We start from the raw sequence: 56365 nt of genomic DNA, 5'->3' as shown, positions 1-56365 counted from the left end.
ACATTGAGGGTTTTTACAATCGAGTCCGCAGGCACAGTCATCTAGACCAACTGAGCCCGCTGGCATTCGAGCAGCTTCGAACTGGAAGCTGAAATTTGTCTACGAAAGCGGGTGAAGTCCACCTGAATGCAGCGACAAGCCCTTTAGCGTAATCCTGCTCATGCAGCGGACCAACGAACGGCTCATGCTCCACGCCCATGAAGTGCAACATTTCGAGGTGCTCCGCTTCCCGCTTGGACCTCTCAGCAGTAACTTCAAAGTTCACATCCAGTAGCCAACGGCGCTCAATAGCAAGATTCAAAAGTTCATTGAGGGCTTTCCCTTTTGTGCTGATGCCATCGCACTTTGCGCGCTCTTTCATAGCAACCTCTCCAGCCACATGCAGTTGCATGAGCGCGACATGAAGCAGTCGGTAACTAAAAAATGCATAAAGCCACGTGTTCTTGGCATTCTCGAAATGCTGAACCACCGTATATGGAACGTTGTCATGCAATGAATATCCGGCAACCAAGCCATGGTGCTGCTCTAAGGATCTGTTGCCAAAAGCACGCCAGCGTTCGTCGCGTTCTACGGCTTCTACGAGCGACTTCAATCGATCAATTTCATCTGGCATCAGGCTAAGCGGCGTAATTGGTAAGACTGGGTGGGGAATGCATGAAATTGCATTCTAGGAGTCACTTGTGAGTATGCTGATCTCCCATTTTGGGGGTGTTGTCAAACTGGCAGTTGATCGTAAAGCTGTGAAGCACCCTTTTTTAGTAAAAAGGCCTGTGGAATACAGTAAAAGGTGCATACCGTGTGAGCGTTGAAAACGCTGGATTAGGGTGGCGTGCATCCCGAATTCTGGGTAAAAAAACATTCAGATTCGCAACGTTGGACATACCGCCCCTTTCTTCGGTCAAGACCGTATGTCCATATTAGTCGACTCAAAGGAGTCGCTGTAGTAAAAGAATTTCTTGATTTTGGCTGCAAGTGGCAGATTTGACTTTGCCCAGTTTGACGCGAAATTGGACTTTGAAATTGCTACGCTTGGGTGCACACTTTCAATGTGAACAGCATAGACGATCTTTTCGGGAAAATAACTTTTTTAGCGTGGCTCCCAGGCGAGACACTATTCAGTCTGGTCAGTCGTCACCATTGCTTTTGGGGGCATACGCTTGCGGCCCGCACTTGCGAGCAGTTCTTTGGTCATTCGCGCGCAGGCTCACAGCACGACCTGCCGAGCCGCCTCTCCCATTTTGTAGCTCGTACCGACGGATGCTTTGGCGATGTTCAAAAGGTGGCCAAACACCACACGCTGCTGGCCTATTACGCCGCATTTATATCCGCCGACGAGTTGGCAAACGCCATCGCCTGCATGGCTGGCGACAGCGTTGCCCACCTCAAGCTGCGGCTTGGCATTCTGACCAGTCGTTTCAGAGCCAACCACCCGCTCAAAGCGTGCGCGGCTTGCATGGACGAAGACCGTGCCGATTGTGGTTGGGCCTATTGGCATGTTGAACATCAATACCCCGGTGTGTGGATATGCCCAAAGCATGATCAACTGCTTAAAGAGTCGAATCTCAAGGCCAATGGGGTGGAACGGTTTCAATGGCACCTCCCCGCCAGAGAGAACTTTCGCGAATTGCAAATTGAGAAACAGGGGGTAATTGCACATGCGCATGCCGCCATTCAAGGCCTATCCCAACAAGTAATCGATTTGGTGACACATTTTTCTCATCGGTCCTTCGAAACCGGTCGCTTGCATGAGGTCTACCGTGCAGAACTTGTGCGCCGTGGTTGGGTGACCAGTGGTGGCAGTTTTAGGATGCCGGAAATCGCATCGAGTTTTCTGGCTCACGTTGAGCCTTTGCGCGTTCTCCCTGAGCTGGACGCTTTGCCCGCGACGGTTGCCGAGGCCGTCACTCAATTGGGGCGCCTGTTGCGTCCACCCCGCAGCGGGACACACCCCTTACGGCACCTGGTGATGATCAACTGGCTATTTGGATCCACCGAGGCGTTCTGGCTGGCCTATTCGTCGGCGCTGAATCCTCCGATTACCTTGTCAAGAGTTGCTTTCCCGTCAGTTGGGCATCTCGATATGGACGGGAAAGACGCACGGCATGATCAGTTGATCAGTTTGCTGTCGGTGCATAAGTTGTCTTTTCGTCTGGCAGCAAAGGCTGTCGGGATTGATGTGGGCACGGCCATGGCTTGGGCCGCCCAAGCCGGACTGTCCATCGCCCGGCGCCCTAAAAAGCTGACGGGAGCAATCCGTCAGCAGGCCATTCTTGAACTGCAAAACGGCGCCGATAAGACCGTGGTCGCCACAAACGCGAACGTCAGTGTGGTCACCATCACGAAGCTGCTGCTGAGTGAGGTCGGCCTGCACGCCGCCTGGTGCAAATCCCGAGCGAAGCGAGCACAAACCTCAGCCCGGGAAGTCTGGCTGCAACTGCTGAAAACGCATGCTGGGCTGGGCATCAAGTTCATGCGGGCCGTCGACCCCGCCGCCTATGCCTGGCTGTACCGGAATGATCGTGCATGGCTGGACGATCACAAGCCAAAGCGTCTGGCGATCACGATGGATCCATGTGCGAACCGGGTCTTGTGGGATGTGAGAGACGACTCGCTAAGCGTTGAGGTGGAGCATGCTGTGTTGGATCTTGGTCAGCGCGCCGGCACTCGCCCAATCAAGCTTTGGCAGATTTATCAGTTGGTGCCTGCACTCAAGGCAAAGCTTGCTGCGCTTGACCGACTGCCCTTAACTCGCCGTGTTATCGAACAAGCCTTGCAGCGCCGCAGTGGCGGGATGCCGGGGCCGGACTTGCTCGCGTAAATGCCTGCATGAAATCGCCATCGGTTGCGAATAATATATGCATTAATGTACTGTGATATGCTTTACGCATGATTAAATCGGACCTCAAAGCTCGTTTGGAGCGGGCCAGGCACATTTGCAAGTTGCACGGCATCACACAGACGCAGATTGCTGCGGATTTGGTGGCCAGCCAGTCCCAAGTCAGTCGTATTCTGAAAGGGCAGGGGCAAAAAACTTCGCGGTTGGTGGAAGAGGTTTGCCTGTATGTCGAGAAATACGAGGGCGGTGTGACGGCTGACTCGGTACGAAGCAATGATGACTTGGTGAATGCGCTCACCGTGACCTGGGATGGTTCTGCCACGCATGCACGCGCTTTGTCTGCGGTGATTCGATCCTTGTCAGCTTTGGGGCCTCTCCAAGGCAAGACGCATGCGAAAGAGGAAGGCGCATGAATATGCTGGTACGCCCATCACCTCTACCGGAAGAGCTTGATCGCGGCTATTTGGGGCGGGTTATGCGCATCAACGGTTTGCATACAGAAAAAGATGCCCAAGAATGCATGGTCAGGATGTTCAGTCTTGAACATATTTCTCGTTGGGAACGCTCTTGCCTGGAGTCACTGAGCATGATGGCAGGGCAGTCGATGGAGCACTTTGCACAGAGGCACTCAACCATTCCGTACCGGCGTGCCATCACATCATTTTTGCCGGATCTGCCACATGGAAGCCCGTCCCGGCGGTCACTGCTATACAACTACGGCATGGTGGCGGCTCGTTCTGGGGCCTATTTTTGTGCGAAGTGCGTGTCAGCCGATGTTAAATTTCATGGCACGAGTTATTGGCGGCGTGACCTTCAATTGCCTGGTCAACTTTGGTGCCAAAAGCATGGGATACCTCTTCATTTCGTTGAAAACGAGTCGGCCTTTCTTCAGCCACCGACAAGATATCTGAAAGAGGCGGAGCTTGTTCCTTTGGGTCTGGTCAATGAAGCCCAGAGCAATCAATATGTTCAGATATTTCATGACGTCGTGTCCGGATTGATGGTGCGCACGAAGCCCCTGGACGTCAAATACGTGGCATTGGCACTGCGAAAGAAGGCGGCAGAACAGGGGTTGCAGACCCATGGTGGAAAAGTTAAGCAGCCACTATTAAGTGATCTCATCAGGGCTTCTTGCCCCAGCAAATGGTTGAGCACAGTTTTTTCCGGGCTTGTTGATAAGCCCGAAGGGCAGATACTGAATCACGTGGATGGTGTGTTGTACATGCGAACCTCCGCGTCATCGGTATCGTCGTACGTCCTGGCGTGTGCTGTACTTTATGACTCGGCAGATGACGCTTTGAATGACCTATTTGGTGCGGCGAAGGTTTTTGTTGATACGCCAATGCGCAAGACACTGACGCCAACGGAGCAAGAAAATCAGGGTTTGATTGATGCGTACATTCATAGCCACGGTCATCATGCTGTCGTGGCGAAACGGATTGGCATCGCCATTCACCAAGCCGTGTCGCGGCTGAACGGTCTGGGTCTTCCGAACCTGAGTTGTTCTCGAACTCAAGGCAAGAGTCCACGAGGGGCGGTGGAGGCTTTTCGCATCCATGGCAAATCAAGCGTGGACAGCGCCGCCATTGGCGGGCTGTCCACAATAGAAATGGACAATCTCAACAGGAAATCAGGCCCCAATCTGACCATGGCATTGATGGCCATGGCGGCACAAGATCCTCAACGCCGGACTGGCGTGAAGAGAAAAAAGGCACTGTTGCCCAGGGCCTTCAACGTGTCCGAAAACGCCCCGTCCGTTGAGTTTCAAATCCGCGAAATTGAGCCCCAAAGATGAGACCAAAACGCATCATCACGCGGCAAGAGATCTTCATACCTGGACATTTTTGCTGGATCTTTGCTCCGAAAAGCAACTACGGCTGGAGCGACTGGTGCCAAATAGGTTGCCGCAGCTGTTTTGAAGTCGGTCAGCAGCAGGTCCCCCTTGTTCCTCTCCAATGCAATGCGCTGTGCCGCGATCCACAGCGCAATGATGAGACGCTGAATACCGCCAGTGAGTTCAATGATCAGATTAGCCAGTTCATCGTCAATAAGTAATTTTTTTTGCACATACTGGTATTTGCCCAGTAGTTCCAAAAAATTTGTCCTGAAGTTGCTGTCTTTCGCATTCTCAAAATGCTGAATTTGATGGAACCCAGAAGTCACGATGCGTTCCGTAGTGCTGAGGCGGCGTGTCAAAGCGCCGATCCCATCCGGGGTTCCAGACAGAAGGAGGGGGACTTGCCAGGTGTTCATCAATATCAGAATCCATTTCAGAAATTGATCTTCGACAATGCTCAGTTCTGGCGGGTCGTCTTCAGGGGTGCGTTTGCTGCGTCGCTTTTTCAGGGTCGCAAGCTTGAAGAGGTTTTGAACTTCATCCAAGTGAAGTACACCCAGGAAATGCGCTGTGGCCACCTGCCGCCATGAATCAAGCATTTTCATACCATCGCGTCGGTCTTTGGCGAGATCGGATGCAAAGCGGTTTCCGCCAGTGACCCTGTCCCATTCACGCATGAGATCTGTTGCGAGATCCACAGTTCTACCACTGGGTGGTACATTGATGGAGAGCCAGACGACCTGTTGGTGACCCCCAACCAGCCTTGGAAAGCTGTTATGGTGGATCACCTGCTGTGGGTAACTTCGCAGACAACGCAGAATAGCTTCTGTTTTTCCGGTGCCGGAATGCCCCACGACCGCAGCACCATAAGCTGGTGCCCGTTTGAGACTGGGCGCAGCATTATCTCCACTGAGTGTCGACCAGGTAGTGGCAGCAGTAGGGTCAAGGTAGCGGTAGTTTTGTCTGATCATCAGTTCAATGGTTTCATGAAGACGGCACTCTTCGACGCTGGGTAGATGAAAATCACGTAGCGACATCAAGTGATGCATGGCGATATGGGGAGAAATGCCATCCATCGTTTTAGGTCGTTTTGGAAGCTCCGTTAGCGTCTTAATGACCTCAATCCTTGACCTGATCGGCCCCAGGCCCTGCGTCAAGAGATTGCCTGCGTAGGGGTCTTGTGCGTTGGCATCAGACATGGTCGTCTTCCTCGTCATCTCCCGCACTCAGCATGGCGCGCATCATCTCTTCGTGTGCCTCCATGGCTTCGTCACGGAGCTTTTCTGTAGTCTGCGCTTCAGAGCCGCGAGGGTTGGAAGTGCATGCCACCTCCACAGCGCGTGCCTCGGTCATGGTGGGTGTGGCACCCTGTCCTTTGGAGATCGCTTCTTGGGTTAGCTGGATGGCGTTATTTCGCAAGGCTTGAACTTTGCGAAGTGTTTGCAGTGCGTACAAAGTTTTTTGATGAGCAACTTCAGCATGCTGCATTTGCACGTTGGCAATCGAGTCACTCAATTCATCAAAGGTAACTTCTGCAGACGTTTTTGCTTGGTCTGAAATCTTTAAGTCGAGCAGGCCTTCACCGTTTGTATTGGGAGTCCAGATCCGTCCAACTGGGCCTGGGTAGTAATGAATCGAAATTTTCCAACTGCCAAAATTGCGGGCTGTTGTGGTCCAGTCCTCGGCTTGGATGGTTGGGCAATAGTAGTCATTTCCAGCGTACACAATGGAACTTCGACCAACCCGCGCAGTGTCAGGTGTGAGCAGTGTCGTGATGAGGTCAGCCTGTGGGATGGCGCGTTGCACCCCGATTCCCATCTCATACCCCCAGCGCCACAGCCCAGCGGGGCTTGGGAAAACGCCTGCCGCTGCCATGTGTGCATCAACCCGATGAGAGCGGTCTGCCGTCAGGTTGTATTCGCCAAAGATCAGATGCAGATACTGGACATAATCGCGCACCGTCATCGCTGACTCGTCGGGATGGGACTTTCGCAGATCAAATTCAGCACGACGGGCATCCATCGCACCAGGTTCAAACATGAACTGCGCATCCTTCTCAATGCGATGGAGTACCTCGACCAGTCCTTTCAAATCCGGACGGTAGGGAGGTGCATACGACATGCAGGGAATCAGTTTGATGGCTGTAAGACTGGCAGCCTTTGACAAATACTCGCCCCGATCACACATCAATTGATAGCACATGGTCGGCAAAGGGTTGAGGCTGAGGATGGGTTGGTAGCCCCACATTTCACCCAGGAGATCAGGATCGGCAACACTATTGAAAAGACTGATCTTGGCAGTGTTCCAGCTGGGGCCGGTCAGGCACACGTAGAAGCCCACAATGGCCGTCGACCAGACATCAACAATGATGTAGACAATGGGGCGCCCCACAATCCAGGCCCGATTGAGTGATGATCGCAAATAGATATCACCCACGGTCGAGTCAATGGCCCAGGTGTGGCCTGGGCCAGAGACGCCCTTCCAGTTGCGGGCGATCAAACCGCGCAATGAACGCTTGAAATGGCCCAGCGTTGTCTTTTGCAGCAGGCGCTTTAGGCGCGGTATCTCCACTTCAAGAACACGTCGGATTTGTTGGTCGTTTGGATACTCACCCAACTTGGGATCAACAGGCACAAGGACCCCATTTTCTGGCCGGAACTTTTTGACAAACGAACTTTCCAGGATCAAAGTGCAGCGTGTTGACATCACAGGCTTGACAGGAGTTTTGATCTGGTTGTCCGCCGCCAAAATGGCCGCGCGCCATTCGGTGCTCATGCCAGGTTGTTTTGGCGGCAAATCGATGCCACTTGCTTTCTTGGCGACGCGTTGTGTACGCGTCTTGCGGCCTGCTTTCTTTCTGCCACCTGGGTCACACGGACGAGAAACATTTTTTGCACCGCACCGGTCTCGTCGGGGTAGCAGGCTGATTTCGCTGATTCCCAATCTGCAAAGTGTTGACCATTGTTTGTAGACATAGGCCCGACAGACCTCACCGGTAGCCATGGCGTCCCGAACGAGCCCGCCCAGGCCTTCGTGAATCAAAATACTTTCCTTCATTTTCCCAAAGTCAAGGAAGCCAGTCATGGCCCTGCATCGCTGCGAAAAAATCTCCTGAACTTCGGGTGACTCTATTGGCGTGAAGTAAATTGGCTCGCGTTCGATCTCTACAGTTATTAGAAGCTTATGGGCTTGCAGCCGCTCTAGGTAGTCGCGCTCCATCCATATCAGCTTACCTAGTAGTGCTGGAGGTGCTTTTTTTCGTGGGTGCTTGGTTTTTGCTTGTTTGCGTCGACCTCCACGAGGAATTTTTTCGGTATCGGCCAACTGAATGCAAACACAAACAGTCTTGTTGATGGCGGCCTCGTCGAAAATCACGCGGTAGATACCCGCTGGGTACGCTCCTGAGGTTTTGTCATGGAGCAGCCGAAAAACCTGGTTTGACATCAGTTCCATGATGTCCTCCTCGATACCACCGGGTTGAGGACTGTGAAATCAGCTGGGCTCAGCAGTTTTATCGGCAGATGGGGCCGCCAACCAGTTCGCAGATCCATAGGGATGGCACCGGTCCAAACGGCTTGCCATAAAGCCCGCTGGGCGAGGTCTTTGTTCCCGAGTACCCTGGTAATTGAATCCAGTGTGTAGGTAAATGTGTGCCCCAGTGTCTGATGGACTGCATGGACGGCAACTGCTATATCGAAGGTGGAAACTGCGGTGCCAAGACCCCAGGCAACGGCGCGTCGAAGAGTTAGTCCAACAGACTCATCAAACAACTCTGGAGTGATTAAGATCCATGTCACCCCTCGCGAAGCCCAATACGCCTTCTCGATGGCCAGTAGCTGACGGCTGCGTTTTGTCAGTTTTTTGTCATCGGGCTTGTAAGCCACTGCCAAAAGCTCCACCTGACCAGATGGACGCCGCAAGACCAATACCTGATCAGTGGTCATTTTCCAATCATCTGAGGTGCCATCGCCGTTGACGCGAGGGTGTTTGATGCCCAATTGTTTGGCGATAGCAAGCGTGCCTGGATAATCTTTTCCTCCGTAGCGGACGTCGTACAGTGCGAGCTCAAATGGTCCGTTCTCTGGGGCGAGTTTGTGTTGCTCCCGGACATCCAGCAGGTTGGTGATCATGGTTGAAAACAACAGTCCAACCCATTCACCATCGGACAAAAGTTCCCGTTGGCGCTCGCGCCACATCATCAAGTGAGAGCGACCCATGCTTGATGGGTCGCTGCGGCCGACGCGGTGCCACGGTATGTAGTCTTGATAAGTTCCCGTTCCACGACCAATTCGTGTGAATCGTTCGAGCAAAGCCGGTGTAAAACGCTTTTGTGTTCGCATGAATACCCCTTGGCGCCAGGCGAGCAGATCCACCGCTCGCCAAAATGGCGTTCGTCTAAAATTTTTGAAAAAGGGGGATTGACGAGCCGTTTCAAGGCTCGTAGACTAGACTCTGTAACGAGAAAGCCTGGGTAATCCCCCAGCAATCGGCGTGCGGTCCTGCAAGATCACACGCCGTTTTTTTCTTTATAAGTTAATCGTTAGGCAACTCCTTTACATCGGTACATATTTCTTGGTTGAAGAAATTTCGGGCATTTAGTTAAGGTGGCGACCATGCTCAATGCATGATTCACCGGGCATGACTGAAACAACCTCGTGTTTGTCTTTCGGTCAGTCAAGACATTTGCTGTCACCTTGCTTATTTGGTTCGACCAAGCCCAAGCGCACGGCAACCTGGTTGGCGGGGATTGCTTCTTTTAGTCCCAGTGCCAATGCGATTTGGTGACTTTTTCCTCTGGTAGATTGATTTTTCCCAGCCAAAACGGCATACACGAGGCGCGGATCAAATGCATGTGCCTGCGCCCAAGTTGATATTGATACACCTTGCTCTTTGAAGCAGGCTTTGATTTCTGCTGTTGAAAAAGTCATAATATGACCCTATAAATTCCCAATATGGGAATTATTGAGTACTTGATGACAATTGTCGAGGACAGTAGACTTTGCCGTATGAAATTGCTTGATCTTTTTCGAGAACGTTTGAAAACTGAGCGACAGCGTCTGGGTCTGACCCAAGCCCAGTTAGGCGCGGCTGCCAAAATTGATCGGCGCACGCAGTACAAATATGAGATTGGGACCAATGAGCCGAATATCAGCTATCTCAAAGGGGTGGAAAGTGCCGGGGTTGATATTCCCTTCACGTTGTTCGGTCAGCGCTCTGATGAGCTAATTGGAACGGTGGATTGGCCCTTGCTATGGCAAGCCGTAGAAGACGTCGCTCTGTTCACTTCACGGCGCCTGCCTGACTGTTCTGATGCCATCAAAAGAGATTTGGTCGAGCGCCTGTATCTGGCCTACCAGGAGCACAAGCAAGCCAAGCGGACCCTGACACAACGACACGAACGAAATTTGATCGTCGACGAGATATGGAATGAGCAAGTCAACGGCTGATTCAGATGAAATGGACATGCAAGTCCTTATCGACCACCTGGTGGACGTGGGAAGGCGGGGCGGACCGGCTGGCGTGCAAGAATTTATAAATCACGGTGGTTTTGATTTGGCAGCTTTTCTCAGGGATTTTGAATGCGGTTGGCGACTGCTGCTGCGTTACCCATTGGTATGGCTACGGCACAAGCGTTGGGTAGCCTCTTGCCGAGGCGCGCGTGTGAGTTCAATGGCAGATTGGGAGACGTTGAACGCGGCCGAGAAAAATATTGCTATTGCCGAATTCGGTCAGCGACGTCTTGATCGTCAAGAACGGACGCGTCTGCGAAACATACGTCAAGGACACCAACAAAGTTGGTGGGAATTTTGTGGCCTTTTGAATAGCTTGGCAGTTATATCCCCGAATGGCCGAATTGAATTGCGGGCACCGCCTAAGCGGACAACGCAGGTCCTCGGTGGTATTCGGCGTCTTTGGACTGCAACTTGTTTCTATTTGCTTATTGATGCAACGAGTCGGTTTATCAGCCGGGGATGTTTGACGTGTGATGTCGCTGGCATTTACATGCTCATCCCTATCATGTTTATTGCATGGTGGTTTATCCATCTCTGTAGTGATGGGTGGTGGAACTCTTGGAACAGGCTGAACAAGATGGCTGTTGGGCCTATGTCCAATTTCCAAGGATCGCTCACAAAAGGTATGTAATGGCTATACGCGACACAACATGAACGGCATCTGATCAACGATCGCTAATAAGTGCAGCGCCAATCTTGGGCTGAAAGATCACAACACACTCCTATATAAATGGCGAAACGGGCGGGTGCGTATACCCTGCGTGACCTGCACGATCATGCTGGAGGCGGTGACCCCCACTTGGGGCCAATCTCATTGAAAAGATGAACTCATACTAAAAGTGCACTTTGTATTAAATGGAATGGCACTTACAGCACGATGTCGGGCCGACGCTCATGCCCCAGCATTATCGTGACGAGCTGACTTACCATGAGAAGTTACGCATACACATTTTTGATGACTTATTTATTCCAGAGCTTGCCGACGTTAACAAACATTTTGTTACATTATGTTGGGTAGCGTCTACTCTTGCCTTCAATCTAAATTGGACTATTTGTGCCAAGTTTAGATTGGCTCCCGAAGACGACGGAAAGGTGCGTCCCGGAAGGAATTTAACCAGCCGATACCCAGTCAGTCCGTCATTGACAGGCGGGCCCTGCGGGTCAAATTTTTATCGACCGCAACACTCTTCAAATGGAAGAGTAGGGCGAGGGAGCTTTCGACTTTCAGCGCGTCGAGGGGGCCTCACGTACGGAGAAGCCGCGACCAACGTCGGAAATGGTCGTCGCTTGCTCTTCCATACAAAAATGCTTTCTAAAAGGAGACGTTAATTGCAAGATCGATCACAAAGGTTCGGAACCGACCCCTATCGCGGGCAAGAACTTCAGCTTTGGCAGGGAACGATCCTAAAGGGTTCGAAGACCGAAGCACCGAGTCGGTTGATCGTTAGTGCCGACTGCGATATTTTGAGCGATAAGGGGGGCGGTGAGTTTTTTACCCTTGATATTGTCCCTGCAAATATATTCCTTAATAGTATAGTTTTTATATCGTCTCGAGTGGAGCTGCTGAATATTATTGCTTCTGCTGCGCGAGAGATAGCAGTGGCCCGTTCTATTAGCTTTGAATCCGTTGGATCTTCTATATTGATGGAGTGGCTATTGAGAGGCGATGCCACAAGATGGGAGGCCGATTTAAAAGGAATTCATGGCAATGAACTTCAATATTTGAAATCCTTGCAAGATTGCATGAATTACTTGTCAGTATTGCCGATGGAGTCAATGGCGTGTAATCCATCTGGGCTGTGCAAAAGCGATAATTTTCAGATAAAAAATAAGATAGAAATTGTGAATAAAAAAATGCTGAAATTAATAGAATCAAGATTGCAACCATCGCGCGCGGATTTATATATACTTCCAGCCCTGCAGGGTGATATTGGCGTGGCGGGTTATTTTGTGCCATTTAAGTCATTACGTTTAACGAACAGGTCGCAGGTCTCGCTTGATAAGCTGGAAAATGAGAATAATGTTGATGTCTTGCGCCCCATCGCGAGTTGTCGTCCCGTTCTTTTGCATTCATTGTTGCAGAAGCTTAATCTCTACTTTACGCGAATCGGTCTGACGAATTCTTTTAAAGCCGAGCAAGAAGCGGTCGTAAAATTGATTATGGAGAAGAAATCATGAAGCCACTTATTTTTATTTCGCTTGAAGCGATTGGGTTCATGCAGATTTATGGACCACCTCCTGCAGAGTGGTACGTGAGCTTCGATTCGGAACTTCTATCTGTGCCAACTTATATTTCCGAATGCGGTGACGTTTTGATACTTACGTATAAAGAGGCGCTAAATATTCCTCAAATATCAGCAACAGCATTAATATGCGTAAATGGAGGCTTCCTGGGTGAAATTGTTTCAACTAGGAAGCCTGAGGCATTCAATCGAATCCTTAGAATAGCGCAGTCTGTTATCGATCAAGGTATTTCTATTCCATCATTGTGGAAACCATACAATGCAGATAGTCTATTGACGGTGCAGGCGAGTCCGAGATCAACCGGTGAACGCGCTCGTATTCTCTTCGATAGGCGCATCCAAGGAAACGTAGCAGGCATCTGCTACGGCGTGGTTAGTTCTGATGTCGATATACTCGAGTCGAAAAGTAGCTTAATTAATCCTGAAATTATTGAGGCACGCTTTAGTGCTTTGAAGATTTCTGCGGACGAACACGGTATTAAAAATACCGAGGAAGATATCTTTAATCTGGAGGTCAATAATAAAATACTGGGCCTAGGCGACTCCCTGAAAACTTGGTACGACTCAAAACTAACTTTAACTCAGCGTCGTTTTGTTGACTTCCAGCTTACAAAAAGTATCAGAATTCGTGGGCCGGCCGGTACCGGAAAAACAATCGCCCTTGTAGTCAAATTGCTTCGTCAACTTCAGTCTGACAAGGAAAGTAGTCGACCCATGCGCTATGCGTTGTTGACCCACAGCGAAGCAACGGTAGAAGTGATATGGTCAATGATTCGCACGATGCTTCCAGGCTCCGAAATGCGGGCTCTTACAAACAGCGGAAATTTGCTATTGGGCACGCTATATTCGCTTGCATTTGATACATTAGGAACCGAGTTGCGCGGCGTTAATCCTCTATCTCTCGATGGACGCTCCGGCAGGGAAATGCAGCGAGAATTATTAACCAGTATATTCAAAAATTATGCTAACGCCGACTGGCTTGCTAGAAAGGGCGGATGCTCCGAAGGTTTTATCGAGAAGTTTGAAGCGGCTGTCGCTAACGAGGTAGCCAGAGAGCAACTGATCTTAGAAATCTTAAACGAATTTGCATGTGTTCTTGAACCAGAAGGAACTTCCAGGTCTGCTCGAAAAAAAGAGGAATACATCTCAAAAATGGCGCGCGAACCATGGCGCCTGAAACTATCTCAACCTGATGAGCGTCGCGTTATTCTGGATCTTCACTCCAATTTCAGAAAAGAGATGCGTGATATGGAGGTAATTAGTGTAGATCAGCTTATATCAGATTTCGATCGTTTCCTAGATTCAAACGCCTGGGATATAACTCGTGCCACGGTTGGTTTCGATGCGATATTTGTTGATGAACTCCATCTTCTTAACAGAATGGAGCGAATGCTAATTACTTCACTCGTCAAAGATCCGAATTCCCGCCCTCTTGTAGTAATGGCTGAGGATGTAAAGCAGGATCTTAAGCGAATTAGTGCCGGTATGAAGAGTTGGCAGGCACAGTTCGACGGCCTTACCGACTTTGCTTTAGATGAAGTATTCCGATATACACCTGAAATTAATGCATTTTTGCGTGCAATAGATGAGTTCTCACCCACGCTCAATTTAGGCGAGGATTGGCCAATATATCAGCAGCAAAGTAAACTTCCCTCAGGCGCTAAACCCGATTTCGTGCTCCATAAAACTGTGCGAGCTCAATACGATTTAGTTTTTGAACGAGCCGAGATATCTGCTAAGAAGCGTAAGAGCGGGCGTGCCGTTGCAGTTTTGACCTGCGATTACCAGAACTTCAAACAGTATTTGCTGGCCGGGCAGTATCGAGATGCATTTGTTCCAGTAGAGTCTAGGGAGGATATTACCGCCATTCCGAATCGAGGAACGAAATTCATTCTTTCGATGCCGGAGTTTGTTGCAGGGCTTCAATTTGATGAGGTTTATTTAATTGATGTCAGTGAAAACGTATTTAACAGTGGTGAAAGTGTCGGGGTAAGCGATCGGCGCCGTGGCCTGTCCATGGCCTACTTGGGCGGAAGCCGGGCGATGAAGGTATTGCATGTGTCGGGACTAACAGATGCTGGGGGCGCTCCTGCCTTTATTAAGCATGCGGTTCAGGCGAAGGCGATAACTCATCGGACTGATAGCTGATGGGTTCATAGCCGACTAAACAACTACCGGCTGAAGCCGGTAGTTGTTTAGTTGCCCAGAATAATTGCGATCGCAGTGAAGCAATCCATGCGTCTGGACTGTATAGATTGCAACGGCAGATCCAACGGGCACACCTGACCGCCGCCGTGCAGGGCGAGCTGGCCGTCAATCCCCACATCACGCAAACCTACTGGTAAATGGGGCGGCAGATTGTGGAATTTGAACAGGGCGGCAAAGCCAAAGCGGCTTATGGCAAGCAGCTCTAACTCCAAGCCTTCAGTTGTTCAAAACCCAGCGCCTCTTGGGGAATCCACAGCCCCTGAGCCCAGAGTTCAGTCAGCGTTTCCCCTAACTCCGGTCCCAGCCAGGCTGTCGCTGAATCAGCGGCAACTCCTCGGCACGCGGGCTTTTCGCGAGTGCGTCCGTGCGCCAACAACCACCGGTAGAGGTCCTGGGCAGGGTGTACCTGCAAACCCGGCGCATCGTTCTCCCTGTTGAAGTCCAGCGGAATACCAACCCCTTTGGGGTCCAGGTCTCCAAGGTACTCGGCCCCGTCGCCGCCCACCTCCAACAGCACTTGGTTTAGTGCCTGCCCCGTGCTTCGGAAAGCTTCACCGGACCCGTACACGACTGCCGAGTAGCGCAAAGCGGTCTGGTTCCACTCCCCAAAACTCCAGAAGCTGTTGTGGTTCTCGACTACGAGAACAGGTTTTCCGGGGGCGGGTGCTGGCCGGTAGGGAAGGGGTGGCGGCACAACAAAAGCGCCAATGGCCGAAATTGGCAGCCGGCCGGTGAACAGGGTTGTTCCCGTTCTCAGCGCCTCCAGCCGTTTCTCGTCCCCGAAGATTTCCAGGGAGCGCTCTTTGATGGGGACCGGAGTCAGGCTATCCCGCCGGCGCAGCAGGAAGTCGTTGATGGCCTTGGCGTCCGCCAGCTGTATCGGTTTGAGCTTCGGCCAGAAACCCAGCTCCGGGACCCACGTCACATCGGAGTAGTCGGGAGCGTCGGCGCGCGGCTTTTCACGAGCCAGGGAAACCCATTTGGGTAGCGGAGGCGAACCCATGCGCTCCCAGCTGCCAACCGCCGGCAGACTCAGGTGTCCTCGCCCCTCCAGGTCTTGCAATGCCTGCAACAGCCTCGCCTGTCGGTCGGGACTGTTGAGCATCTCAGGATAAATAGCGTAGTAGGCACGCTTGACCTCATCGAGAGACACCCGCTTGACCGGGGACGCCTGCAGTTGACGAAGGAATTCGGACATCAGGCAGCCTCGTCATTGAGGTGGTAGTTGACAAGTTCGATGTGCTTGCGCCCCGTCTTGAGGTTCTGGGAACCGCGGCGAAGCCGGATGAAGTGCTTGAACTCGCCCAGCGCGTTGTAGTCGTGGATGGCGGTAGCGAATATGAACTGCACCCCGATGGCGTTGGCCAGCATGAGCTGCACTTCCCATAGCACAGGTTTCGTTGCCTTGGCGAACGGGTTGTCCAGCAGCAGGGGGCCCCCGCCCAGCCGCTGCTCCTTGGCCTGCATATCTGAGCGGACTTGGGACACCACGCAGTAGAGAAACATAGCAGTGGTGACTGCTTCCCCGCCTGATAGCTTGAGCTCGGCCACTGGCTCGTATTGCCGCGCGTCATCGATGGACATCTTCAGCAACTGGAGCCCCAAGGGCTTGCCACTGAGAGCCATCACTGCCTCGGCCGCTAAGTCCGTACCCTTGGCTGGAATAACCGAGCTTTCGATGAGGCGTTCCAGGTAGTGTTGCAACACCCGACGGCGGTCTTCGGCGCTGACAGCGTTCAGGTGAGATCGCATCTTCAGAATCGGCTTGCCCCCTACAGAGGGTGCCGCGGCAGGAATCGTCTTTCGCGTTGCCGAGTTGAGTGTGGACTGCGCCACTTGGCTAAGAGAGACCAACTCGTCTGCAGCCGCCGAAAAGTCCTGGGCCATGCTGTCCAAGTTGGACTGGGTGACTGCAATGCGCTCGGTCAGCCCCTCCAGCAAGCGAGCGACATCTGCCACCGCCGCGTCGAACTCGTTGGCGCGCATTTGGGCCGCCAGTTCAGGTTCGGCCTGCAGAAACTCCGGGGTCTGGGCAGCCTGCCGTAGGGCATCGAACGACGCCCGTGCACGCTTCTCACTGCGGTCACGGTCTTTGTTACGCGCCGCATGGTCCTTGACCAGGGCCTGAACCTGCAGTTGGGTGTCGGCTTCCACAATAAATGAACGCTTGAGTGCATCAACATCGCAGTCCAGCGCCGTCAGGTGCGCCTCCAGCAGCTCGTTTCCGCTCAGGTCTTCCAGCCCCAGAGAAGACGTAAGAACGGTTTTTCGCTCATCGGCTTGCTTGGCATTGGCCTTGGCCGTCGTTGCGTTTTGGTCTGCGCCGTTGGCCGCAACCTCCGCGCGGCGAGCTGCTTCCAAGGTAAATTGGCGCTCGGCGTCTGCGGCGCGGATGGCTCGGCCCAGGGGCTCTTCGTCCAGACCCTCAATCTCCGGGGTGCGCGTCTGCAGCTTGACCTTGTTGGACACCTTCCACTGCGTATGTGCACCCTTGGCCGTGGCTTCCGCCTTGATGGCCGTCTCAACCTGATTGGACAAGTCTTCTACCTGAGCCTCGGCGGCGGGTAACACCTTGTCGAAGTCGGCTTGGAGGTACTGGGCCAGGTCTTCGCCGGTAACGCCAGGAAAGTCGCGGTTGAACTCTGCCTTCTGGGCGTTGATGGCTTTTTTTGCGGTATCAAGCTGGGTCTGAATGAGGCCTAAGCGTTGCTCCGCATTGATCCGATAGATACCCGCGGCCATTTCGTAGGACTGCCGTAGGCTGTCCAAGGTCCATGCATTGGACTTGAGCCATTCTTGCGCCTCGAATTTAGCGTCGTAGTGCTCCAGCTTGGCGCGCTCGCCATCCAGCACCGAGGCCTGCGCTTCCAGTTGGCTCTTCTGCTCCGTTGCGGTCAAGTCTTGCTGCTGATAGCTGTCCAGCGTGCCCGTAGCCTCTTCCTGCTGGGTCTCTAGCACGGAGAGCTCTTCCACCAGCATTGGATACCGTTGCTCCCGTGCCGTACGCCGGTCCTCATGCTCTTCCTGAAACCGCTGCAGTGTCTGGCTTTGCGATTTGCACTCGTTGATGCGCTTGTTGTGCTCGTTGATACTTGCAGCAAGCGCGTTGGCCGAGTTCCCGGCTTCTACCTCCTTGGCGGCAGAGGCCCGAGCCTCGCGTCGGGCTTCCTCCTGCTCAGCTTCCAGTCGTTGAAAGTTGGCTTGAGCGCTAGTCAACTTGCCTCCCCCGAATCGGTCTAGATATTCTAGTAATTCTTTGCGTGCGGTTACTGCTTGGTCGCGACGCACCGCCAGCTGCTCGCGAGCCTCATGCTCTTTGTTGTAAGTGGCGTCCAGCCTCAGCTTGAGTTCAAAAGCAGCGTCCTTGTTGTGAGCAGCGTCTGTGGCAGCCGGGACGACCACCCCGGGCAGCCCTGCGTCAGGGGCGAGCGATGCTTTGGAAATCACAACGGGCTTGTCTGGGCGGGGTGTGACCCACTGCACTTTGCTGGCCGCGTCCCACTCGACATCGGCAACGCACACGCCCAGGAAGCGGGCGGGGTTGCTCAACACCACCGCGCGAGTGCGTTCGGCGTCTTGCCCGGCATTGGCCAGATATTGGTTGAAGGCTCGGGCGGACTGCACACCCGCGTCCTTCAGATGGCGAACCACCAGTTCCACGTCGGCGCTATGGCCCGCCACGCCTGTGTTCTCAATGGCCTGCTTGTCGGCCATTAATTGCGCCAAACGCACGTCCGCGCTAGAGACTTGCTGGCCGTAGCTGATGATGAGTTGCCCCATCCGTTCACGCAGGGCAGCGGACTCCAAATCATCGACTCGCTCGGCGTCGGCCGCTGCGGTCAGGGCCGACATTTTCGAGAGGCGCTCCTGAATGCGTTGTCCTTCTTGAATGAAGCTCTGTTCCTTGCCGCGGGGCAAGTCACAGTCGGCGGCGCGCGCTGTGGATTCTTCAGCCAGAACACGCCAGCCCTGAGCTTCTTTCTGGAAGGCTACTTGCTGCTCAAGCACCGCGGCCAGCTCCGCGCCGGCCTGCTCCAGCGCGGCATCCCACCGAGCCAGTGCCTCAAGCAGGGGCTCTGCGTCCGACTGCAGAGTACCCACGGAAACCAGTCTCGCGAAGGCGGCATCCATCTGGGCCTGCTGTTCGTCCAGCCGGGCTTTCTCGATGGATAACGCCTTGAGTTTCCCGGTGCGGACGCCAATCTCCGTGCGCAGGTCCATTGCTTTCTGTTTCCGCTTGGCAATCTGCTCCTTTAGGTCCTTGGCTTGCTGGCGAAGCGAGCCAGCCTGGTCAAACAGTGTGCGCCGCAATAGGGAGCCAGCCTCTTGCACTCGGGTCAGGAACGGAGCCAGCTCGGTTGTCTGCAGTTCAGCTTGACGAGCCAACTCGTCAATGTTCTGCTGGGCGGCCTTGATAGTGTGCTGCAGCCGTGCCGCCTTGATGTGGAAAACGTCTTTTCCGGCCTGGCCGTGTGCGTTGCGTAGGGCTTTCAGGGCGCTGGTCGCTTGGGTGGTCTTGCGCAGGAACTGCCAGTCGGTGAGCGTTGCGTGCTCTACGGCCTTGTCCCCTGCTAGTTTGCCCTGCAACTGCTGGACCCCGCGCTGAGCCCCTGCGAATTGAGTCTCCGTCTCCACGGAAGCCAGTGCAGCTTCGGACTGGTCAGCCAGTGCCTGAGCAAGACGAGTGCCCTTCCAGACCAAGGAGAGCTGGTGGATTCGTTCCTGGCGCAGTTCGGTAGCCGCGGTCGAGAAGGTCTGCAGGGAGGTCTGGAACGTCTGCAGCTGGGTTAGGCGCTGCAGGTAGAGCGGCCGGCGGCGCAGCTTGTCGCAGGCCACGGCCACCGCGTCGCGTACGGATGCGGCTCGCCCAGCGTCCATCGTGAGGTAGAGAAACCGGCGAAGGAATTGCTCTTCACTTTGGAACCCCAGAAAGCCCTTGTCGAAGCCGCCCTCCGTGGCCGAAAAGTCCACTTGCATACGCAGCATGGGCAGGTCGATGAGGCAGGCCTCAAGTTGGCGATGCCAGTCGCTCTGTTTGCGGGTGATGAACAGGTTGCCTTGGCTCAGCCGCTGTTTTTCATGCAGCCAATCTGAGAATTTCGACAGGGACAAGATGGGCGTGTCGCACAGTCGAGGCCCAGGGAGGTCATCCAGGCTCAGGTTGGCATCTTCCTCAAAACTAAAGAACATTCGTTCGTCAGGCGGCTCCGCGGCGGGGCGCATCGCCACAGCCTGCCCCGTGATGAGTCGGTAGCTTCCTTCTCCAGCCTTTCGTGGAGGCATGAGCCACTCCACGACGATAAGGCCCATCGTCCCGTCAGAGGCGAAGTAGTCGCCAAAGCGATGGTTCTTGTCGTTGAGGGTCTTGAGGAAGCGGTCCTTGTTGGTCTCAAAGCAAGAGAGCACCAAGCTCAAGAACGATGTTTTTCCGCCCCCGTTTTCGAGGTTGATGATGGTGTCGGTAGGCGCGTGGAAGTCTGGTTCACGCAAGTCCATCATGACGCCGTCGTACCAGGCGGTGTCGTAGCCACAGTTGGCCAAGTAGATTCGGGAGATTTTCTGCATGTCAGGCGTTCCGATTGAGCGCGGCGGTCTGGGCTAGGTCGAAGAGGCGGCGTAGCGCCAGCTCTCGCAGTTGCACACGCATGCGTTGGGTCGGGGTGTAGGTTTCGGTGTCGTCTTCTTCGGAGTCGCGGTCGATGCGGACCAGCCCAGCCTCGCGCATGTTCTTGAGCGCCAGTCGGATGAAGCCCACGACGGAGTTGATGGTCGCTCGCTGGGATGAGGGCACGCTGACCATCAAAGCAGTGATGCAGCGCCAGCCTGGGGCGAGCTCAGAGGGAATGTCGGAGAGCTGCTCGCCATCCAACGCTTCGAGCTGCTTGGCCAGCGCGTGCAGGGAGTCCCGGAAGTTGGCGACCGAGCCCGGTGGCGGGATGTAGTTGTCGTCCTCCAGCCCGTCGGTGGTCGGGAAAAACGTAGCGGCAATAGCCACGTGAGCCAGTACCAGGGAGGCCTTCTGCTGGATATCAAGGCCCGAGCGGATGTCGGTTAGGCGTACCGCAAATTTGCTGTCGCGAGATGTGGGAACCACAATAAGCCCGCGCTCCGACACGTCCAGAATTGCCAGTTCCATCCCTTGCGCAAATTCAGAGACTTGCTGCGCAAACAGGGGGTCGGCCCGGAACTGCGCGAGAAGGTCTCGGTATTCCAGGTCGTTGGCTGGCGCCAGCGTGGTCTGCAGCGCTTTGTACAGCAGTCGGCCAGCGCCGCGGTAGTTGGGCGAGGTCGTATTCATGCCGACTCTCCTTTGGGGATGAATTGAAGGTTGATGCCGGTTACAACGTCGTTGTCGAAGCGGCCAGTGGGCTTGGAGGTCAGGTGCGGGAACTCCGTCTCATCGTCGGAGAACGAGCGGTAGAGCATGAGCACCAGGCATCGCCGCAGGGTGCGACTCAGGCCCTCGTCTTCTGCACGCATCAGCAGCTCGTCAATGCGGTACGTTTTGCCGTCTGCGAATTTGCACGCCAGCCAAGCAGAGGCCCTGCGGGTGAGTTCTTCAGGGAATTCGTCCGGGACGATTTCAAGAGGCACGAGTTCACCGGGGTCCTGAGACAAGGGGCCATCCTCCGGACGGGATTCCAGCAGCAGAGAAAGGACGGTATTGAGGTCATAGACCTTGGGCCAAGTCGCGGGATAAAGGGCGCTGAGCAACTGGTCAGCATCGTCGGCAAGGCGCTGGGCAGTAAGGTCTAACAGGCGAGGAAAGAGCTGCTGCTCCAGGTCAGGCAGACCGGTAGGGCGGCGGGCACGGAACAGCGAGCGCTGAGACGCCAAGAATGTGTCTCCTGCCCCCGTAACCTCGCCCACGAGCCGTCCTCGCAGGGTACTGGCGTCCTGTAGCTCCCGCAGCAGTTTGGCGAGGCTGGCACGGTTGCGGGGTTCCACGGCTTCGCCTAGGGCATCCTTGACGGCTTCCTCCATGCGCTGGTCTTCATGCTGCCGCTTGGATACATGATTGCGGGCTTCCTGCAGATATGGACCCAGGTCCTTGGTCCAGTTGACCGACCCGGGCGCGCGGTGGGCCTGGTGCAGTCGGTCCCGAATGCGCTGGCGGTACTCAATGGACAGGGTGCGGGCCCGCTTGGCAATATCTAGCGCGGTGTCGAACTTCCCTCGCTGCACGAGCAGGTCGAGCATTTTTTCCATGAGCTCTTGGGAGTCCTCAGGCGCAAGGTCAAGCATGCCCAGGTAAGCCAGGTAGCCTTCGGAGGTGGGCCGATATAGGTAGACGTCCTCCATGTCAGGCTCGTAGCGGACCAGTCGAAAGCGCACCGTACGGCTGCTGCCTTTGGCAGCATCGAAGTGGTCGAAGGTGAATTCCTTGTACCCGCCGCTCTTGTTGTCCAGCATGTTGAGCAGCACCTCGGCCACCCGAAAGCTTTGTGCCTTGGATAGAGCGGGCTTCATGCGACAGGCGATGTTGGCCAAGTGCTCCAGGACCTCGCCCTGTGGCGCGCCCATCGAGATGGTGGTGGCCTCCATCATGAAGTCCAGCGCGCTCAGCGCCAGATAGAAGGTGTCCACGCCCTGGAAGAGCCCGTCGTCCGAAGCGCCGTCCTCCCCGATGCGGGTCTTGTTGAGTTCCAGCTGGAAGAGGGGGCGCAGTAACAGCAGATTGCGCAGCTGCCTGGAGAGGTCCAGTAAACCCGAATTTTGGGGCTCAACTCCTTGCGGAGGGTCAGCGTTGGTTTGGTGTGACAGCATTTCGAAATTTCTTATACGTTAAATAATTATACGCACAATAAGTAGATGAATATAGTTTGTAGATTGATGCACAATAGAAGGCATGACGACCAAAAAAGCGGTGCCTGAACCGCAAAAAACTTCCTCTCGTTGGGGACCCGACCGCAGGCTGGAATTCATCGACTTCCGGCTCAGATGGGACGGCCGGTTGAATCGAGCTGACCTCGTTGCATTTTTCGGCATCTCTGTTCCCCAGGCCTCTCTAGACATTGCCAAGTACTTGGAGTTAGCTCCTGACAACCTAGTCTATGACCGCAGTTCGCGGGTGTACGTGGCCACAAAAGAATTCAAGCCCGTGTACGACACGAGTAGCCCTTCCAGACTTCTTAATGAGCTTCTTGCGCACGCCGTTGGGGTCATTGGGGACGAGTCCAGCTTTATTGGCTGGCGGGCTCCGGTGGGTTACGTGCCCACGCCTGGGCGCACGCTCAGCGCAGATACCCTTGCCGTACTCTTGCGAGCGGTGCGGGAGGGCAGGGTTGTCCAGCTGGTGTACCAGTCGATGAGCGCTGAGAAGCCCGAGCCTCGTCTGATAAGCCCGCATGCCTTCGCACACGACGGATTTCGCTGGCATGTTCGCGCCTACTGTCACAAGCACCAGGCATTTCGCGATTTCGTAATTGCCAGGATGGCGGACGTAAAGCTGGGGGACCTAGCTGTTGTGCTGGGGGCTGAGAATGACGTGGAGTGGCATACCGAGGTAACTTTGGAATTGGAGCCCCATCCGGGGCTTTCTTCAGCTCAGAAGCGTGCGGTGGAACTGGATTACGGCATGACCAACGGAGTGGTCAGTTTCAAGTGTCGGCAGGCATTGCTCTTTTATGTGCTCAGGCATCTGCACCTGGACAGAGCTGAGAGCGGGACGCCGGAACAGCAGCAAGTGGTACTCAAGTCAACGCTATAGGCCCATGGTCGCATCAAGTTCGCAGTGTGTTTGTTGTCGATCAGCACGTTGACATCTTGAAGGTATAAAGTTGTTTACGACTTTAATTCGGCATGTTGTCAATTTGCCACGCCGCTAACCCGCATGAATACTAGGTGTCTGTTTACGACTTTAATTGCTCAGAATAGGTATTCCGAGCAATTAAAGTCGTAAACAAGCATCGTGATTGCGGCCGCTGAACGGCTCTAATGCAGGGGCATTGACACCTAGCCGATAGTGGATTTCCGCTGTCGGCTAGCAGCCATTCAATTTTCGTCACAGGCGGGCGGGTATTCACAAAGGGCCGCTATAGGGAAGTCCAATCGTGAGGTTTAAGGCTTTGGCATCGTTTCCTCGAACTGGACTGCAAACCGGGTCAATGCAGCTTTCCAGTCCCGGAACGGCATCGTCTATCTATTGCTGATGTTGGCCAAGGCCAGATAGCTCAGTTTGAGCAAAGTATCGTCACTGGGAAACGAACCCTGGTTCTTGGTATCTTGCGCAAACGCATGCTCACCGGATCACAAGGTAATCTACAAAGTCATAGCTGGCCGCAGAGCCATCGCCGATCGCCAGCGCAATAGATTGGGATGGCGTTCATCGGGCCTGACCTTGACGATGCGTGCAAAGTCGATGGTCACGACCGCTGCGATGTCAGCGATGCTGAACTGCTGGGCCGCGATGAAGTCGCGATCTTGGAGTCGCTCGTCCAGGTCCACCAGAAATTGGTTCAGCCGCGCCAGCCCGCGCTCAGCCAGTTGGGGAATTTGCGCATAGTTCACCGGCCCAGGCAGGGCGCGGTTCAGCATGGCGGCGGAACCGTTGCGAAATGCCTCAGCAATTGGCAAAAAGCCTTCAAACTCAATACGCCAATGCCAATCCGCAATTTCAGCCTTGTCCATCGGTGTGACGCCAAGCATGGGCGGTAGTGGGAAGCGGGCTTCTAGATAAGCGGCAATCGCCGCATTGCTCGTCAACATGGCGCCCTCGTCAGTACGCAACGCCGGCACCGTGCACTGGGGGTTGATCTTTCGGTAATCTTCACCGAGTTGCTCACACGCTTTCAAATCGACTTGCACTGTGTCGTGGGCGATGCCTTTCTCAGCTAGCAGGATACGTGCGCGACGGGGGCTGGGTGCGGTTGCACAGTCGTAAAGCGTGATCATTTTGAATTCTGCAGCTTGTCTTGGGTGCAGGTATCGAAGTCGCTGGCATCGTGCCGTTCATGCAACTGCGACTCCAGCGGCCCGGTGACGCGGTTGACCATGCGTCCGCGTTGGACTGCCGGACGCTTGGCGATGTCGTCCGCCCAGCGGATCACATGGGTGTACTCATGGACCTGAAGGAATTCTCCAGCGTCATACGCCAGGCCTTTGACCAGCGCCCCATACCAAGGCCAGATGGCCATGTCAGCAATTGTGTAATCGCCGCCGCTGACATAGGGGTTTTCAGCTAGTCGCCGGTTGAGCACATCCAACTGGCGTTTGACTTCCATGGCGAAGCGGTCGATGGCGTATTCGATCTTTGTAGGCGCATAGGCGTAGAAATGACCGAAGCCACCGCCAAGATAGGGTGCGCTGCCCATCTGCCAGAACAACCACGATAGACACTCGGCGCGTTGAGCCGGCTTGCTTGGTAAAAAGGCACCAAATTTCTCGGCAAGGTACAAAAGTATTGAACCGGATTCAAATACCCTGATCGGCTCGGGTGCGCTGTAGTCCAATAGCGCCGGTATCTTGGAGTTCGGATTCACCTCGACAAACCCGCTGCCGAACTGCTCGCCCTGGTTGATGCGGATCAGCCACGCATCGTATTGAGCACCGGCATGCCCCAGAGCGAGCAGTTCCTCCAGCATGACGGTGACTTTGACACCGTTGGGCGTGGCCAGCGAATACAACTGCAGGGGATGTTTGCCCCGCGGCAGTGCAGCCTCGTGCGTTGGCCCGGCAATGGGTCGGTTTATGTTGGCGAACTGACCCCCGTTGGCCTTGTCCCAGGTCCAGACCTTGGGTGGGATGTAAGCGGGCAAATCAGACATAGGAGGGGCTCACTTTCGGGTGCAGGCAATCTTGCATGATATTTCAAGCAATGACTGCACGCTGGCGGACAGTTGGGCATCCGATAACCCGGCCTGGTATCGTCAATTGCGCGAGACAATTCCACCACGTGTAAATAGATGACTATTTAGGCTTGGAATTTGGAGCCTGTTAGAGATGAGCTTTACATTCTGGTCGACCGCAACGCATGTTGAAGTCAGTGGCCAGGGAAATCGGCATTTCTTAGCTCGGTGACTCCAAGATGCTGACTTCAGCCCTTCAACTTTTCATACTGCCCACCCTAGACCGGACTCTCCCCCGTTTGATCTTCCGTGGCGTCGCTGACTCAAACGAACATCCCACCCGATACTTCAATGCGCTGTGCGTTGACCCAGCGGTTATCAGGCGAGACCAACGCGGCCACCATCGCACCGATGTCATCGGCCTCACCCACTCGGCCCAGTGCGGTCTGGGACGCGACAAATGCATTGAGTTGCGGGGTGTCACGCACAGCGCCACCACCAAAATCGGTCGCAATGGCACCGGGTGCCACCGTGTTGACGGCAATACCCCGCGCCCCCAGTTCCTTGGCCATGTAGCGGGTCATGACCTCCACCGCGCCTTTCATGGCGGCGTAAGCGGCGTAGCCCGGCAAGGCAAAGCGTGTCAATCCGGACGACAGGTTGACGATGCGTCCGCCGTCTGCCATCGCCGGGAGCAGCTTTTGCGTCAGAAAGAAGACGCCTTTGAAGTGCACATTGACCAGTTCATCGAACTGGGCTTCGGTGGTGTCCATCAGGCTGGCATAGGTGCCAGTGCCGGCGTTGTTGACCAGCACATGGAAGGTCGTGCGGCCCCATTGCGCCAGCAGCACCTCGCGTACCTGGGCGGCAAAACCTGCAAAACTGCTGCTGTCGGACACATTGAGCGTAAGCGCCACCGCCTTGCGGCCCATGGCTTCAATTTGCGCGACGACATCGTTCGCTTCAGCCTGCTGGCTGCGGTAGGTCAGGATGACGTCATGGCCTTGCCTGGCCAGATGGAGTGCGGTGCTTTTGCCCAGACCACGGCTACCGCCGGAGACCAAAGCGATGGAGGGTGATGTTTGCATGGTGTGATTCCTTGGTGGTTGCGATGACGAATGAAGGGAGTCTATTGATTGCCTTTGTTTGGATAAACATGCTGCATTTGATTTGTTTGTTCTTTAAAATTGAACAATGAGTTTTTTAGATCACATGCTTGTCTTCTCGCGGGTGGCCGAGCTGTCGAGCTTCACCCAAGCGGCAGACAGTCTGGGCTTGCCCAAAGCCAGCGTATCGAACGCGGTGCAGCAGTTGGAAAACCGGCTGGGCGTGCGTTTGCTGCACCGGACCACGCGCAAGGTCGTGCTGACACACGACGGCCAATCGTTTTACGAGCGGTGCAAAGATGCCCTGTCCGACATGGATGAGCTGCAAACCATGTTCCAGCTGCAAAGCTCCAACGCCTTGAAGGGACGCATCCGGCTGGACATGTCGACCGTGGTGGCGCGCCAAGCCGTCTTACCGCGTCTGCCCGATTTGCTGCAACAGCATCCGCAGTTGCAAATGGAGATCAGCAGCACCGAGCGGCGGGTGGATCTGGTACGGGAGGGATTCGACTGCGTCGTTCGCGCCGGCAAAGTGACCGACCCCGGATTAATTGCGCGGCCCGTGGGTGATTTGCGCATGGCCAATTGCGTCAGTCCCGGCTACATCGCGCGGTATGGCGTTCCGCATTCCATCGACGATCTGGCGCAGCACACGCTCGTGCATTACGCCGCAACCCTGGGTGCCAAAGTGACCGGGTTTGAATACACCCAGGGCGGTGAAGACATGGCCCTGCCCATGCACGGTCCGATCACAGTGAACAACGCCGAGGCCTATCAGGCCGCGTGCCTGGCGGGCTTGGGGATGATTCAGGTGCCCTTTGTGGGGGTCCGAGCGTTGATCGCGCAAGGTCAACTGGTGGAAGTGCTGACCGGCTGGCCGGCGCCCCCCATGCCCTTGTCGCTGGTGTACGCCCATCGCAGAAACCTGTCGACCCGCGTGCGGGTGGTCATGGATTGGCTGCACGGCGTGCTGGTGGACTACCTTGCTGAATCGGGCGTTGGGAAGTGAGCTTTGCCCATACACGAAGAGGTTCATACCCACCCACGCGGGAGCTGCCGCACGCGGTTTTCTGCCTTGAGTCGGGTCAGGGTCAGCAGTCGACAATACCTGCTGAAAGGCAACGTGCCCTGGACCCTGCATCGCGACAAGCTGGACCACCTCTGTTTGAAGCCGGCGGCCGAATTACGCGGGGATGTAATGGTTGTGTTCACCCGCTCTATTCATCCGTGCAGTGTGCAATCGCTATGGGAAACTATTCGTCCATGGGCACCAAGCAGTCGGAGGCCAATGGCCGGTACCAGGAAGCCAATCGTGCATTCAACCGGAGTGTTTCATGTGTCGCGTGAATGATTTACTGGCTGTGGCTGCCCTCCCTCAAACGGGTGTTGTAACTGTTGGGGACGGCATGTCTGGCTCTTAAAATCAATCTATGAATGATCACAAAACAATTGCCACACACAGTGGCAGCTTCCATGCCGACGACGTCTTTGGCGTCGGCGTCCTCATGGGCGTATTTCCATTGCACACGTTGGTGCGCACACGCAATAACGAGAAGATTGAGAGCGCTGACTTTGCCGTTGACGTCGGCGGTATTTGGGACGCTGAAACAGGACGCTTTGACCATCATCAACGCAGCTTCAAGGGCGCTCGCCCCGCACGTTTGGTTGAAGGCGAGGAAACCGCGGGTGTGGGTTATGCCAGCGCAGGCTTGGTCTGGTCTGAGTACGGCGGTGCCTACGTCAAGGCGTTGGCAAGCAGCAGTGGGTTTGAGCTCGATGCGCAAGCGCTGGCAGAGATCGCTCGATCCATTGACATGTCTTTGGTGCAGTACCTAGACATCGTGGACACCGGTCAGGGAGATGTCGCCCCCGGTATTTTTGGACTATCGGCTTTGATCGCGCAGCTCAATACCAACTGGATGGAAGAAAAAGGGCTCGATGCAGGGACGAAAGCCCAACTTCAGGAAAGCCGCTTCCGCGAGGCGATGGCGATTACCCGGAAATTACTCGATCGCGCCATCATCAAAAAAGTTTCTCAACTTCGCTCCATGGACATCGTCCGCCAAGCGCCGAAATTGCTGGGCGGCAAGGTGCTCCACCTTCAAGAAGGCGGTATGCCGTGGACGCGCGTGGTGGTGGATGAAATGCCCGAGGTCATGTTCGTCATCTATCCTGATTCGGATGGGGATCAGTACCAGATTAAAACCGTTCCCGTGGAACCCGGATCATTCGTTGCCAGAATGGACTTGCCAGAGAGTTGGGCCGGGCTGCGGGATCAGGAGTTGGCGGCGGTGACGGGCGTGCCAGACAGTGTTTTCTGCCACATGAACTTGTTCATCGGTGGTGCTAAAAGCCTGGATGGCGCCATCCGCCTGGCTGAGTTGGCGCTTCAGTAATCAATTGGCACAGTTGTCATGTGCCTGATTGCTCTCAACTGGCAGCCCCAAGCGCCCGTCCCGCTCATCATCGCCGCCAACCGCGACGAGTTTTACGCACGACCGACCCAGGCATTGCACCGCTGGGCGGACCAACCCATCGTGGCAGGCAAAGACCTGCAGGCGAACGGCACCTGGCTGGGTGTGAGCCTCAGTGGGCGTGTCGCGGCCCTCACCAACTACCGTGATCCGTCCCAAAACCGATTGGGAGCTCCGTCGCGCGGCGATATGACCACCGCATTCCTGAGCGGCTGCGCCACTTGCGAGCAATACCTGGATGCACTCGCCTCGCGGGCAGACGCCTACAACCCATTCAACCTGCTGGTGTTTGATGGTCTGTCGTTGATGGGCTTTGAGAGCCGCCAGCGGCGTGCGTTCAAGCTGCCCGAAGGTGTCAGCGTGGTATCCAACGCCGACTTCAACGTGCCATGGCCCAAAGTGGCCCGTTTGCGCAATGGTTTCACGCAAACTCTGAGGCAGAACGATTTTGATGGTGAAAGCGCTGCTTGCCAACCCGGCATCAACGCCCTGTTTGCGCTCTTATCCGATCGCCGTACGGCGCCAGACGAGAAGCTCCCCCAAACCGGTATCCCGATTGAATGGGAAAAGGCGCTCTCGGCTGAATTTATCCACACACGTGACTACGGCACACGGGCCAGTTCCGTGATGGTGGTCGGACGGAACTGTGCAGACATCGTGGAGCGCAGTTTTAATGTCAATGGCTTCGTAGCTGAAGTCCAGCAACGAATTGACTGGGAACGTCACGCTTGACTCTGGTATTCGCCCCTGTCTGTGGCGTGCATGAAGTGGTTTTATGATGAACCATGTTTAAAATTTACTGGACCGGGGCCAATAACGAAGCTTGCTCTCAAAACGAAGAGCTGCTGACGAATGCGCTAGAAATTGTCAAAGAGAAACGCAATGCTGGATATTCGTTTGTGACCATGGTTGCCGAGGATCCAAACCAGGTTGGGAAACCTGGCGTGGATGCCGTCGTGAATGGGAAAACACCGGATGGCCAGGTCTACGAATGGTCAAAGGCCGGTCGCGCCGGAAAGCCTCGCAAACACGACAAGATTGTTGCCATCAAAGATCACTGACGGCTAGTCAGACGGGTACCACCGACCAGAATCCGGACACACACTGGCCCGTGCGCCGTTCAGCCAGACTTGCTCAGCATCCAGTTGCAACGAGGTCGACGGGTCGACGTCGAAGGCGATTCGAAGTGCGTGCCCGACATTGACATTCTCGATGGGCAACTCCCAGGTCAGGAATATTTGGCTGAAGTCCTGGTCGCAGGGGAAGTCGACCACATTAAAGCCGCCGCTGCGGCGCTCAATGACGGCGTGAGGCTGTCCCGTATCGAAGATCACCACCGTCCCTCTGGCCAGGGGAATTCGATGACCTGTAGCCGGGAAATGCAAGTCCAGCCCCCTGTCCTCGCTCAGGAAGAGATTGCAAAAGGCCATGCCGCCATAGTGTGCGGCGTCATGGTGGTACTTCGCGCCGTGGCAGGCCATCAGGGCGACGTCACAGGAGGCCAGCACGTCCTGCAAACCGAGCATGCGCGTCCAATCGGACACCGCCTGCACACAGAGGCGGTAGTCCGGCCACCGTGCACGCGCTCGCGCCAAAGGCAATGCCTCTACGTCGCCGGGTTCCAGGTCCAACCGAAAGGAAATATCCCTTTCCCAATCTGCCTGCAGTCTTGCAGGGGGTGCCGGCACATCGACCGTGCCTGATAGCACAACATCACTCACGCTTCGACTGCGGATAGCATCGCCAGACCAGAAATAGGAGGTGGGGAGGTCTCGCACACAATGTGGTTGAGGGGGCGGTCTCATCTGGACTAGTGTAATAAGGCTATTCGTTGGCACCTGAGCGCCGCATGTACCGGAAGAGGGACTCTTGTTGGGCGAAAATGGACCGAATATGCATGGCTACAACACGACCGGCAAAGCATCCTCGACTTACTTCAGATTAATGGGGTTGGTGCTGGCACTTCTGCTCTTGCTTTCTGTATTTAACGTGGCGGCGGGCACACTGCTAGCGGGCAAGGTCATTGGAGTTCTTGACGGCGACACCATTGATGTACTGGACGTGAGTAAAACAAGCCACCGTATTCGGTTAATTTGGATAAAGTGAAGTCCGGATTTGCATGGCATTACAAACAATACGCATCAAAGCAATCCGTCCGCGACCGTTCTCTGTATGCCATCGCGGAAGAAAAAGCCCATAGTTCACATTTGTAATTTCCCCAACAAACTTACCTGAAGATTAACAACCATGGTCATTGAGGCAATATCAGACAATTCGTTGGTAGACCCCATATTCGCATCCTTGGCCGCCCAAGGATTGAACCTGTCCGCCGTTTTTTCGTTGGAATCGTTGCCCCCCGAGGTGCTGGCCACGCTGGCTTTGACCGACGATGAGCGCGGGCGGTTTCGGCAACTTATCCTGATTGGGCATCGGGGGCGCGACTTTTGGACCGCACTACAGCGTCGTGGCATGCACGGCGCCCATCCCATGGACCAGTTTGTGACCGAGCGCATTGCCGCCTGGATGGAAGGGCCGCTACAAGGACATGGGTGGCGCCAGGTGTTCCCGGGCCCGCAGCCGGTGGGCTTGCAGCGTCTGGGCGCACTGGCTGGCTGGCATCATCCGTCACCGTTCTGGGTGGGGGTGGATGCCGAATGGGGCAGCTGGTTTGCATATCGTGCGGTGGTGCTGGCCGATACCCAGCTAGCGCTGACGCCTCGCCGCGAGACTCCTTCACCCTGCGATACCTGCACCGACAAGCCTTGCATCGGAGCCTGTCCAGCTGGGGCGTTGGCCAGCGAGCGAACGGGGTCATGGCGATTACAGGCTTGTCTGGATTTTCGCAAGCAACCCGATTCACCTTGCCAGGACCGATGCCTGGCGCGCAACGCTTGCCCGGTGGGAGAGGGTCATCGCTATGCGGACACACAGGTCGCTTACCACTACCTGCATTCGATGCGCGCAATTCGGGAACGCTATTGAGGTTTCGGTCATCTCGACGAGGTGATCAGCTACTGCGACTCGATTCAAGAAAGGTGACCATGGAGGCTTTTCTTTGAGTCAAACGTTACCTCGGGAACATCCACTTCGGTACTGAATTGCCTCAAGCAGCGCTGCCGTCGCTTCACTGCAGGCGCTGCAGCAGGTCCAGGGTCGGATAGCCATCTGCTGGCAGGCCCAGGCTGCGCTGGTAGCGACGAAGGCCGCGCTGCGTGGCCGGGCCCATCGTGCCGTCGGGCGTACCGCTGTCGAAGCCATGTACGTTCAAGGCCGTCTGCAGCGCCAGCAACTGGCTGCGCGACAGCAGTTGCAAATCGCGCGGCCAGGGTGCCTGCGTCGAGGGGCCACCGGCCAGCTGTTGCGCCAGCAGGCCGACAGCGAGCGCATAGCTGGTCGAGTTGTTGTAGCGCAGGATCGTGCGGAAGTTGGGTCCGACCAGATAGGCCGGCCCGCGCGCGCCGGCGGGAAGCAGGATTGAGCTGTCGGCCAAGGCCGGCAGCGGTGCGCCGTCCATCGACTGCACACCCTCGTCCGTCCATTGGGTCGTCGACTGTCGCACGTCGGCGTCGGCGCGCGCATAGTCAAATCCCGGCGGCAAGCGCACTTCAAGCCCCCACGGCTGGCCGACCTGCCAGCCGGAGCTGGCCAGGAAGTTGGCGGTCGAAGCCATCACATCGGCAAGGCTGTTCCAGATGTCGCGTCGGCCATCGCCATCGGCATCGACCGCATAGGCCAGAAAGTTCGATGGCAGGAACTGCGTCTGGCCCATCGCGCCGGCCCACGAACCGATCATCTGCGCGCGGTCGATGTCACGGTTCTGCAGGATTCTCAATGCGGCGAGCAACTGGCCACGCGCCCACGCCTCGCGTCGGCCCTCGAAACCGAGCGTCGCCAAGGCGTCGATGGTTGGGATGTCGCCCACAAAATTGCCGTAATTGCTTTCCATGCCCCAGATCGCGACAAGGACCTCGGCCGGGACGCCGTAGCGCGCCGCTATGGGCTCGACAACGGGGCGCAGTTGCAGCAGCTTATCCTGGCCACGGGCGATTCGCTGCGTCGACAGCGCGTTGTCGAGGTAGTCCCATACCGCGCGGGTGAACTCGGGCTGCGCCCGATCCAACTCGATGATGCGGGGGACGAAGCGGACGTTGTCGAAGGCGATTTGGAGCGTGGCCTCGTCGATGCCGGCTGCGCGTGCGCTGGTGCTGAACTCGGCCACCCAGCGGGCAAACTTCTGGCTGTGTTCGACATCAATGGATCCGGCTCGCGTCGCGTTTGCTTCAACCGTTGAGGCAGCCGGTGTCTTGGTTTCGACCGATGGGACGGAAGCGCAACCCGCAACCGCGAAGATCGCCAGCAACGAGGGAACAAGCCAGCCGCGAGCTGGCACTGAAAAACGGGAGGGTGTTTGCATGTGGTCCATTCTCGTCGTTCTATCGAATCAGGGGAGCGGACGCCCTCGGTACCGAGTTTTTCGCGACTCTTGGTTCGTTGTGTTGAGTGGACGGAGTAGGTCGATTGCAACTGAAGGACCAGTCGTTCGCGCTGAAGTAGTCTCGGGCGGCGTGAACGGTGCTGAGGCGTATGGCAAAATCTTCTAAAAATCCCACCCGCTTTTTTTCACGTCATTTAACTTCGGCTTCAGACCATGGCATTACTTGATTTCGAACAGGAAGAGTTGGAATTCAAAGCCTTCCATGCGGCCCATGAGGCTTTGCTGAAGACCATCTGCGGCGGCCTGCAACTGAAAATAGCGGACTTACTTCATGGCCACCAGGGGCTGCAGATCTCGAAGATTGAAGGTCGAGTCAAGGACAGTGATGAGTGCATCCGGAAGTTTTCCGGTAAGTACCGCAACGCGCTGGAAGAGCAGAACCAGCTCTTTGCCATCAAAGACCACATCACCGACCTGCTCGGCATTCGGATCGTTTGCCTGTATGAAGATGAAATCTGGCAAATTGCAGATCTGGTACGACCCAGCTTCGGCGTCATCGAGATCACCGACAAGATTGCCAAGGTAGAGCAGACCGACGACTTCTTCGGATACAAGGGTCTTCACCTGGACTTGGCCTTCAGCACGGCCGATGCGGGTGTTGCTGTCGACACGATCTTGCCGGTGAGGCAGTTCGAGTTGCAGGTGCGCACGATCATCCAGGACTCCTGGAGCGTGCTGGACCACAAGATCAAATACAAGAAGTCCATCCCAGGGCCGCTCAAGCGCCGCATCAACGTGCTGTCTGCGCTCTTCGAACTGGCTGATCGTGAGTTTCGCCAGATCCGCGATGAGACGGAGGCGGGCTTGCAGTCTGCGCCCGATGAAACCGCCTTGCAAGATTCCCCCATTGAGATGCCGGTGCTGGCGCAGGATGGCTATGTCAAAGGTGAGCTGAACGCATTCACCTTCCTCAAGATTGCGAATCATTTTTTCAAAGATTTCGTCTTTGAGCCCTACAAGGTTGACGGCTTTGTGGAAAGCATTAAGGATTGGTCGCCGGACATCACACGCCCTGAGTTCAATTCAATCGTGCGGCAAAAGATCGGGGTGGTGAAACGCTATAAGCAGTTCTTTGAAGAACGCAACGAGAACCTCAATTTCAACCCCTACACGGTGATCCGTCATTGCCTGTACCTGGGTGACAAAATGGTCTTCAACCGCGCTTTGCAACGGAAAGCGCAAGAGACCTTCGATGCCTGGCTGGCCCAGAACATGCCCGTCGAGAAGTGCGCTGAGGCCTGACCAAGCCTCCTCCGCCCCCTTAAGAGGGGCCGGTCCGCGCCGCTTCGAGTTCCCCGCGCAATTCCGCCTCGCGGTCTGCGTAGCGTGGCGAAAAATGAAACGGAATGACAAGTCTGGCGTCGGCCTCACGCGCGATGTGGCCCGCCTGCCGCGCGGTGAGATGATGCTTTCGGGCCGCATGATCGGCATCCTGGTCGAGAAACACGCATTCGATAAAAAGCTGTGCCGAGCCCGCTGCCAGCGCCACGATGCGGCGTACGTTGTCCGAGTGAAAAGCAACGTCGGTCACGTAGCAGATCTTCATGCCCGGCACCAGTCGCAAGACTGCGGCCTTGAGCGGCCCAAGGGGGAAAACACGCTCCTGCTCGCCGTTGTGGTCGCACCACCTGGCTCGCACCGGTGTCGCGTCGGATGCGTTACGCGCCACTGCATCCTTCAGTTCCTTCAGCCACGGCCCGACTCCAAGCCCGAACTCGGTCAGCCGGTTCTTCCACACGTTGACGTGGGTCTTCTCCTCGATCGCGAAGCCGAGGCAGGGCGTGCCGTGGTCGAGATACGCCGCGCGAACGCGGAAAGCCGGTTCATCAAGCAGCACGCCGTCGTGAAGGTGCCGGGCCTCAAACGGCTCACATTGAAAATGCTTGTGGCAGCGCAGGCGTGAGCCGCGGGCCTGCCAGCTGGAGTCGACCTCCCAGACATCGACCGCAAAGTCACCGGGATAGTTTTCGACCAAGTTCCAGGTGTAGCCAGCAAGCTTGTGCGCAACCTGAGCCGCAAAACCGGGCGGGCCGTACAAACGGATACTTTTGGCGCGGCCAAGACAGATGCGAAGCAGCCGGTCGAAACCAAAAAAGTGGTCCATGTGGGTGTGAGAGACGAACACATCCGAAATTCGCAGTATCTTTTTCGGGGGCAGCACCGTGAGATCGCCGAGATCGAACAACAGGGCCCGTTTCTCGAACTTGAAATCGACATAGAGTCCGGGGTCGCCGAACGGATCATTCACGAGTTCGGGTCTGAATATCGGGCGCATGACGGCAAGTTCTATTTGGACGGTATCCAGAATCGTTCAGGCGGGAGGCGCGTGACGGTGCCAGATGAGCTCGCCGTTGCGCCATACATTCCTCATGCGGTGATAGGGTAAACAGATGCGAATTCATGGTGCGCTTCGGGATGGCAGATTCTTTGAGAAAAATCAACTGATTTGTTTTCGGAATTCCTGACGCAGCTCGCTCGACCAGGTAAGTTGTGGGTGCTATTTGCTTGGGCATTGCACTTGTGAAATATCAAACTTCCGATCCCTCCGCGTTATAGAGTCAAATTATTCTGCGGCTGTAGTCGTTCAGGGGGTACAGGACTGCACTGACAAGTCGAGACCGCGGACTGGATCAATAATATTCTCTTGGGAAATGGCCATGATGAACTCCTTGAAGCAGACCGGAATAAACATCGGGCGCGAAATTACCCGTGCTTGGGAAAGCCTGTCGGAAGGCTGGCACGAATTGCTCAGCCGCAGCAGCGATGCGCTCACTCATTTCACGCGCCACAAGGACAGCGAGCAACCGACCGACAACGCACTGGCCACCTTTCCGCGCTGGAGTTTGCTCGCGGGAGAGATGGAAGAAACCGGCAAGGACGTGGTGGTGCGGGTTGAATTGCCCGGTATGGACAAGGATGATTGCATCATCAGCATCGAAGGCAACGTCCTGCATCTGCGTGGTGAAAAGCGTTTTGAGCGCGAAACCAGTGACAGCACCTACCATGTCATGGAACGTGCTTATGGTGCGTTTCAACGCTCGATCCCCTTGCCGCGCAATGTGAACATCGAGCAGGCTGAGGCCAGTTTCAAGAACGGTGTGTTAACCGTGCGCCTGCCCAAGGAGGGCCGTGACAAGTCCACGTCCATTCCGGTTTCATGAGGCTTGCCGGCGGCACAACGAGTAGGGAACCCAGGTCATGGCGCTCACGCTCACATCCACATCATTCCAGCACCAGGGCATGATTCCGTCTCGGCACACCTGCGAGGGTTCTGATCTGTCACCGCCGCTGTCCTGGGTGGGGGTACCCGACAACACGCAAAGTCTGGTCTTGATCGTAGATGACCCGGACGCGCCAGACCCTCAAGCGCCAACCATGACCTGGGTGCATTGGCTGCTTTACAACCTGCCGCCGCAGGCCACCGGGTTGACAGAAGGCCTGGTGGCCCAAAATCTGCCGGCGGGCACGCTGCAGGGGCTCAATGATTGGCATCGCGCGGGCTATGGCGGACCCTGTCCGCCAATGGGTCGGCATCGGTACTTTCACAAACTGTTTGCACTGGACACCCGACTGCCTGACCTGAAAAATCCGGGTAAGGCCGCGCTGGTGCAGGCCATGCAGGGCCATGTTCTGGCGCAGGCCGAATTAATTGGCTTGTATCAGCGGCGGGCGTGACCGTTGGCGTGGCTGGCGATGCGGTCTATCAAGTTTTTTTGACACCTGTTTCTAATCTTGGACATCCTGGAAAGGCGTAGTTACCGTGCCGCCCGGCACCCAACCCAATGCGGTGTTGCGGCTGCAAAAGAACGGCAAGCCGGCCGCGCCCAGAGACTAAGACGACTGGATATTTGGGGTGCTCATCTTGTCAACCTGCGCTTCCGCCTGCAGCCAATCATCGAGTTCATTGCCGTTCTCACCACTGCGCGCTTCATAGAAGTAATAAGCCGTCTGGCGAATCAATTCGTGGCGGCCATTGCTGGAAGCAAGGTCTTTCGGTACGGCTGTGCCATTGCCTTTTACCGAAGAGCGCGCCGTTTTCTTCTTGGGTGCAACGTCATGCGCTGCAGGGATTGCAGTTTGCTGGTGCTTCATCTTGTGCCTCGTAGATGTGTCAATCACGGTCTGGCCATCGTGTCGCAGCTACAGCCGAACACGCAACAAGAGTAGTGGCTTCCTCAATACGGGCCTTGAGTATCCTCAAGTGGTGCGTAGACAGGGTCTGCAGTCGGGATGGCGCACCATCGGTGACTTGACTTTTCGCAATACTGGCACGGCGACCTTGTTTGAGACTGAAGCAAGTGGACGTTACGGATAGCAATAACAAGGATATCGCGCTCATGGCAATGCACATCGATATCTGCAATGGCGACGCCGATGGCCTGTGTTCCGTCGTGCAATGGCGCTTGCATGAGCCGCGGGCTACCCGTTTGATCACCGGTTTAAAGCGTGACATAGAACTGCTTGCGCGCGTGCAGGCTGCGCAAGGTGATGCGTTGCTGGTGTGTGATATTTCCATGCAGCGCAACCGCCAGCCCCTGATGCGCCTGCTTGAGGCGGGTGTGTCGGTGCGCTATTTCGATCATCACAAGGTGGACCAGATTCCGGTTCATCCGCTGCTTGACGCCCACATTGATGTGGCCAGCGACACCTGTACCAGCCTGCTGGTGGACCGTTATCTCAATGGGGAATTTCGGGCATGGGCGGCGGTGGGTGCATTTGGCGACAACCTGACCGCGGTGGCCGAAAGCCTGGCGGTAACGCTGGGCTTGTCTTTTGAGGATCGCCGGCGTCTGCAATCCTTGGGCGAATCGATCAACTACAACGCCTACGGTGACAGCGAACAGGATGTTCACATTTCGCCAGCGCATTTGTATGACATTCTGGTTCGCTACCGCGACCCGTTGAATTTTCTAAAACAGGAGGTCATCGGACAGGAGCTTGAGGCCCTGCGGCAAGATGATATGCAACGGGCGCAAGCCTTGCCCCCCTATCTGCAGGATGCCCGCGTCAGCGTCTACTTGTTGCCGGACGCCCCGTGGGCCCGACGGGTGTCTGGCAGCCTGAGTAACTATTTTGCGAGTGCGCAGCCGCTGCGTGCCCACGCGGTACTCAAAGCCAGGGCAGCAGGCGACTTTGAGGTCAGTGTGCGGGCGCCGCTGCATGCCCCGGGCGGAGCGGCAGAGTTTTGTCGTCGATTTGGCGGTGACGGGCGGGCGGCGGCGGCAGGCATCGATCATCTGCCGGCCGATCAATTGGAGCGATTTATAGCGGCGATTTCAGCGAACCGCTGGGGCGATGTGCCGACAGAGCCTGACGCTCGCTAACGAGGCTTTGTGCATGTTGCTCTATTCGCTGGACTTGGACGACACGTTTGCACAAGGATTGGCTGACCATCTGGGTATCACGCTGGCGGCCCTTGAGAACCGCAGCTTTGAAGATGGGGAGCACAAGCTCAGGCCATTGCTTGATCCCCGCGGCGAGGATGTTTTTGTGATTCACAGCCTGCATGGTGACCCCCAAAACAGCCCGCATGACAAGCTCTGCCAGCTTTTGCTGTTTATCGCCACGCTGCGTGAACACGGCGCGGCGCGGGTCACGGCCGTGGTGCCTTATCTTGCCTACGCCCGCAAGGACCGGCAGACCAAACCCTTTGATCCGGTTTCGCTGCGGTATGTCGCCCAACTGTTCGATGCGGTCGGCACCATGCAATTGATCGTGCTGGAGGCCCACAATGTGGCCGCGTTCCAGAATGCCTTTCGTTGTCCGACGATTCACCTTGAAGCGCACCATGCCTTTGACTCGGTGGCGTGCGAACTGGTCGGTCATGAGGCGCTGGCAGTGGCATCCCCCGATCCCGGTGGTGTCAAACGTGCCCAACTATGGCGTGAGTCGCTGGAAACGAAGCACCTGCAACCGGTTGGTTTTGCCATGGTTGACAAGCGCCGTAGTGCCGGGGTGGTCAGTAGCGAAAACCTGGTGGCGGGTGATGTGGCTGGTATGACGGTGTTGTTGCTGGACGATCTCATCGCCAGCGGTGACACCATGCGGCGCGCGGCTGTGGCATTAAGGCGCGCGGGTGCGCGGGAGGTTGTGGCCTTTGCGGCCCACGGTCTCTTTACCGGACCCGCGGCGCAGGCCCTGGCGGATGACAGTATTGCAAGAATTGTCGTGACGGACAGCGTGCCTCCCTTTCGGCTGCCACTGGCCAGTGCGGTGCGCAGCAAGCTGTCTATTGTTTCTGCTGCGCCGCTGTTTGCCCAGGCGATCAAGGCTTGTCATGGTGCCTGGTCGAGATGAAGGCATCGGTGGCCGTCAACGCGTGCGCGAGGTAGCGCTCGGCCAGGGGTGGCCACTTGTCCGGTGAGCGTGGTTGCGGGTCAAGCAAATGGGCCATGGCAAGCCGGGCACGCAACAGCGCACTGTGCGCCGTATAAAAATACAGCAGGGCCGGGGGGGGATGGTCATTCAGCGCCTGGGCAATACCTGCGACAAGGCGTGGACCAATCCACGGAGCCCCGGCCATGTCGCATTCCAGACTCAGATAAGCAATTTCATCAAACGGATCGACGTGACGCAATTGCGGGTTGAATTCCAGGCAATCAATCACCACCGGCGGCTGCAGCAGGAAAACATGATCGGGGCGCAGATCACCATGCCCATCCAGTACATGGTGGCCGGCCGCACGCGCCCAAAGAAGGTCTACACCCTGGGATAGCAGCACATCAAAACGGTCCATCGCCAGCGCTGCATCGCGAAGCTGGAACTGGGGGCGCAGCAACACCTCGCGGTTGGACGCCTGCTCATACTGAAAGCGTGCCATGTAGTCATTCGCGCTGATGGGGACGCGGAAGGTTGTCCGATAAAACGTGCCCAGCACGTCAACCAAAGCTTCCATGTCTTGGGGTGCGACTTGGTGGGTGGCTATCAGTTGCAAAAGCATGCGCTGCAAGGGCAGTCGCTGCATCACGACCAGCCAGTCGACGGTCTCGCCCGGGGCGGGCAGCTGGGCGTCCGGCACCAGCGCGAAGGCGCCATCTTGCATTTTCAGTGCGACCACGCCGAGATAGATGCCCGGTGCCATGCGTGCATTCAGCCGGACTTCTTCGCGGCAATAAAACTCACGCGCCTTCAGGGTGGTGAAATCGAGAAAGGGAAAGCAAACTGGCTTTTTGAGCTTGAACACGCGTTGCTCCACCAGAAACACCCATGACATATGAGTTTCGATGCACTCCAGATGCACGCCGGATTCGCCGTAGCTTTGCGGCGCTTGCAGGAACTTCAGCTTGGCTTCAAGGTCGGGAAGATGCATGGCAGCCTTACAGACCCGCTTGGTTAGCGGCTGGCGGTGATCGGTGTCAAGATCAATGTTTTTCGTGTCATGGTTCGCTCCTCTTGAAGGCATCGCGCGAAGTCAAAAAACTCCTGTCTGAATGCTAGGTCAAGCAATGGGGGGCCACTTGAGAAGTATCACCTTGGCCTTGTTTGCTGCGAGTACCCTGCGGCTTTCAAACGATTTCGCTTGGGGATGTGAAGTGGATACGAAAAAGCCGTGGGGAGTTCGTCGTATGCGGGCCATGACCCTGGGCGCGCCGGGGCAGCCGCTGATCCTTGCCGATTTGCCAATGCCGGTACCGGGACCGCACGACCTACTCCTCCAAGTACTCGCCTGTGGCGTCTGTCGCACCGATCTGCACATTGTTGATGGGGAGCTGCCGGCGCGGCCTCCTGGCACCGTGCCGGGGCATGAGGTGGTCGGCCGCGTGGCGGCGGTGGGTCAGTTGGCGACCCGTTTTCAACTGGGTGACCGAGTGGGCGTTCCCTGGCTGGGCGGCACCTGTGGCCACTGTGCCTATTGCGCAGGCGGCCGGGAGAACTTATGTGACCAGCCGGTGTTCACCGGATATGACCGCCCGGGTGGTTTTGCCGACTACGTCGTTGCCGATGAACGTTTCTGTTTTTCTCTGCCGGATCGCTATGACGACGTGCATGCGGCGCCGTTGTTGTGCGCTGGCTTGATCGGCTATCGAGCCTACCGCCTGTCGGGCGTTGCAGGGGCCATGCGGCTTGGACTGTATGGGTTCGGGGCGGCGGCCCACATCATCTGCCAGATCGCCGTGGCCCAAGGGCAGCAGGTCTATGCCTTTGTGCGTCCGGGTGATCTGCGCGGCCAGCGTTTTGCCCGGCAGTTGGGGGCCTGCTGGGCGGGCTCTTCCGACACGCAACCGGACGTCAACCTGGATGCGGCGCTGATTTTTGCCCCCGTTGGGTCGCTGGTCCCCACTGCCCTGCGTGCCATCCGAAAGGGCGGGGTGGTGGTGTGTGCCGGTATCCACATGAGTGACATTCCATCGTTTGAATATGCCCTGCTGTGGGGTGAGCGCAGTGTCCGCTCGGTCGCCAATTTGACCCGGGAAGATGGTGAGAACTTCTTCTCGCTGATTGAACGGTATCCGGTGACGACCCATGTGCAGCCGTTTGCGTTGGCACAAGCCAACGAGGCCATTGCGGCCGTGCGATCCGGCATGGTAGAGGGTGCGGCCGTGCTCGTACCGTGAAGGATGCCCGACGGCTCCCATGCCATCCATTGCCATCCATTCCCGTTACGCACGTTTTTTCTCATAGCGAGTGCCACGGCCTTGCGCTCTTTTTCGCTCGTTGCGTGCCATCCACAGGCTGGCCAGCAACACGCCCAGGCCTACCACCCCCACGGTCAGCGTGGCGACGGTATTGACGCTGGGGCTCAGGCCCAAACGGGCGCGACTGAAAATGGTGATCGGCATGGTGGTGGCGCCCGGACCGGAGAGGAAAGACGACAGCACCACATCGTCCAGCGACAAGGTGAACGTCAACAGCCAGGCCGCCCCGATGGCATGCGAGATCAACGGCAAGGTGACCAGAAAGAAGACCTGCCAGGGGTGGCAGCCCAAATTCTGGGCGGCTTCTTCCAGTTGCGGGTTCATCTCTTGAAGCCGCGACTGCACCACCACGGTGGCGTAGGCCATGCCCAGCAAGGTGTGGGCGAACCAGATCGTCATCAGCCCTCGTTCCGGGAAACCAAAGGCCCGCTGCACCGACACCAGCATCAACAGCAGGGACAGGCCGATGATGACCTCCGGCATCACCAACGGTGAATTCACCATGCCGGAAAACAGGGTGCGCCCCGGAAACCGTTTGAACCGCGTCAGTGCCAGCGCCGCCAGCGTGCCAAGCACGACCGAGGCACAGGCCGTTAAAAACGCGATCTTCAGGGACAGCATGAAGCCGGCAATGATTTCGACGTCGCTGGCCAGGGCGTCATACCAGCGCAACGACCAGCCGCCCCAGCGGGTGACCAGTGGGCTGGCGTTGAAGCTCAGTACGATCAGGGTCACGATCGGCAGGTACAGGAACAGGAAAACCGCACCCAGCCAGAGCCGGGACGTGAGCTGTGCGGCATTGAACTTCATGCGTGACGTCCTGCCTGGCTGTTGGCGTGGTAGTAGTTGAACAGGGCCAGCGGAACGATGATCAGCAGCACCATGATCACCGCCACGGCCGCCGCCATCGGCCAGTCGTTGTTGCTGAAAAATTCATCCCACAACACCCGTCCGATCATCAGCGTTTGCGGGCCGCCCAGCAGTTCGGGAATGACAAACTCGCCGACACAGGGAATGAGAACCAGCAGTGAACCCGCCATGATGCCGGCCCGGGAGATCGGCACCGTGATCAACCAAAAAGCCTGCCACGGCGTGGCGCCCAGATTCAACGCGGCCTCAATCAGGCGCAAGTCCATTTTCACCAGGTTGGCATAGAGCGGAAGAATCATGAATGGCAAATAGGTATAGACCATCCCCAGGATCAAGGAAAAAGGGGTGTTCATCATTTTGAGCGGCTCAGCGAGCAGGCCCAGGGCGATCGCCAGATTGTTGAATAGGCCGTGATCGGCCAACAACATTTTCCAGGCATAGACGCGCACCAAAAATGACGTCCAGAACGGCAGCATGACCAGCATCACCAGGGTTTGCCGCTGGCTCGCCGGGCTGCGCGCCATGAAGTAGGCAAACGGGTAGGCAATCAGCAGGCAGATCACGGTGGTGATCCCGGCAAACTTCAATGAGCGCAAGTAAGTCTGAACATAGAGATCGTCCTGCAGGAGAAACAGGTAGTTGCCCAGCTGAAGCTTGATCTGCAGCACGCCATCCGACCACAGCCACAGGTCGCTGAACACGGTGTTATTCATATCGGACAAACTGATTTTAAAAACAACCAGAAAGGGCAGTAAAAAGAACACCAACAGGAACAGCAGCGGCACCCCGATGACAACCTTGCGGCCCCAGGCCACCCGTTTGAGTCTGTTCTGTAAAAAGGAAGCCGCGGTCATGGTGTGCTCAATGGGTCAAAACCACCACATCGCTGCCATCCCACCACACATAAACCGGGTCGCCCCAGGTTAGCTGGGTCGCCTCGTAGCGGGCGTCATTGAGATGGATCACGCGGACGATGGTGATGCTGCCGTCGAGCTGGACGTGGTAGGTGGTGAGATTGCCCAGGTAGGCGATATCCTTGATCACACCGTGCACGAGATTGAAGCCGACCTGCTCCAGCGACTCCCGTTCCTCATCCCGTGGCGGCTGCGGTTGAATCATCATTTTCTCGGGCCGCACGGCGACGCTGAGCGCCATGCCGAGCGTACCCGTGATGCCATGGCTGACATAGTGCCGACATTCGGGTGTGGTGATCAACACATGATCCGGTTGGTCCACTTCAAGCGTGCCTTCGAACAGGTTGACGCTGCCAATAAAGTCCGCGACAAAGCGGCAGTTGGGGGTTTCGTAAATATCGCTCGGGCGCCCGATTTGAAGCAGCTTGCCTTCGTTCATGACGCCGATGCGTGTGGCCATCGTCATGGCCTCTTCCTGGTCGTGCGTGACCATGATGCAGGTGACACCGACCTGCTCAATGATGTCAACCAGTTCAAGCTGGGTTTTTTTGCGCAGCTTGGCATCCAGCGCGGCAAGGGGTTCATCCAGCAGCAACAACTGCGGCCGCTTCGCCAGACTGCGGGCCAGCGCCACCCGCTGCTGTTGCCCGCCCGACAACTGGTGTGGTTTGCGTTTCACGTAAGGCTTGAGTTGCACCAATTCCAGCAACTGCTCGACGCGCGCCACGATGTCGGCTTTGGGCAGGCGTTCGCGGCGCAGACCAAAGGCGATGTTGTCCCACACATTCAGATGCGGAAACAGGGCATAGCTCTGGAACATCATGTTGATCGGTCGCTCGTACGGCGCCAGGGCGCCGATATCTTGCCCCGCCAGCAGGATCTTGCCGGAGGTCGGTAACTCAAACCCCGCCAGCAGGCGCAGCAAGGTGGACTTGCCACAGCCGGAAGAACCCAGCAAGCCAAAAATTTCGCCCTGCGCGATCTCAAGCGACAGATCGTCCACCGCATACACCTCGTCGAATTGTTTGACGACGCGTTTGATTTGCAAGAATGGCGCGGCACGGTGTGGCGCCGGTGACAGCGGGGGGCTGGCGTCAGTGAGCACCGGGGTTTCCTGCTTCCGCCGCGCTGCCGTGCCGCATCAGAGACCCGTTTTGAATTCGGTGTAAACCCAGGTGATCAAGCGCCGCGTGTCATTGTTCAGGGCCTTGGGCGGCACCATGGTGGCCATTTCAGCGGCAGACGGAAAAATAGACGGGTTGCGCGCAACGTCCGGCTTGATGAAAGGGCGTGATGCCTTGTTGGGATTAGCGTAAAAAACCTTATTGGTCAAGGCGGCATGTACTTCCGGGCGCAGGATGTAGTTGATAAACAAATGGGCATTGTGGGGATGCGGCGCATCGGCCGGAATCGCCATCATGTCAAAGAACAACACCCCGCCATTTTGGGGCACCAGGGCCACGATGTCCTGCCCCGTCTTGCCGTCAATGGCCCGACGGCGGGCGATGTTGATATCGCCCGACCAGCTCAGCGCCAGGCAGATCGATCCGGCGGCCATGTCGTTGATATAGCCCGATGCGCTGAACAGGGTCACATAAGACCGGACTGATTTGAGAAGCACCCTGGCCGCCTGGTAGTCCGCCGCATTTTTGCTGAACGGATCTTTGCCCAAGTAGTGCAGCGCAGTCGGCAAGACTTCCGAGGCGCTGTCGAGCACGGACACGCCGCAGCGCTTGAGCTTGCTCACGTATTTGGGGTTGAAAAAGAGCTCCCACACATTGGCGGGCAGCGGTTCGGCGCCCAGGGCGGCCTGCACCTTGGCGGTATTGATGCCGACGGTGGTGTAGCCCCACAGCCAGTTGACCAGGTACTGATTGCCCGGATCGAGGCTGGCCATTTGCTTTTGAAGGTCAGGGTCCAGGTTCTTCAGGTTGGGGAGCTGCGCCTTGTCGAGCTTGCGCAGCAGGCCGCCGTCCATTTGCAGCCGGGCCCAGCCCGACGAGGGCACCACAATGTCGTAACCGGTTTTGCCGGCCACCAGCTTGGCGTGCAGGATCTCGTTGTTGTCAAAGGTGTCGTAGCGCACCTTGATTCCCGTTTCTTTTTCGAAATTGCGGACCGTGTCGTCGGCGATGTAGTCCGACCAGTTGTAGACATTGAGAATTTTTTCTTCCGGCGCGCCGGCCGCAGTGGCGGCACCGGTCAGCAAGCTCGCCCAGATCAGGCCCGCTATCAGTTGGCCCAGCCGTTTGCTTGCGAAAAGATTGGCCAATTCATGCATCCTTGGATGCAATTGAAAATTGGACGCCAACCCGCTGTGTCAGTTCTTGCGCATTCTCAAAAATCCAGGCTTCGGCAGTGATTCATCGGCGAATTGCTGCGCGGACCTTCACTTGTTAGTGTTTTGCTATTAAAGTAATAGCTACTTGCGTAGGTGAAACGGGGGCTGGAGCCTCTTTTTATCTATAAATCCGGCCTGACTCAGTGCCCCAGAATTTTTGACAGAAAGTCCTGACTGCGGGCGTGTTGCGGGTGGCTGAAGAAGTCGTGCGGGTTGTTCTGCTCGACGATCTGGCCCTGGTCCATGAAGATCACCCGGTCGGCCGCCGCTTTGGCAAAACCCATCTCATGCGTGACGCACAGCATGGTGATGCCTTCTGCGGCCAGCTCGATCATCACGTCCAGCACTTCCTTGATCATCTCGGGGTCCAGCGCCGAGGTGGGTTCGTCAAACAGCATGATTTTGGGCTTCAGGCACAGGGCGCGCGCAATCGCCACCCGTTGCTGCTGGCCGCCGGAGAGTTGCAGCGGGTACTTGCCCGCCTGCTCGGCGATGCGCACGCGCGCCAGCTGAATCATGGCTTTTTCCTCGGCCTCTTTTTTCGGCATCTTGCCGACCCAGATCGGTGACAGTGTCAGGTTCTCCAGCACCGTCAGGTGCGGGAACAGGTTGAACTGCTGGAACACCATGCCGACTTTTTTGCGTACGTCGTCGATCACCCGGGCGTCGTCGGTGAGTTCAACGCCATCCACCCACAGACGGCCCTGCTGGTGTGTCTCCAACCGGTTGATGCAGCGGATCAGCGTCGATTTGCCCGAGCCGGATGGGCCGCAGATGACGATGCGCTCGCCCGGGGTGACGCTCAGGTCGATGTCGCGCAACACATGAAAGCTGTCGCCGTACCACTTGTTGAGCTTGTCGAATTGGATGATGGGTTGGGTCATGGGGTTTCAATTGAGCGCTTGCGGCCCCGGTTGAGCTGTTGTTCAACCCACCGGCTGTAGCGGGACATCGCAAAGCAGAACACGAAATAAATCAGGGCGATGAAGAGGTAGCCCTCCAGCATGAAAGGGCGCCAGTTGGCATCCGAGTTCAAGGCCAGCGACAAGGCGCCGGTGAGTTCGTACAGGCTGACGATGGTCACCAAAGAAGTGTCCTTGAAGGTCGAGATAAAGTTGTTCATGAGGCTGGGCACCACCAGCGCCAGTGCCTGCGGCAGCACCACCTGGCGCTGGGTTTGCCAGTAGGACAGGCCGAGCGTCGCCGCCGCCTCGATTTGTCCCTGGGGAATGGCTTGCAGACCGCCGCGAATCACTTCCGCCATGTAGGCGGCGGCAAACAGCGTGATGCCGAGCAGCACGCGAATCAGCACGTCCACCGTGAAGCCTTCCGGCATGAACAGCGGAAACATGAACGAGGCCATGAACAGCACCGAAATCAGCGGTACGCCGCGGATCAGTTCGACATACAGGGCGCAGAAGGTGCGAATGGCGGGCAGCTGGGAACGCCGTCCCAGCGCCACCAACACGGCAATCGGAAAGGCCATCGCCATCGACAAGGTGGCCAGCAGCAGGGTCAGTGGCAAGCCACCCCAGCGGTCGGTCTCGACGCGGGCCAAGCCCGGCAGGTTGCCATACATCAGGCCGAAAAACACGAGCAAGACGACGGCCCACAGCAGGCCCAGCCAGACGTGCCAGAAGGCCCGGGTGCAGCTCACCACCAGCAGGCCCAGCATCAAGACGGTGGCCAGCATCGGCCGCCATTGCGCGTCAAACGGATAGCGGCCGAACAGGATGAAGCGGTATTTTTCGGCGATCACGCCCCAGCAGGCGCCGACGCCGTCGATGCGGCAGGCCTCAAAGTTCGGTTGCCAGGAGGCCCGGAAAATGGCCCAGCTGATGAATTGCGTCATCAGGTAAAGCAGGGCACCACCGAGGACGACGGTCATCAGGCTGGTGATCCAGTCGCCAAACAGGTTGAGGCGCAACCAGGCCAGCAGGCCTTGCGTTCGACGCGGCGCGGGCCGGGGGGCAATGGGTTGAAAAGTAGGGGCGGTCATGGGGTGGGTTCCGGCCTCAGCGCTCTTGAATCGCCGCGCGACGGTTGTACCTGTGCATCAGCAGGGCGGTCGCGAGCGAGGTGCACAGGTACACCGCCATGACGATGGCAATGCACTCCACGGCGCGCCCGGTCTGGTTCAAGGCCGTATTGGCGATCGACACCACATCCGGATACCCAATGGCGACGGCCAGGGAAGAGTTCTTGGTGAGGTTCAGAAACTGGTTGGTCAGCGGTGGAATGATCACCCGCAGCGCCTGCGGCAGCATGACCAGCCGCATGGACTGGCGCGGGTTCAGCCCGAGCGCTACCGCCGCCTCGCGCTGCCCCCGGTCCACCGATTGGATGCCGGACCGAACCACCTCGGCCACAAACGCCGCTGTGTAGAAGGTCAAACCCAGCAGCACGGCGAGGAATTCGGGCGTTAGCGAGCCGCCGTGTTCAATGGCGAACTCGCCTTTCACCGGGAAGTCAAAAGCAAGAGTTGCGCCCCCGGCCGGCCACAGCGGAATCGGGAAGCTCAAGCCGCCCTTGCTCAGAAACACCGGTCCCAGCGTCCAGGCCTCGGTCGCCGCCGGCAGCGCCTCGGTGAACAGCAAATACCACATGAGCAACTGCAGCAGCACCGGGACATTGCGGAACACTTCGACATAGGCGTAGCACACCCCACGCACCAGGGCGTTGCGCGAAAACCGGCCGACGCCCAGCGGGGTGCCCAGCAGCGTCGTCAGCACGATGCCCAGCAGCGCGACGCGCAAGGTGTTGAGCAACCCGACGCCAAAGGCCTGCCAATACGGTTGGCCTGAGTCAAAGGGGAACAGGCTCTCGCCGATGTCAAACCCGGCGGGGTCGGTTAAAAAATCAAAGCCACTGCGAATGCCCCGCAGCGCCATGTTCTGCAGCGTGTTGTGCGTGAGAAACCAAATGACGGCAGCAATCAGTCCAAGCGCAAGCGCTTGATACAGTCGGCCTCTGAAAGCCCGACTGCGCCAGAAGCTGCGTTTATTTGGGGAGGGGCGGTGCGCCATTCAATCAGGATCAATTGGCGTTCAGCGAACTGGGTAGGCGTAAATCAGGCCACCCTTGTTCCACTGGTTGTTCAGGCCGCGTGGCAAATTCACGGAAGACTTTTGGCCCAGGTTGCGCTCGAAACTCTCACCGTAGTTGCCAGTGGCCTTGATGGCGCGCGCCAGCCAGTCTTTGTCCAGACCGAGCAGCTTGCCCATGTCTTCATTGCCGCCGCCCAACAGCCGTTGTACGGCCGGGTCGGTGCTGGTCGTCTTGAGTTGGTCGACATTGGCCTGCGTCACGCCATATTCTTCAGCTTCCATCGTGCCATAGAGGACCCACTTGACGATGGCAAACCACTCGTCATCGCCACGTCGAACCACCGGGCCGAGGGGTTCCTTGGAGATCAGGTCGGAAAGAATCACATGCTCTTTCGGGTCCTTGGCTTCCTTGCTGCGGATGGATGCCAGCCCCGAGGCGTCGGTGGTGTAGGCGACACAGCGGCCGGAAAAATAGGCGGCATTGGCGGCTTCAAATTTTTCAAACACGATGGGCTTGAGGCTCAGTCCGTTGGCCTTCGAGAAGGAAGCCAGGTTCTTCTCTGACGTGGTGCCCGACTGCACACAGACGGTCTGGCCCTTGAGCTGTTTGGCGTTCTTGATCTTGCTCTTGACCGGCACCATGAAACCCTGGCCGTCGTAGTAGTTGGTGACGGTGGAGTGCAAGCCAAGTGATGCATCGCGCGTCAGCGTGAAGGTGGTGTTGCGCGCCAAGATATCGACTTCGCCGGATTGCAGGGCGGTGAAGCGCTGCTGCGAGGTCAGCGGCACATACTTGACCTTGTTGGCGTCCTTCAAGGTGGCGGCGGCCAATGCCTTGCAAACATCCACGTCCAGCCCTGACCACTTGCCAGTAGAGTCGGCGGCAGAAAAGCCGTTCACCCCGGTGCTCACGCCGCAAGCAATCTGGCCCCGGGCCTTGATGGCGTCCAGCGTTTTGCCGGCATGGGCGGGTGCACCGACGACGGCGCACAGGGCGGCCGCGACGGCGGCCATGGTTGTCAATTTATTCAGTTTCATGTGGGGTAGTTCATTGAGCGTTGGAATCCATGTCGGGGGTTTCGTGGGCAAACCATGCACCACCGGCGTTAACGGATCATATTGAACTTTTGCATGTGGGCGCGTCAATGCCTGGGGGGTGGCAGGGCGATACCGCTGAATCTCGCCGCCCGGGCTCTTTGTAATGAAAAGTATCCGCCGTCAACGCCGCTATCAACCTGACGTTGTAGGTACAAGCCCGAACGAAATTCTGGCTCGCTTATGACAGTCGGAGCTCATGCGACTGTCGCTTTATGAGTGAGTATTAAACATGTCGAATATCAAAAACCTGATCGCTACTGTGTTGTTTTCCAGCGTTGCTGCTGTTTCGTTTGCCCAGGCGCCTGTTGCCCCCAAAGATGCGGCAACCACCGCTCCCGCTGCCGTGACCGCGCCTGCTGCGGCAACAAGCAAGCACGCGACCAAGAAGGTTGAGGCGCCCGTTGTGAAAGACGCTGCTGCAACTGCAACTGCACCTGTGGACGCCGCTTCAAAGCCAGCCCACACAGCCAAGAAGGCTCAAAAAGCCACACCCGCCAAGAAGGCTGACGCTGCTACTCCTGCAACACCAGCAACACCAGCAACACCAGCTACACCTGCAGCCAAATAATCAAACCAATTTTGTAAAGGGGGGCCGGGTTTACTCGGCTCCCTTTTTTTTGTGCGTGGTGTTTTGGGGGAGGAGACAACGCAGTGGCTTGCGCGCTCAAGGTCAGGCGCAGTCGGACCCCTATTGCCCGCAGTGCAGGTTGAGAGGGCGTCAAATCGGCTTCACGAACAGCCCGATGGTGAGCACCACACCAAGACCGACAACCGCCAGTCGCAAGACTTTTTCATTGACGCGGTGCAACGCCCAGGAACCCAATAAGCCGCCAACGATGGCGCCGGCACCTAACACGCAGGCTTCGTACCAGTGCACTTGGGGGGACGTTAAAAATAGCGCCACCGCAGCGGCATTCATCACCCCGGCCAGCGCGTTCTTGGTGGCAGCCGCGACCCGGGTCGACAGGCCGGCCATGGTCAGGGCCGCCATCATCAAGAAACCAATGCCACCACCAAAATAGCCGCCATAAATGGCAATCAGGAATTGCGCCGTGGCCGTGCTGACCGGGCCGAGATGGAGCGTACTTTCACCCGTTTTACGGAAAAAACTGCCCCAGGCAAAAACGAGCGTGGCAAAGAGCACCAGCCAGGGCACCAAATGGGCAAAAACATCGGAGGGGGTGTTGAGCAACAGTAAGCCGCCCAGTGCGCCCCCCAAGATGCTGATCCCAAACAAAGCCCAGAAAGACAATTTACCCGCACCTGACACCAAGCTGCGCCCGGCAATGCCTGAAGTCACCTGACCCGGAAAGAGGGCAACCGTTGAAGTGATATTGGCCGCCAGCGGTGACATGCCGGTCAGAATCAAGGCCGGTAAAGTGATGAATGAGCCACCGCCCGCCAATGAGTTTTGCAGGCCAGCCCAAATGCCGGCAACAAGAATGAGGGAAATCAACATGAATAATCCTGGAAGTTCGAGGGTGGGGTGGTGCGATGTATTTCAATTTTCGGGATGGAGGGCGCGTGCAACAGGGATTTCGCGCAGCCGCCATGCGGCCAGCAGCGCCAGCGCGCACAGCGCCGCCAACATCAGAAAAGTTTCGTTGAAGGCCGCCAGCCGGGCTGGGCTGGTGGCGGCGACCGTCAGAGAATCGCCATGAACGGCCAGTCGCCATTCAAGAACAATGCCACACAGGCTGACGCCAATCGCGCCGCCCAGCATTCGCACAAAACTGATCGTGCTGGAACCCTGTGAAATCAGGGTTTTGTCCAGCGCCCGCAACGAACCCAGATTGAGCGACGGCAAAATAAAACCCAACCCAAGACGCCCTAAGGTACCCCAGACCACCAGGAGCCAGAGCGCGCTGTTCAGTGTCACCGTCAGCATCAGCGAAAAGGACAGGGCCAGCAGTGCCAGACCGATGCTGACCAGCAGGTAGGTGGGATGGCGGTCGGCGAGACGTCCAACCAGCGCAATCGTGACGGCCAAGACAAAACCGGCGGGCAACAAAATGCTGCCCACCAGCGAGGCTGACAAACCCAGCCCCAACAGCATGTAGACCGGCAACAGGTAGGTTGAACCAAACAACGCGGTGCCGTAGATGAACGCGACGATGCTGCCCATCGCGAACGGACGATAACCATACAGCGCCAGGTTCATCAGCGGTTCCCGATTCGTGCGGGTCATGCGCCGCTGCCACCCGATGAAAAGTATGAGCGCCAGAACGGCTCCGCTCAGCAACAGCGTTGCTTCGAGCAGGGAGTCGCCATGCAGTGCCACCATGCCGTTGAGCAGGCATAAAGTGCCGGCGCTGACCAGCAGCAGGCCGCCCCAGTCCAGCGAGGCCCCCTTGCGGTTGGCCGCCACATTCCCGGGTGCTGTGACCGGTACATAGCGATAGGCCAGCCACAGCGAGGCCAGGCAAAAAGGCACCACCATGAAGAAAATGGAACGCCAGCCAAACAAATCGACCAACACACCACCAACGCTGGGGCCGATAGCGGGCGCTAACACCACGCCCATGCCAAAGATGCCGCTGGCCCGTCCTTGCTCATGCGGCTCAAAAGCCCGCATGATGATGATGGCCGGAATGGGCTGTACGATGCCAGCCGCCAGACCCTCGGCGACACGTGCCGCTAACACGAAAGAGAAGGTATTGGCAAAGCCGCCACCGATGCCCCCCACCAGCAGCAAGATCATGGTAGCCACATAGGTACGACGGTAACCATAACGTGCCAGCATCCAGGGGGTGGTCAGCATGGACACGGTCATGGCCACCATAAAGCCAGAAGTTACCCATTGAGCCCGTTCTTGACCCAGCAAGAAATGCTGGCTCATGTCGGGAATCGCGACATTGATGATGGTCGACGACATGATGGACGCCATCGTCCCGACCATGACCGACAGCAGCAACAGCCAGCGGTAACGCTGACCATGGCGCGCCTGCATTTCGTCAAGGGTTGAAGGATTGCTCAAAGCGTGTTTTGCGTCACAACGACCGCCGGTTCATGACTTTTCCTGGCAATGAATAAAACGGTATTTTTTTAGCGACCACGACAGACGATTTTGGTCGATTTTGACTGGATGCGCCGCACAGGGGCTTTTGCGCTTAATTTGAATGCGTTATTGGCCTCTTAATTAGCTGCCCCTCTGCGCAGGATGGGCGGGGGTGCAGGCCCGTTGATCCATCATGAAAATGACGCCGCCCCAAGGCCTGCTTTCTTGACGACACTGTTGCTGGGCCACCACTACGAAATTAGCGGGAGCTTGTGGCCGAACTGGGGCGAATAATTGCGTGCCCGTTTGAAGGTCAATACGCCGCACAGGCGGCGCATCGGCCTCAGGCGATGGCGGCCTCGACGTCCTGAGGGGTTGCTTTGCCAGTCACGGCGGTGATGTCGGCACGTGCGGCGCTCAGTGCGGCGGCCTTGGACGTTTCGCCCATCGCAACGCCTTCGGCGCGAACAAAGCGCACGTCGGTGATACCGAAGAAGCCGAAGACAACCTTGAGATAGCTCTCTTGGTGCTCCATGGCCTGACCGCCTTCGCTGGTGGAGTAGACGCCACCGCGCGATGACGCCACGATCACTGTTTTGCCGGTTGCAAGACCGATGGGACCCTTGTCGGTGTACTTGAAGGTGCGGCCGATTTGCGCGAGGCGATCGATCCAGGCCTTGAGCTGGGTCGGGATGCTGAAGTTGTAAAACGGGGCCCCAATCACGATCACATCCGATGCGAGAAACTGGCTCACCAGTTGTTCGGACACGGCATTTTCAAAGCGTTGCGCTTCGGTGGGTGCGGCCTGGACGCCCGTCTTGATGCCGAGCGCGTCGGCGCTGAAATGGTTGGGCGCATTCAGCGCGAGGTCGAGGTACTCGACCGTGGTATCGGGATGGCTCTGGCGCCATTGGACGACGGCTTCGGCGCTGAGTTGGCGAGAGACGGAGCTGGTGCCCAGGATGCTGGAATCGACGTGTAGCAGTTTCATGATCAATAAATTCTTTCGTGGAAAGTGCCGACATTGAAGCTAGTCGGCCTAATAATCATTCTATTTGTGAATCGATTGATTGATAAGTCACCAAAATTGCGCTGTACCGTTTCAAATATAGGACGATAAACCAATGCAAGACCTCAACGACATGGTTTTTTTTGCCGAAGTGGCCGAGCGCGGCGGGTTTACTGCGGCCAGTCGGGCCTTGGGGGTGCCAAAGTCGCGACTGTCACGACGCGTGGCCGGCCTTGAGGCGAAACTGGGCGTGCAGCTCATGCAACGCAGCTCACGCAAGCTGTCACTTACGCAGGCTGGCGAGTTGTATTTACGGTACTGTGTCGAGATGCGGGAGGCGGCGCAGGCCGCGTATGAAGCCATCGCGCAGGTGCAGACTGAGCCACGCGGAACCGTACGGTTGAGTTGTCCCGTGACCCTGGCTCAGAGCGCCATGGGGCCATTGCTGCCAATTTTTTTGAAACGCTATCCGCAGGTGCACATCGAGATGCGGGTGCTCAATCGGCCAGTCGATCCCATCGAAGATGGAGTCGACCTTGCGCTGCGCGTGCGAACTCAAATCGAAGACAGTGCAACGCTTGTCGCCATGACTTTTGGCGTCAGCCGCCTTGTCCTGGTGGCCAGTCCGGATCAGCTGCGCAGGCAAGGCCCAGTGCTGGCGCCTGCAGATTTGTCGCGACTTGACACCGTATCCATGTCGGTTGGCGAAAGAAGAAGCAGCTGGCGACTCGAAGGCCCCCATGGCCAGGTGTTCGTCCATTCGCACGAGCCGCGGTATGTGGCCGACGATCTGATGACGCTCGCGTTCGCGGTCGTGCAAGGCACCGGCGCGACGATGCTGCCTGACTACATGTGCCGTTCTCACCTGAAAGACGGCACATTGGTCGAGGTACTGCCCGGCTGGGGGCCGCCGCCGGGCATCACGCATGCCATGTTTCCGGCCCGGCGCGCACTGGTTCCGGCCGTCCGCCGCTTGTTGGATTTTCTCTCTGAAAACCTGAAAGTCGACGGATCCTATGACTTCGCCGGTTGACGCGAGTACAGCTTGCCCGAATAAAACCCCGTGGCCAAAGTGGGCCGTTTGGGGCAGTGGCGGCGGCTTTCAAAACGTGACGCCAGAGCCGCTTTAGCCGGGCAGCAGAATTCCCGGAATTCCATTACATTCGGTTGGCTCGGCCGCTGTGGCCGCTGACCGAGGAGACCCCCATGCCAACGCTCAACATCAACGGCAAAGACACGCTGGTCGATGCCGATCCAACAACGCCCATCCTGTGGGCTCTGCGCGACACGCTGGGCCTGACCGGCACCAAATTCGGCTGTGGCGTGGCCTTGTGTGGTGCCTGTACCGTGCATCTGGATGGCGTGGCCACGCGTTCCTGTGTCACGCCGATCTCCGCGGCGGCGGGCAAAAAAATCACCACCATCGAAGCCGTGGGCGCTGACCAGGTCGGCCTGGCCGTGCAAACCGCCTGGATTGCGCACGATGTGGCGCAGTGCGGCTACTGCCAAAGCGGGCAAGTCATGAGCGCCACGGCCTTGCTCAAGGGCAACAAAAAGCCCAGCGATGCCGATATCGATACGGCCATGGCCGGCAACATCTGCCGTTGTGGCACCTATGCCCGCGTGCGCAGCGCCATCCACGCCGCTGCGGCGACCTTGGCTTAACCCCCACGCGAGGACCTCATCATGCATATCGACTCCGCCTTCGGTGACTTGGCCCATCAATTGCCAAAAGGGCTACTAGCCCGCATGGAGCGTGCGCAAGGCACTTCTAAATCAATAGCAAGTGAGGCACTGCCACGGCGCACTTTTCTGAAAATGAGCGTGGCTTCGGGCTTTGCACTGGGCGCTTACCCGCTGGTGGCCGGCGCACAAGGCGCAGCACCCGCAGCGGCACCGGACGGGCTGAAACCGTTTCAACAACCCGCTGCCTTTGTGCGCATTGACAAAGAT

General features: G+C 56.9%; 53 protein-coding genes and 1 pseudogene (1 of these 54 running past the window's edge). 24 read left to right on the top strand and 30 right to left on the bottom strand.

Going from position 1 to position 56365, the window contains the following annotated elements:
- Positions 1-37: 37 nt before the first annotated feature.
- A complete protein-coding gene (locus tag HHJ17_RS02630; RefSeq protein ID WP_296504881.1) occupies positions 38-613 on the bottom strand; it encodes a hypothetical protein in 576 nt (191 codons plus the stop codon).
- Between the two features lie 435 nt (positions 614-1048).
- Between HHJ17_RS02630 and HHJ17_RS02625 the strand changes: the two genes are divergently transcribed.
- From HHJ17_RS02625 to HHJ17_RS02615, 3 genes are all read left to right on the top strand, one after another.
- A complete protein-coding gene (locus HHJ17_RS02625; RefSeq protein ID WP_296504879.1) occupies positions 1049-2818 on the top strand; it encodes a TnsD family Tn7-like transposition protein in 1770 nt (589 codons plus the stop codon).
- 68 nt (positions 2819-2886) lie between these two features.
- The gene (locus HHJ17_RS02620) at positions 2887-3249 is read left to right on the top strand and encodes a helix-turn-helix transcriptional regulator (RefSeq protein WP_296504877.1); all 363 of its coding nucleotides are present in this window, start codon (positions 2887-2889) and stop codon (positions 3247-3249) included.
- Entirely contained in the window at positions 3246-4631 is a 1386-nt protein-coding gene (locus tag HHJ17_RS02615) for a TniQ family protein (RefSeq protein ID WP_296504875.1), read from the top strand. The genes HHJ17_RS02620 and HHJ17_RS02615 overlap by 4 nt, the downstream gene beginning before the upstream one ends.
- Here HHJ17_RS02615 and HHJ17_RS02610 read toward each other — a convergent pair.
- The 4 genes from HHJ17_RS02610 to HHJ17_RS02595 all read right to left on the bottom strand — a co-directional run bounded on the left by HHJ17_RS02610 (position 4601) and on the right by HHJ17_RS02595 (position 9601).
- Positions 4601-5872 carry an ATP-binding protein gene (locus HHJ17_RS02610; RefSeq protein ID WP_296504873.1) on the bottom strand — a complete coding sequence of 424 codons (1272 nt, stop codon included), beginning with the start codon at positions 5870-5872 and terminating at the stop codon, positions 4601-4603. The genes HHJ17_RS02615 and HHJ17_RS02610 overlap by 31 nt on opposite strands.
- Positions 5865-8126: a transposase gene (locus HHJ17_RS02605; protein WP_296504871.1), complete on the bottom strand. Its 2262-nt coding sequence runs from the start codon at positions 8124-8126 to the stop codon at positions 5865-5867. The genes HHJ17_RS02610 and HHJ17_RS02605 overlap by 8 nt, the downstream gene beginning before the upstream one ends.
- Positions 8117-9013, bottom strand: coding sequence for a TnsA endonuclease N-terminal domain-containing protein (locus HHJ17_RS02600; protein WP_296504869.1), 897 nt, complete (start codon positions 9011-9013; stop codon positions 8117-8119). The genes HHJ17_RS02605 and HHJ17_RS02600 overlap by 10 nt, the downstream gene beginning before the upstream one ends.
- 330 nt (positions 9014-9343) lie before the next feature.
- The gene (locus tag HHJ17_RS02595) at positions 9344-9601 is read right to left on the bottom strand and encodes a DNA-binding protein (protein WP_296504867.1); all 258 of its coding nucleotides are present in this window, start codon (positions 9599-9601) and stop codon (positions 9344-9346) included.
- Positions 9602-9625: 24 nt separating this feature from the next.
- Here HHJ17_RS02595 and HHJ17_RS02590 point away from each other — a divergent pair, with 24 nt between their 5' ends.
- The 4 genes from HHJ17_RS02590 (at position 9626) to HHJ17_RS02575 (ending at position 14577) form a co-directional block, all read left to right on the top strand.
- Positions 9626-10120 (top strand): helix-turn-helix transcriptional regulator, encoded by a 495-nt coding sequence (locus tag HHJ17_RS02590; RefSeq protein WP_296504865.1) that lies wholly within the window; start codon positions 9626-9628, stop codon positions 10118-10120.
- Positions 10101-10817 (top strand): hypothetical protein, encoded by a 717-nt coding sequence (locus HHJ17_RS02585; RefSeq protein WP_296504863.1) that lies wholly within the window; start codon positions 10101-10103, stop codon positions 10815-10817. Before HHJ17_RS02590 ends, HHJ17_RS02585 begins: the two co-directional genes overlap by 20 nt.
- Positions 10818-11515: 698 nt before the next feature.
- The gene (locus HHJ17_RS02580) at positions 11516-12364 is read left to right on the top strand and encodes a hypothetical protein (protein ID WP_296504861.1); all 849 of its coding nucleotides are present in this window, start codon (positions 11516-11518) and stop codon (positions 12362-12364) included.
- On the top strand, positions 12361-14577 hold the full coding sequence (locus tag HHJ17_RS02575) for a UvrD-helicase domain-containing protein (RefSeq protein WP_296504859.1): 2217 nt from the start codon (positions 12361-12363) through the stop codon (positions 14575-14577). The genes HHJ17_RS02580 and HHJ17_RS02575 overlap by 4 nt, the downstream gene beginning before the upstream one ends.
- 47 nt (positions 14578-14624) lie before the next feature.
- On the opposite strand, the gene HHJ17_RS02570 is transcribed toward HHJ17_RS02575, so the two are convergent.
- Genes HHJ17_RS02570 through HHJ17_RS02550 form a run of 5 tightly spaced genes read right to left on the bottom strand, consistent with a single transcriptional unit; the run spans position 14625 to position 22404 of the window.
- On the bottom strand, positions 14625-14849 hold the full coding sequence (locus HHJ17_RS02570; RefSeq protein ID WP_296504858.1) for a hypothetical protein: 225 nt from the start codon (positions 14847-14849) through the stop codon (positions 14625-14627).
- Complete coding sequence (locus tag HHJ17_RS02565; protein WP_296504856.1) at positions 14840-15835, bottom strand: hypothetical protein; 996 nt, start codon at positions 15833-15835, stop codon at positions 14840-14842. The genes HHJ17_RS02570 and HHJ17_RS02565 overlap by 10 nt, the downstream gene beginning before the upstream one ends.
- Positions 15835-20202 (bottom strand): hypothetical protein, encoded by a 4368-nt coding sequence (locus HHJ17_RS02560; protein WP_296497322.1) that lies wholly within the window; start codon positions 20200-20202, stop codon positions 15835-15837. The genes HHJ17_RS02565 and HHJ17_RS02560 overlap by 1 nt, the downstream gene beginning before the upstream one ends.
- A 1-nt stretch (position 20203) precedes the next feature.
- Positions 20204-20935, bottom strand: a complete 732-nt coding sequence (locus HHJ17_RS02555; protein WP_296497326.1) for a hypothetical protein — start codon at positions 20933-20935, stop codon at positions 20204-20206.
- Positions 20932-22404, bottom strand: coding sequence for a hypothetical protein (locus tag HHJ17_RS02550; protein ID WP_296497328.1), 1473 nt, complete (start codon positions 22402-22404; stop codon positions 20932-20934). Before HHJ17_RS02550 ends, HHJ17_RS02555 begins: the two co-directional genes overlap by 4 nt.
- Before the next feature lie 82 nt (positions 22405-22486).
- On the opposite strand from HHJ17_RS02550, the gene HHJ17_RS02545 reads away from it, so the two are divergent.
- Positions 22487-23347: a WYL domain-containing protein gene (locus HHJ17_RS02545; RefSeq protein WP_296497330.1), complete on the top strand. Its 861-nt coding sequence runs from the start codon at positions 22487-22489 to the stop codon at positions 23345-23347.
- A 350-nt stretch (positions 23348-23697) separates the two neighbouring features.
- On the opposite strand, the pseudogene HHJ17_RS02540 reads toward HHJ17_RS02545, so the two are convergent.
- The 4 genes and pseudogenes from HHJ17_RS02540 to HHJ17_RS02525 form a co-directional block, all read right to left on the bottom strand.
- Positions 23698-23865, bottom strand: a pseudogene (locus tag HHJ17_RS02540) (IS256 family transposase); the annotation flags it as partial.
- 33 nt (positions 23866-23898) lie between these two features.
- Positions 23899-24531 carry a glutathione S-transferase gene (locus HHJ17_RS02535; protein WP_296497332.1) on the bottom strand — a complete coding sequence of 211 codons (633 nt, stop codon included), beginning with the start codon at positions 24529-24531 and terminating at the stop codon, positions 23899-23901.
- A complete protein-coding gene (gene yghU / locus HHJ17_RS02530) occupies positions 24528-25403 on the bottom strand; it encodes a glutathione-dependent disulfide-bond oxidoreductase (RefSeq protein ID WP_296497335.1) in 876 nt (291 codons plus the stop codon). Before yghU ends, HHJ17_RS02535 begins: the two co-directional genes overlap by 4 nt.
- A gap of 344 nt (positions 25404-25747) precedes the next feature.
- The gene (locus HHJ17_RS02525) at positions 25748-26512 is read right to left on the bottom strand and encodes an SDR family oxidoreductase (protein ID WP_296497340.1); all 765 of its coding nucleotides are present in this window, start codon (positions 26510-26512) and stop codon (positions 25748-25750) included.
- Between the two features lie 106 nt (positions 26513-26618).
- On the opposite strand from HHJ17_RS02525, the gene HHJ17_RS02520 reads away from it, so the two are divergent.
- The 4 genes from HHJ17_RS02520 (at position 26619) to HHJ17_RS02505 (ending at position 30065) form a co-directional block, all read left to right on the top strand.
- On the top strand, positions 26619-27539 hold the full coding sequence (locus tag HHJ17_RS02520) for a LysR family transcriptional regulator (protein WP_296497343.1): 921 nt from the start codon (positions 26619-26621) through the stop codon (positions 27537-27539).
- 421 nt (positions 27540-27960) lie between these two features.
- Positions 27961-28926 carry an MYG1 family protein gene (locus tag HHJ17_RS02515; protein WP_296497345.1) on the top strand — a complete coding sequence of 322 codons (966 nt, stop codon included), beginning with the start codon at positions 27961-27963 and terminating at the stop codon, positions 28924-28926.
- 18 nt (positions 28927-28944) lie between these two features.
- Entirely contained in the window at positions 28945-29736 is a 792-nt protein-coding gene (locus HHJ17_RS02510) for an NRDE family protein (protein WP_296497348.1), read from the top strand.
- A gap of 53 nt (positions 29737-29789) precedes the next feature.
- Positions 29790-30065, top strand: a complete 276-nt coding sequence (locus tag HHJ17_RS02505) for a hypothetical protein (RefSeq protein ID WP_296497350.1) — start codon at positions 29790-29792, stop codon at positions 30063-30065.
- A gap of 3 nt (positions 30066-30068) precedes the next feature.
- Here HHJ17_RS02505 and HHJ17_RS02500 read toward each other — a convergent pair whose 3' ends face one another.
- Positions 30069-30809 (bottom strand): hypothetical protein, encoded by a 741-nt coding sequence (locus HHJ17_RS02500; protein WP_296497351.1) that lies wholly within the window; start codon positions 30807-30809, stop codon positions 30069-30071.
- 64 nt (positions 30810-30873) lie between these two features.
- On the opposite strand from HHJ17_RS02500, the gene HHJ17_RS02495 reads away from it, so the two are divergent.
- Entirely contained in the window at positions 30874-31110 is a 237-nt protein-coding gene (locus HHJ17_RS02495) for a hypothetical protein (RefSeq protein ID WP_296504854.1), read from the top strand.
- Between the two features lie 141 nt (positions 31111-31251).
- The gene (locus tag HHJ17_RS02490) at positions 31252-31986 is read left to right on the top strand and encodes a hypothetical protein (RefSeq protein ID WP_296504852.1); all 735 of its coding nucleotides are present in this window, start codon (positions 31252-31254) and stop codon (positions 31984-31986) included.
- Between the two features lie 142 nt (positions 31987-32128).
- On the opposite strand, the gene HHJ17_RS02485 is transcribed toward HHJ17_RS02490, so the two are convergent.
- On the bottom strand, positions 32129-33427 hold the full coding sequence (locus tag HHJ17_RS02485; RefSeq protein ID WP_296497358.1) for a lytic murein transglycosylase: 1299 nt from the start codon (positions 33425-33427) through the stop codon (positions 32129-32131).
- A 225-nt stretch (positions 33428-33652) separates the two neighbouring features.
- Between HHJ17_RS02485 and HHJ17_RS02480 the strand changes: the two genes are divergently transcribed.
- The gene (locus HHJ17_RS02480) at positions 33653-34741 is read left to right on the top strand and encodes a (p)ppGpp synthetase (protein ID WP_296497359.1); all 1089 of its coding nucleotides are present in this window, start codon (positions 33653-33655) and stop codon (positions 34739-34741) included.
- Between the two features lie 19 nt (positions 34742-34760).
- On the opposite strand, the gene HHJ17_RS02475 is transcribed toward HHJ17_RS02480, so the two are convergent.
- Positions 34761-35774: an MBL fold metallo-hydrolase gene (locus HHJ17_RS02475; protein WP_296497361.1), complete on the bottom strand. Its 1014-nt coding sequence runs from the start codon at positions 35772-35774 to the stop codon at positions 34761-34763.
- Positions 35775-36156: 382 nt separating this feature from the next.
- On the opposite strand from HHJ17_RS02475, the gene HHJ17_RS02470 reads away from it, so the two are divergent.
- Positions 36157-36660, top strand: coding sequence for an Hsp20/alpha crystallin family protein (locus HHJ17_RS02470; RefSeq protein ID WP_296497363.1), 504 nt, complete (start codon positions 36157-36159; stop codon positions 36658-36660).
- Positions 36661-36697: 37 nt separating this feature from the next.
- Positions 36698-37174, top strand: a complete 477-nt coding sequence (locus HHJ17_RS02465) for a YbhB/YbcL family Raf kinase inhibitor-like protein (protein WP_296497365.1) — start codon at positions 36698-36700, stop codon at positions 37172-37174.
- A 156-nt stretch (positions 37175-37330) separates the two neighbouring features.
- Here HHJ17_RS02465 and HHJ17_RS02460 read toward each other — a convergent pair whose 3' ends face one another.
- Positions 37331-37591 (bottom strand): DUF2934 domain-containing protein, encoded by a 261-nt coding sequence (locus HHJ17_RS02460; protein WP_296497370.1) that lies wholly within the window; start codon positions 37589-37591, stop codon positions 37331-37333.
- Positions 37592-37836: 245 nt separating this feature from the next.
- Here HHJ17_RS02460 and HHJ17_RS02455 point away from each other — a divergent pair, with 245 nt between their 5' ends.
- Both HHJ17_RS02455 and prs read left to right on the top strand, forming a co-directional pair.
- The gene (locus tag HHJ17_RS02455) at positions 37837-38823 is read left to right on the top strand and encodes a hypothetical protein (RefSeq protein ID WP_366557514.1); all 987 of its coding nucleotides are present in this window, start codon (positions 37837-37839) and stop codon (positions 38821-38823) included.
- Between the two features lie 13 nt (positions 38824-38836).
- Positions 38837-39796 (top strand): ribose-phosphate diphosphokinase, encoded by a 960-nt coding sequence (gene prs / locus HHJ17_RS02450; protein WP_296497371.1) that lies wholly within the window; start codon positions 38837-38839, stop codon positions 39794-39796.
- Here the strand turns inward: prs and HHJ17_RS02445 are convergent.
- Positions 39765-40808: a hypothetical protein gene (locus HHJ17_RS02445; RefSeq protein ID WP_296497374.1), complete on the bottom strand. Its 1044-nt coding sequence runs from the start codon at positions 40806-40808 to the stop codon at positions 39765-39767. The genes prs and HHJ17_RS02445 overlap by 32 nt on opposite strands.
- A 256-nt stretch (positions 40809-41064) precedes the next feature.
- Between HHJ17_RS02445 and HHJ17_RS02440 the strand changes: the two genes are divergently transcribed.
- Entirely contained in the window at positions 41065-42054 is a 990-nt protein-coding gene (locus HHJ17_RS02440) for a zinc-dependent alcohol dehydrogenase family protein (RefSeq protein ID WP_296497376.1), read from the top strand.
- Between the two features lie 45 nt (positions 42055-42099).
- Here the strand turns inward: HHJ17_RS02440 and HHJ17_RS02435 are convergent, their stop codons facing one another.
- The 8 genes from HHJ17_RS02435 to HHJ17_RS02400 all read right to left on the bottom strand — a co-directional run bounded on the left by HHJ17_RS02435 (position 42100) and on the right by HHJ17_RS02400 (position 50345).
- Positions 42100-42945: an ABC transporter permease subunit gene (locus HHJ17_RS02435; RefSeq protein WP_296497381.1), complete on the bottom strand. Its 846-nt coding sequence runs from the start codon at positions 42943-42945 to the stop codon at positions 42100-42102.
- Positions 42942-43859: an ABC transporter permease subunit gene (locus HHJ17_RS02430; RefSeq protein ID WP_296497384.1), complete on the bottom strand. Its 918-nt coding sequence runs from the start codon at positions 43857-43859 to the stop codon at positions 42942-42944. Before HHJ17_RS02430 ends, HHJ17_RS02435 begins: the two co-directional genes overlap by 4 nt.
- A 7-nt stretch (positions 43860-43866) precedes the next feature.
- Positions 43867-45024 (bottom strand): polyamine ABC transporter ATP-binding protein, encoded by a 1158-nt coding sequence (potA, locus tag HHJ17_RS02425; RefSeq protein ID WP_296497385.1) that lies wholly within the window; start codon positions 45022-45024, stop codon positions 43867-43869.
- Positions 45025-45060: 36 nt separating this feature from the next.
- Positions 45061-46152, bottom strand: a complete 1092-nt coding sequence (locus HHJ17_RS02420) for a polyamine ABC transporter substrate-binding protein (RefSeq protein WP_296497490.1) — start codon at positions 46150-46152, stop codon at positions 45061-45063.
- A 248-nt stretch (positions 46153-46400) separates the two neighbouring features.
- Positions 46401-47144, bottom strand: a complete 744-nt coding sequence (locus HHJ17_RS02415) for an amino acid ABC transporter ATP-binding protein (protein WP_296497387.1) — start codon at positions 47142-47144, stop codon at positions 46401-46403.
- The gene (locus HHJ17_RS02410) at positions 47141-48259 is read right to left on the bottom strand and encodes an amino acid ABC transporter permease (RefSeq protein WP_296497389.1); all 1119 of its coding nucleotides are present in this window, start codon (positions 48257-48259) and stop codon (positions 47141-47143) included. The genes HHJ17_RS02415 and HHJ17_RS02410 overlap by 4 nt, the downstream gene beginning before the upstream one ends.
- Positions 48260-48275: 16 nt before the next feature.
- Entirely contained in the window at positions 48276-49286 is a 1011-nt protein-coding gene (locus tag HHJ17_RS02405; RefSeq protein ID WP_296497392.1) for an ABC transporter permease subunit, read from the bottom strand.
- A 21-nt stretch (positions 49287-49307) separates the two neighbouring features.
- Positions 49308-50345: an amino acid ABC transporter substrate-binding protein gene (locus tag HHJ17_RS02400; protein WP_296497395.1), complete on the bottom strand. Its 1038-nt coding sequence runs from the start codon at positions 50343-50345 to the stop codon at positions 49308-49310.
- A gap of 289 nt (positions 50346-50634) precedes the next feature.
- Between HHJ17_RS02400 and HHJ17_RS02395 the strand changes: the two genes are divergently transcribed.
- Complete coding sequence (locus HHJ17_RS02395; RefSeq protein WP_296504850.1) at positions 50635-50973, top strand: hypothetical protein; 339 nt, start codon at positions 50635-50637, stop codon at positions 50971-50973.
- Positions 50974-51123: 150 nt separating this feature from the next.
- Here the strand turns inward: HHJ17_RS02395 and HHJ17_RS02390 are convergent, their stop codons facing one another.
- From HHJ17_RS02390 to HHJ17_RS02380, 3 genes are all read right to left on the bottom strand, one after another.
- The gene (locus HHJ17_RS02390; protein ID WP_296504901.1) at positions 51124-51861 is read right to left on the bottom strand and encodes a sulfite exporter TauE/SafE family protein; all 738 of its coding nucleotides are present in this window, start codon (positions 51859-51861) and stop codon (positions 51124-51126) included.
- A 45-nt stretch (positions 51862-51906) separates the two neighbouring features.
- A complete protein-coding gene (locus HHJ17_RS02385) occupies positions 51907-53355 on the bottom strand; it encodes an MFS transporter (RefSeq protein WP_296497495.1) in 1449 nt (482 codons plus the stop codon).
- Between the two features lie 391 nt (positions 53356-53746).
- Positions 53747-54394 carry an FMN-dependent NADH-azoreductase gene (locus HHJ17_RS02380; protein WP_296497401.1) on the bottom strand — a complete coding sequence of 216 codons (648 nt, stop codon included), beginning with the start codon at positions 54392-54394 and terminating at the stop codon, positions 53747-53749.
- Positions 54395-54527: 133 nt separating this feature from the next.
- On the opposite strand from HHJ17_RS02380, the gene HHJ17_RS02375 reads away from it, so the two are divergent.
- The 3 genes from HHJ17_RS02375 to HHJ17_RS02365 form a co-directional block, all read left to right on the top strand.
- Complete coding sequence (locus tag HHJ17_RS02375) at positions 54528-55445, top strand: LysR family transcriptional regulator (protein WP_296497405.1); 918 nt, start codon at positions 54528-54530, stop codon at positions 55443-55445.
- Between the two features lie 173 nt (positions 55446-55618).
- Positions 55619-56077 carry a (2Fe-2S)-binding protein gene (locus tag HHJ17_RS02370; RefSeq protein WP_296497407.1) on the top strand — a complete coding sequence of 153 codons (459 nt, stop codon included), beginning with the start codon at positions 55619-55621 and terminating at the stop codon, positions 56075-56077.
- 21 nt (positions 56078-56098) lie between these two features.
- Positions 56099-56365, top strand: partial view of a xanthine dehydrogenase family protein molybdopterin-binding subunit gene (locus HHJ17_RS02365; RefSeq protein WP_296497409.1) — the beginning only. The gene runs 2016 nt beyond the window's last position; only the first 267 of its 2283 coding nucleotides appear in the window; it begins with the start codon at positions 56099-56101; the stop codon falls past the right edge of the window.

It is taken from the genome of Rhodoferax sp., assembly GCF_012927445.1.
In the GTDB taxonomy this organism is placed as follows: Bacteria; Pseudomonadota; Gammaproteobacteria; order Burkholderiales; family Burkholderiaceae_C; genus Rhodoferax.
This window is presented reverse-complemented; position numbering and strand designations above follow the sequence as displayed.

Bases quoted from the DNA above. Each gene is read 5' to 3' on its own strand.
- HHJ17_RS02460 (WP_296497370.1), bottom strand. From the start codon at position 37,591: ATGAAGCACCAGCAAACTGCAATCCCTGCAGCGCATGACGTTGCACCC.
- HHJ17_RS02520 (WP_296497343.1), top strand. From the start codon at position 26,619: ATGAGTTTTTTAGATCACATGCTTGTCTTCTCGCGGGTGGCCGAGCTG.
- HHJ17_RS02395 (WP_296504850.1), top strand. From the start codon at position 50,635: ATGTCGAATATCAAAAACCTGATCGCTACTGTGTTGTTTTCCAGCGTT.
- HHJ17_RS02505 (WP_296497350.1), top strand. From the start codon at position 29,790: ATGTTTAAAATTTACTGGACCGGGGCCAATAACGAAGCTTGCTCTCAA.
- HHJ17_RS02435 (WP_296497381.1), bottom strand. From the start codon at position 42,945: ATGAAGTTCAATGCCGCACAGCTCACGTCCCGGCTCTGGCTGGGTGCG.
- HHJ17_RS02415 (WP_296497387.1), bottom strand. From the start codon at position 47,144: ATGACCCAACCCATCATCCAATTCGACAAGCTCAACAAGTGGTACGGC.
- HHJ17_RS02550 (WP_296497328.1), bottom strand. From the start codon at position 22,404: ATGCTGTCACACCAAACCAACGCTGACCCTCCGCAAGGAGTTGAGCCC.
- HHJ17_RS02620 (WP_296504877.1), top strand. From the start codon at position 2,887: ATGATTAAATCGGACCTCAAAGCTCGTTTGGAGCGGGCCAGGCACATT.
- HHJ17_RS02585 (WP_296504863.1), top strand. From the start codon at position 10,101: ATGAGCAAGTCAACGGCTGATTCAGATGAAATGGACATGCAAGTCCTT.
- HHJ17_RS02575 (WP_296504859.1), top strand. From the start codon at position 12,361: ATGAAGCCACTTATTTTTATTTCGCTTGAAGCGATTGGGTTCATGCAG.
- HHJ17_RS02630 (WP_296504881.1), bottom strand. From the start codon at position 613: ATGCCAGATGAAATTGATCGATTGAAGTCGCTCGTAGAAGCCGTAGAA.
- HHJ17_RS02560 (WP_296497322.1), bottom strand. From the start codon at position 20,202: ATGCAGAAAATCTCCCGAATCTACTTGGCCAACTGTGGCTACGACACC.
- HHJ17_RS02545 (WP_296497330.1), top strand. From the start codon at position 22,487: ATGACGACCAAAAAAGCGGTGCCTGAACCGCAAAAAACTTCCTCTCGT.
- HHJ17_RS02605 (WP_296504871.1), bottom strand. From the start codon at position 8,126: ATGGAACTGATGTCAAACCAGGTTTTTCGGCTGCTCCATGACAAAACC.
- HHJ17_RS02500 (WP_296497351.1), bottom strand. From the start codon at position 30,809: ATGAGACCGCCCCCTCAACCACATTGTGTGCGAGACCTCCCCACCTCC.
- HHJ17_RS02380 (WP_296497401.1), bottom strand. From the start codon at position 54,394: ATGAAACTGCTACACGTCGATTCCAGCATCCTGGGCACCAGCTCCGTC.
- HHJ17_RS02400 (WP_296497395.1), bottom strand. From the start codon at position 50,345: ATGAAACTGAATAAATTGACAACCATGGCCGCCGTCGCGGCCGCCCTG.
- HHJ17_RS02595 (WP_296504867.1), bottom strand. From the start codon at position 9,601: ATGACTTTTTCAACAGCAGAAATCAAAGCCTGCTTCAAAGAGCAAGGT.
- HHJ17_RS02465 (WP_296497365.1), top strand. From the start codon at position 36,698: ATGGCGCTCACGCTCACATCCACATCATTCCAGCACCAGGGCATGATT.
- HHJ17_RS02475 (WP_296497361.1), bottom strand. From the start codon at position 35,774: ATGCGCCCGATATTCAGACCCGAACTCGTGAATGATCCGTTCGGCGAC.
- yghU (WP_296497335.1), bottom strand. From the start codon at position 25,403: ATGTCTGATTTGCCCGCTTACATCCCACCCAAGGTCTGGACCTGGGAC.
- HHJ17_RS02430 (WP_296497384.1), bottom strand. From the start codon at position 43,859: ATGACCGCGGCTTCCTTTTTACAGAACAGACTCAAACGGGTGGCCTGG.
- HHJ17_RS02615 (WP_296504875.1), top strand. From the start codon at position 3,246: ATGAATATGCTGGTACGCCCATCACCTCTACCGGAAGAGCTTGATCGC.
- HHJ17_RS02590 (WP_296504865.1), top strand. From the start codon at position 9,626: ATGGGAATTATTGAGTACTTGATGACAATTGTCGAGGACAGTAGACTT.
- prs (WP_296497371.1), top strand. From the start codon at position 38,837: ATGTTGCTCTATTCGCTGGACTTGGACGACACGTTTGCACAAGGATTG.
- HHJ17_RS02410 (WP_296497389.1), bottom strand. From the start codon at position 48,259: ATGACCGCCCCTACTTTTCAACCCATTGCCCCCCGGCCCGCGCCGCGT.
- HHJ17_RS02375 (WP_296497405.1), top strand. From the start codon at position 54,528: ATGCAAGACCTCAACGACATGGTTTTTTTTGCCGAAGTGGCCGAGCGC.
- HHJ17_RS02490 (WP_296504852.1), top strand. From the start codon at position 31,252: ATGGTCATTGAGGCAATATCAGACAATTCGTTGGTAGACCCCATATTC.
- HHJ17_RS02480 (WP_296497359.1), top strand. From the start codon at position 33,653: ATGGCATTACTTGATTTCGAACAGGAAGAGTTGGAATTCAAAGCCTTC.
- HHJ17_RS02385 (WP_296497495.1), bottom strand. From the start codon at position 53,355: ATGCAGGCGCGCCATGGTCAGCGTTACCGCTGGCTGTTGCTGCTGTCG.
- HHJ17_RS02445 (WP_296497374.1), bottom strand. From the start codon at position 40,808: ATGCATCTTCCCGACCTTGAAGCCAAGCTGAAGTTCCTGCAAGCGCCG.
- HHJ17_RS02600 (WP_296504869.1), bottom strand. From the start codon at position 9,013: ATGCGAACACAAAAGCGTTTTACACCGGCTTTGCTCGAACGATTCACA.
- HHJ17_RS02455 (WP_366557514.1), top strand. From the start codon at position 37,837: ATGGCAATGCACATCGATATCTGCAATGGCGACGCCGATGGCCTGTGT.
- HHJ17_RS02525 (WP_296497340.1), bottom strand. From the start codon at position 26,512: ATGCAAACATCACCCTCCATCGCTTTGGTCTCCGGCGGTAGCCGTGGT.
- HHJ17_RS02470 (WP_296497363.1), top strand. From the start codon at position 36,157: ATGATGAACTCCTTGAAGCAGACCGGAATAAACATCGGGCGCGAAATT.
- HHJ17_RS02485 (WP_296497358.1), bottom strand. From the start codon at position 33,427: ATGGACCACATGCAAACACCCTCCCGTTTTTCAGTGCCAGCTCGCGGC.
- HHJ17_RS02565 (WP_296504856.1), bottom strand. From the start codon at position 15,835: ATGTCCGAATTCCTTCGTCAACTGCAGGCGTCCCCGGTCAAGCGGGTG.
- HHJ17_RS02405 (WP_296497392.1), bottom strand. From the start codon at position 49,286: ATGGCGCACCGCCCCTCCCCAAATAAACGCAGCTTCTGGCGCAGTCGG.
- HHJ17_RS02555 (WP_296497326.1), bottom strand. From the start codon at position 20,935: ATGAATACGACCTCGCCCAACTACCGCGGCGCTGGCCGACTGCTGTAC.
- HHJ17_RS02440 (WP_296497376.1), top strand. From the start codon at position 41,065: ATGCGGGCCATGACCCTGGGCGCGCCGGGGCAGCCGCTGATCCTTGCC.
- HHJ17_RS02535 (WP_296497332.1), bottom strand. From the start codon at position 24,531: ATGATCACGCTTTACGACTGTGCAACCGCACCCAGCCCCCGTCGCGCA.
- HHJ17_RS02610 (WP_296504873.1), bottom strand. From the start codon at position 5,872: ATGTCTGATGCCAACGCACAAGACCCCTACGCAGGCAATCTCTTGACG.
- HHJ17_RS02370 (WP_296497407.1), top strand. From the start codon at position 55,619: ATGCCAACGCTCAACATCAACGGCAAAGACACGCTGGTCGATGCCGAT.
- HHJ17_RS02510 (WP_296497348.1), top strand. From the start codon at position 28,945: ATGTGCCTGATTGCTCTCAACTGGCAGCCCCAAGCGCCCGTCCCGCTC.
- HHJ17_RS02515 (WP_296497345.1), top strand. From the start codon at position 27,961: ATGAATGATCACAAAACAATTGCCACACACAGTGGCAGCTTCCATGCC.